Raw genomic sequence first — 57,671 nt, forward strand, 5'->3', positions numbered from 1 at the left:
GGAAGATTTTCCCCTGAGTGCCACCAACGCCTATGGCCGCAGCAAGCTGATGATCGAGGAAATCCTTGGTGACTTGTACCGCGCCGAGCCGCAATGGCGCATCGCCCGTCTGCGTTATTTCAACCCGGTGGGGGCGCACGAAAGCGGGCTCATCGGCGAGGACCCGCGCGGCATTCCCAACAATCTGATGCCCTACGTCACGCAAGTGGCCATTGGTCGACTGGAGAAATTGCGCATTTTTGGGGGTGACTGGCCGACGCCGGATGGCACCGGCGTGCGTGATTACATCCACGTGATGGATCTAGCCGAAGGACATGTGGCTGCCCTTCGGCATCTGCTGGACCATCCGGGCATGTTTACCGTCAACCTGGGCACTGGGCAAGGCTATTCGGTGCTGCAAATGGTGCAGAGCTTCGGCCACAGCATCGGGCGCGCGTTGCCCTATGAAATCGTGGCGCGCCGGCCTGGCGACATCGCCGAATGCTGGGCGGATCCAACAGCGGCGCAACAGCTGCTTGGGTGGAAAGCCAGGCGCGGACTGGATGCGATTTGCGCCGACGGCTGGCGCTGGCAGCAGGGCAATCCGCAAGGGTACGGAGCCTAAATCGCTGGTGACCAACCGCGCACGGACCTTGAGGCTTGCTTGGGTGCGCCAACCTGCCCAATGCTGGCGTCGGCCAAGGCTCGCTGGCGTTGCGGTTAACTGCCTGAGCAAGTGCGTTCATCGGCCAATGCGGGTCACGGTTTGCCATGGTCGCCTTGCAGAAAAACCATGACCAGGTCGGCTCGTTGCGTCATTCCCAACCCTCAACGTGGGTTGCCGCCTCTTCGGTGAAGCGCGAAACGTCGGCTTCTGCCGGGTCGCCCTTGAGGCTTTGGCACTGCTGGCGCACCTGCGTCACGAACTCAGGCGAGCGGGTGTCCGGCACCCAAAACTGGACAGGCCGCAGCCCCGCAGACGCATGCGCGCGCGGTGACGCGCTACCTTGTCCGTCGATTCGTGGGTTGATGGCACGATGCCCTCCATTGGTTGCACGTGCAGTTACATGATGCTTCACATGCCACCATGATGCAACTCAAGCTGAGCCGCAGCTTCGTGCAGGCAAACAACCAACATGGTGCAACGTCGGCATGGTGGGCGTGCCTGCCCTCGCGCCGAGGTCGACAGGCGCGTTCGGCCTGCGCCAACGGAGTCGAAGAAACAAGCGCGGTCAGCGGAACAGCCCTGGCAATATGCAAAACGGCTGAGACTTCCTTCCCGCCCTTGTTCCCACCCACAAATCGGAAACACCCAGAGTCAGCACGCCGCAATCGACGCGGGTCGCTGGCGGCAGGAAGGGGAGCGCATCCCACCCCCAAATCCGCGGGCGGCTTGGGGCTGGCCGCGGCCAAAAACCGCAGCCTGCCGCCTCCGCCGAAGTCAGGCCTGTTCGCCCGAGTACACCGGATGCGTGTCCGCCAGAACCTTGACCGCTGCTTGCACGCGTGTCAGAACGGCCGCGTCTTGCGGTGCGTCGAGCATGTCGGCGATGAGGTTGGCGGTCTGCACCACCTGCGCTTGCTTGAAGCCGCGCGTCGTCATCGCCGGCGTGCCCACGCGAATGCCGGAGGTGACCATCGGCTTTTGCGGATCGTTCGGGATTGCGTTCTTGTTCACCGTGATGTGGGCCTGCCCAAGCAATGCTTCGGCCTCCTTGCCAGTGATGCCCTTGGCCCTGAGGTCGACCAGCATCAGATGGCTTTCGGTGCGACCCGAGACGATCCGCAGCCCGCGCTGCTGCAACGCCTGCGCCATGGTCTGCGCATTGGTCAGGACCTGTTGCTGGTAGACCTTGAACTCCGGCTCCAGGGCCTCCTTGAAGGCCACGGCCTTCGCGGCGATGACGTGCATCAGCGGCCCGCCCTGAAGTCCTGGAAAGATGGCCGAATTGATGGCCTTCTCGTGCTCCGCACGGCTGAGGATGATGCCGCCGCGCGGTCCGCGCAGGGTCTTGTGGGTGGTGGAGGTGACGACGTCGGCATGCGGCACCGGGTTGGGATACACACCGGCGGCGATGAGCCCGGCGTAATGCGCCATGTCCACCATGAAGATGGCCCCGACGTCCTTGGCAACCTTGGCGAAGCGCGCAAAATCGATGCGCAGGCTGTACGCCGAGGCCCCGGCGATGATCAGCTTGGGCTTGTGCTGGTGGGCCAGCGCTTCCATGCGGTCATAGTCGATCTCTTCCTGGGCGTTCAGACCGTAAGGCACGATGTTGAACCACTTGCCACTCATGTTCAGCGCCATGCCGTGGGTGAGGTGGCCGCCTTCGGCCAGGCTCATCCCCATGATGGTGTCGCCGGGTTTGAGAAAGGCGAGGAACACGGCCTCGTTGGCCTGCGCCCCCGAATGGGGCTGCACGTTGGCGGCCTCGGCGCCAAACAACTGCTTGACACGCTCGATGGCCAGCGTTTCGGCCACGTCCACATATTCGCAGCCGCCGTAGTAGCGCTTGCCCGGGTAGCCTTCGGCGTACTTGTTGGTGAGCTGGGTGCCTTGCGCCTGCATCACCGCCGGTGACGCGTAGTTCTCCGAAGCGATGAGCTCCAGGTGATCGTGCTGGCGACGGTTTTCGTGCTGGATGGCGTCCCAGAGTTGCGGATCGGTCTGGGCGATGGAGATGGTGCGGTCGAACATGCGAAAGGGTCCTTGCAGGCTGCATTGGGATGCATACCCGCTCGCGCTCGAGCGGGTATGGGTGCGGAGAGCCCAGGCGAACGGCAGCGAACCCTGCGCTTCCCGGTGGTTGGTCCACCTCGACGGGCCGCAAGCGGAGCCTTCCGCCGCGTCGTCTTATCGCCAGTTGCGCAGACGCAGAATGGTACAGCAGCAAACCGTCATCGCGAGCGCCGCTCAGCCAATTCCCGACGCCCGGCAAGCCTGCCTTAAAAAGGCTGGGCGATCAAACGCTGTGCTTGATCGCCTGGGGGGCTTCAGGCTGGCTGCTGGCGGTTTGCTCGGCCTTCGCTGCCGGCGGTTGAGGCTTGGCCGCAGGGGCCGCAGCTGTCACGGCTGCATCCGCCGGAACCTTGACACCGGCCACGACGTGCTGAAGGCGGGCCTGCTCAGCGAGCACCTTGGCGGCGTACCCGCCTTCGGTGGCGTTCGACGTGGCGCCCACATACATCCGCAAACCGGCTTGCAGCGATCCGCCGCGGGCAATGGCGTCTTTGAGCACCACCGCCCCCACCTTCACGTTGGCCATGGGGTCGATGCTGGCGCGCGGGCCTCCGTAGGGCGCGAACTTGTCCCGGTGCACGCTTGCCATGACCTGCATTAGCCCAGTGGCCCCGACAGGACTTTGCGCATAGGGGTTGAAGGACGACTCCACGGCCATGACGGCCAGAATCAATGTGGGATCGAGATGCTCCTGCTTGCCCACCTGCCATGCGCGACTCACCAGTTCTTGCATGGCCAGGGGCGCAATGCTGTAGCGGTGCGACAGCCAGTTGGCCACGACCATCTGCGCACGCGTCAACTGCGGGCCGGGCGGGGCTGCCGCGGGCTGCGGCGCGGTCTGCGCGGTCTGCGCGGTCTGCAAAGTGGCCGAGGCCTGCTGGCCCAGGGCCTGAAGCTCCTCCACCGCGGCCTTGCGTGCCGCCACCCACTGCGTGACGCCCTTTTCAAGCGACACCACCGTTTGCGGGTGCATATACAGGTAGGCCCCTGCGGCAACAACGAAAAAACCCACCATCATCAGTGTGTGGTGGGTCCACTCCAGGACTTCGGCGCCAACGGTGCGCCAGCTCAATGGCTGGGGTTGGGCCTGCGAGGCATTCGACATACGGTTCTCCTGTGTCAAAAAGCGCCTGCACTGCGCGCTGCGCAACGAAGCGCAGCGGGTAGGCACGGAGCCGGGCACAGATCCGAAATGGGCTCGGGATTCGAGCCTCGCGCCTAAGATGCGTTGCATCGGGGCCGGCTTGTCTCGGGCCGGAGGCTGTTTCGGGGCGATTTGTTGGCACGCCGCACTGTGCTGGCGGTCTGTCGTGCTCAAGCAGGATGGATTTTAGGGTTTGCTTATATCCTGTCAATCTATACGGTCAATCAAAACCAAACTTTTAGATCTATGCAATATCAAGATCTCCGGGATTTCATGGGGTCCTTGCAAGCCCAGGGTGAACTGATCGAGGTGCATGACAGCGTCTCGCCCCGTCTGGAAATGACCGCCGTGTGCGACGCGATGCTGCAGCGCGCGGGCCCCGCTCTGCTCTTTCGCAAGCCTTCGGGCTATGCCATGCCGGTGCTCGGGAATTTGTTCGGCACCCCCAAACGGGTGGCCCTGGGCATGGGCGCCAGCGACGTGAGCGAATTGCGCCGCATCGGCCAGGTGCTGGCGCGCCTGAAACAGCCGGAGCCGCCCAAAGGCCTCAAGGATGCGGGCGAGTTGCTGCACCTGGTGCGCGCCGTATGGGACATGCGCCCCGCGGAAGTGCGCAAACCGCCCTGCCAACACATCGTGCGCGAAGGCAGCGACGTGGACCTGAACACGCTTCCCTTGCAAACCTGCTGGCCGGGGGACGCGGCGCCTTTGCTCACATGGGGTCTGGTGGTCACACGCGGGCCGCTCAAGCCGCGGCAGAACCTGGGCATCTACCGCCAACAGCGCATCGGCCGCAACCAGCTGATCATGCGCTGGCTGGCGCACCGCGGAGGCGCGCTGGACTTTCGTGAGCATGCCGCCACGCACCCCGGCCAGCCCTTCCCGATCGCCGTGGCCTTGGGCGCGGATCCGGCCACGATCCTTGGCGCAGTCACGCCGGTGCCTGACAGCTTGTCCGAATACCAGTTCGCGGGACTTTTGCGTGGCGGGCGCACGGAGCTTGCCCGCTGTGTTGGCCTGGATCTGCAGGTGCCGGCTCGCGCGGAAATCGTGCTCGAGGGTCATATCCAGCCGGCTTCCCCGGGGTTTGCGGGCGAAAGCGAAACCGGGGTGCATCTCAAGGAGATCGGCGGCTATCTGCATGCGCTGGAGGGCCCCTTCGGCGACCACACGGGCTACTACAACGAGCAAGACTGGTTTCCGGTCTTCGAGGTGCAGCGCATCACGCAGCGCGAAGACGCCATCTACCACTCCACCTACACGGGCAAGCCGCCGGATGAGCCGGCAGTGCTGGGCGTGGCCCTCAATGAGGTGTTCGTGCCGCTGCTGCAGCAGCAGTTTCCCGAAATCACCGATTTTTATCTGCCGCCAGAGGGCTGCTCATACCGCCTGGCTGTGGTGTCCATGCGCAAGCAATATGCCGGCCATGCCAAGCGCGTGATGTTCGGCGTGTGGAGTTTCCTGCGCCAGTTCATGTACACCAAGTTCATCATCGTGACGGACGACGACGTGGACATCCGCAACTGGCGCGACGTCATCTGGGCTGTCACGACGCGCATGGATCCGGTGCGCGACACGCTGCTGATCGACCACACGCCGATCGATTACCTGGACTTCGCCTCGCCCGAGTCGGGCCTCGGAGGCAAGATGGGGCTGGACGCCACCCACAAATGGCCAGGAGAAACGCACCGCGAATGGGGTCGCGTGATCGTGCCCGACGCGCAGGCAGCGCAGCGCGCGCAAGCCCTGGTGGACAGGCTGCTGGAAGGCACACCCACTTGATTTTGCTTGTTCGGGGCCTGGCCGAGGCGGATAATGCTTGGTATGCCCCACACTGCCTCCCTTTGGCTGCGACGCCTGGCTTGGGTTTTGCTGGGTTTGCTGCTGTTGCTCGTGCTGGTGTTCGCCACCACACCGTGGAGCGTGCCTGCGCTGCTGCGGGACAAGGCGCCGCAGTGGATTGCGCAAAGCCTGGGCCGCCAGGCCCGCATCGGGCCGGTGGCCTTCAACCCGCTGAAGCTGCGCCTGCAGGTGGACGACCTGCGCGTGCGCAACGCTGCAAACACCGCTGACGCGCTGCGCGTGCAGCGCGCCGATGTGCAATTGAGCTGGCGCACCCTGTGGGGCGGCAAGCCGCAAATCGCCGCGCTGCTTCTCCAGCAGCCGCAGTTGCGCATCGTGCGCGAGCCGTCGGGCGCGATGGACTTCGACGACATCCTGCAACGTCTGGCCCGTCAGCCGGCCACACCGGCGTCGGCCCCCCAGGCCTTTGCGGTGCGGGATGCCCGCATCACGGGTGGCAGCGTGGTGTTCGACGACCAGGCCGCGCAGGTGGCAACGCGCCTCACAGGCCTGAACGTGAACCTGCCCGAGCTCTCCACGCTGGCCGGATCCAGCGGGCAGATGCGCGCACAGGCCAGCGCCATGCTTGATGGCGCGCCTCTGCAGCTCACGGTCAGTGGCGCACCCTTTGCGACCACCTCGCCGCTGACCATCGCGGCGCAGTTGCAGGGCCTGCAGCTTGCCGTCTTTGCCCCCTATCAGCCCGCCACCCTGCCCATCCGTCTGGAAGGGGCGATGCTTTCCATACGCCTGCAGGCCCGGGTGGCGCGCGCGCACCCGGACGCCTTGACCATTGCCGGCAGCGCGCAAGTGCAAGATGGCCAGGTGCAGGTCGGCAACGCCAAGCTGGCAGGCTGGAAAAGCCTGGACATTCAGCTCGCAAGCTTGCAACCTCTGGCGCACGTGCTGAACGTGGACGCGGTGCGCATCACGGGACTGTCGGCGCAGCTTGCGCGCACCGCCCAGGGACTGCAGGGATTGAGCACCCACGCCCCCCCACTCCAACCCGCCACGGCGCCGAAGAAGCAGTCCACCTCGGGCCCACAGGACCCGGCAGCCACCACGAAGGTGTCAGTGCCTGCCGCGACCCCGCCGCAGGCGTCGTCCTCGCCAAACTGGACGGTGCATGTGGGTGCGGTCGTGCTGACCGACAGCCACCTTCAATGGCGCGATACAGCGGTTCATCCCGCCGTCGACTGGGCTTTCGCAGCCCCCACATTGAGCGCCGGTCCCCTGTCCTGGCCGCTCACGCAAGCGGTACCCTTCAAAGCCGAGGTCACCGGCCCGCAAGGCCTTCAAGTGCAGGTCCAGGGCGAAGGCGACCTCAAAGGCGCCCAAGGGCAACTGAGCGCCGCTCACCTCGATCCGCAGCTGGCCACGCCCTACGCGGCGCCCGCACTTGGCGCGATACAGTTGCCGCGCGGGCTTCTTGGCGCGCACGCCACGTTCACCTGGCAGGCCGATACCTCAAGCGTGCTGGCCGACGTGAGCGAGGCCCAATGGACGGGCTTCAGCTTTGGCCCTGCGGGAGGCATCAAGGCACGCGACATCACGGTGCGCAACGCAAACCTGCGCTGGGCTTCCCATCCGCAGACCCTGTTGCTCAATGTGGGCCAAGCGCAGGTGAACGCGCTTGCCGCCGGCCGCAACGCCGCACTGCGCGCCAGCCAGCTTGCGGCGAGCAACGCCCGCATCGATCTGCAAGCGCATACCGTGCAGGTCGGCAACGTGCGCCTGCTGCAGCCCCAGGCCAGCATCGCGCGCGACACGAACGGACAGTGGTCCTTCATGCAATGGCTGCCGCCCGATTTGCTACCCAAGGGCAAAACCCGCGCACGCGCGGCCAAGCCCTCGGCGCCGTGGCGCGTGCAGGTGCAGCAGGCACGGCTGCAGGGCGGGCGCTTTTACCTGGCCGACACGATGCCCCGGCAACCCGTGGTCGTCGCCGTCACCCGGCTCGACCTGAGCCTGCATAACGCCACCTGGCCGCAGACCCGCCCCACCGACGTCACCCTGGCCGCGCAAATCAGCGACGAGTTGCAGGCCCCGCTTGTCACGACGCCAGCGCAACCCGCCGCCACCCCCGCCTCGGCCCCCGCGGAGGCCACCTCCGCGCCGGCCAATGCATCCCACGTCAGACCCCCGCTGCCACTCGGCGTGTCCACGGCACCCCTGGAGGCAGGCGCGGACACCGCGGAAGACATCCCGAGCATGGGCACGCTTGCGTTCACAGGGCAGGTCTCGATCAGCCCCTTGCACGTGCGCGGCAAACTCGACGCGCGCGATCTGCCGGCGCAGATCGCCGACAACTACATGCCGCCGCGCGTGAATGCCGAGGTGCTGCGAGCGCCGACCAGCGTGGCCGGCGACATGGATCTGCGCATGGGCCCTCAAGGCCCCAGCCTGCGCTTTGACGGCCAGGCCGGCATCCAGCATTTCGCTGCCGACACCGTGGAGCCGCATGAGCGCCTGTTGGGCTGGAACAGCCTGCTCCTCGACAAACTCCAGATCACGCACGACCCCAGTGTCCACCCCGCCACCGACATCAATATCGGGCAGATCGCGCTGCGCAACTTTTACGCCCGCGTGGTGCTCAGCGCGGATGCCAAGCTCAATCTCACACAGGTCTTCAAGCCGCTGCCCGAGCAAGGCGCATCGGCTGCGGCCCCCGCTGGCGCAGCACCTGCCGTCGTGACGCACACTGCACCGGCGGAACTCAGCCTGTCGGGCGCCGGCGCAGCCGGGCACAATGCGAGCGAATGGGGCTCGGACATTGGTCAGACCACCCAGCAGGCGCGCCCAGCGGCGCCCCTCAACCCGGATCTGGTCGTGAACGTTGGCGGCATCAGCCTGTCAAGCGGACGGGTGGACTACACCGACCATTTCATCCGCCCGAACTACTCCACAAGCCTGTCTGCCGTGGAAGGGGCCATTGGTCCTTTTGGCACGGCGAACCCCAAGCCGGCCACAGTCGCGTTGCGTGGCATAGCCCAGGACACAGCGCCGGTGACGCTGTCGGGCACGGTCAACCCCTTGGTGAGCCCCCCGCAACTCGACTTGCAGGGCAAGATGACCGATCTGCAACTGGCGCCACTGTCGCCTTACTCGGGGCGCTATGCGGGCTACAACATCAAGCGTGGCCTGCTTTCGATGAACGTGCATTACGCCATCGACCCCGGCGGGCGCCTGAAGGCGGACAACCAGCTCATTCTCAACCAGCTCACCTTCGGCAGCCGGGTGGAAAGCCCCGACGCCACCAAGCTTCCGGTGCTCCTGGCGGTGGACCTGCTGAAAGACCGCAACGGCAACATCGATCTCAACATCCCCATCTCCGGCTCGCTCAATGATCCCGAGTTCAGCCTGGGCTCGGTCATTGCCAAGGCAGTCGTCCATCTCCTGGCGCGCGCGATCACCGCGCCGTTCACCCTGCTTGGCCACCTGCTCGGCGGCGGCGTGTCGGCTGAGCAACTCAGCCACGTGGCTTTCCTGCCAGGGACCGCCACGCTCAAGCCGGCCGATGAACCCAAGCTCGCCGACATTGCCCGTGCGCTCAAGGCCAAGTCCGAGCTCATCCTCACCATCACCGGCGAGGTGGACCCCGCAGCTGAACGCGATGCCTATCGCGAGGCAAAGCTGAATGCCCAGATGGTCAAGTTGTGGAAGCGTGACCTGCCCCGCGCTGAGGCCTACGCAGCCGCAAAAGCGCAGACCGTATCGCAGGCCGACTATGCCCGCGTGCTGGCGGCTGTCTACCGCGCCACCCCGCTGCCTGCCAAGCCACGCGACGTGCTGGGCCTGCCCAAGACCATTCCCGAAGCCGAGATGCAAAAGCTGCTGCTGCAGAACATCCCGGCAGGCGAGGATCGGATGCAAGCACTGGCCATGGATCGTGCCGTGGCCCTGCGCACGGCGCTCGATGCGCTGGGCGTGCCCGGCTCGCGCCAGTTCATCGCCGCGCCCGTCCTCGTGACCAAGCCCGACGCCAGCTGGACACCTCAAGCCAGCCTGTCCCTGACTCTGCCCTGAGGGCCAGGACCCCTGGCCAGCAGCCCATGCGCTGAAGCACGAAAGCGCCCGGCCCAGTGCGCCACCCCTCCCCGGTTTTGCTCCCATACCCAGACAAGGCCCGCCATTTCAAGCAATTGCAAGGCCAGCATGAAGCCGTTTCTGCCATAACCGACTTCGCAACATCGGATTGCTTGACGCGCCTGCACCTGCAGGCCTACATTGACTTCACCGCTGCGGTTCAGCCGCGGTGGTGGCCGGACCGGGTGGAGCCCGGGCCGGAGTCCCCCAGAATCCCTGCATCCATGCGGGGTGTGGCATGTGGCAGCAAACCCATGTGCCTCGCTGAACAAGGCCGCGATGCCACAGTGCACGCGGCCTTCTTTGTTGATTGGGCTTCGCACGGTCGGCTCACGTTACCTCGCTTGCGGCGTTGGCCTGGCTGCCTCGGTCCCTCCGGCCCCTCTGCGTATCGGCTTGCCGGTTCGCCTGGTGCAACCACGCGCCTGCGCCGAACGGGTTCGACGCCTTGGCCATTGGCCATGAAGCGGTTGGGCACCGTCGGCTCGGCGGGCTCGTCCTGGAAGGGCAAAAACATCACAAACGCGCCGCTGCCAGCGCATGCGACGCCACCCCTCGGGCCGCCCCGGGAACGCGTTGCCCGTTGCTCGCCATGGGACGTAAAGCCTTGCCGCAGTGCCAAACCCATGTCGACCCGCTCGTGTTGGCATTGACCGCAAGGCCCCACGGCTGGCCAAAACTGCGGACAATCGCACCTGTTCGCCAGTGCAACCGGAGACTCACGATGCAAGCTCTAAACCCCGCCGCGCCGGCCGCAACGGCCGCCAGCGTGCAGCCCGAGACGATTACTCTCGCGGGAGGCTGTTTCTGGTGTGTCGAGGCGGCATACAACGCGGTCGACGGCGTGCTCGAGGCCACGAGTGGCTACGCCCAGGGTGAGGTGCCGCAACCCACCTACGAGCAGGTATGCGGTGGGCGCACTGGCCATGCCGAAGCCGTGCGTATCCGCTTCGATCCTTCGAGGCTAAGCCTGGACGATGTGCTTGCGATGTTTTTCACCATCCACGACCCCACAACGCCCAACCGTCAAGGCGCCGACGTCGGACCGCAGTACCGTTCCGGCATCTACTTCGAAAACCCCGCGCATCAAGCCACCGTGGGCGCCTACATTGCACGCTTGGCCGCAGGCGGCGCCTATGGCGGAGCCCCCATCACCACGGAGGTCGAGCCGCTTCGCGTGTTCTGGCCGGCCGAGGGATACCACCAGCGCTATTTCGAGCGCCACCCCGATCAGGGCTACTGCCAAGCCGTCATTGCGCCGAAGATGGTCAAGTTGCGACAAGGCTTCGCCGAAAAACTGCGCGCCTGACTCCGCCAACCCGCTGCACGGACATTGCGTGATGGGATGCCGCGCCGGCCCTGCCTGGCACCGCCGGGATTGCGCCATGCGCCCACGGCCTCCTCAACGACACGACTCGATGATGTCCTTCAGCTGCGCATCCGATGGCACCCCGACCAGCAATGCCGCGCGGCCGCTGGCGGTTCGCCACAACAGCACCGGGACCCCGAACAGCTTGTGGGCCCTGTAAATGGCTAGGTTTCGCGCCAGTTCCTCGCGCGCCTTGGGTGTGATCGTGGTGGCCGGCGTGATGCCGCCTCCGGGCTGGCCATTCGCGGCAAAATCGTAGTCGGCTTCATTGGTGTGGAATGCTTGCAGCGGATTCGCCGCCTGCAAGATGGCTGCCGCCTTGGGCAGGCTGCTTGGCGTGAGCATGCCGAGCACAATCCACCGCAACTGCACATCAGCTTTCCCGACGAAGGCCCGAAGCATCCCATAGAGCTGGTGGCAATAGGGACAGTTGGGGTCGAAGAATATGTAGAGCACGCGTGTGCCCCGGCCTTCACCGATCCATGTGGCCTCGTGAATTTGCGACCATACGGCGTCCGCCTGGCCTGTGCTTTGCGCGGCATGCGCCAGCGGCAGCCGCCCCACGAGCGGCAGCAGGGCCAGACTGCGCAGGACATGCCTGCGCATTGACCGGGTGCCCTGGTTGTTTGGCATCGACATCTCCTTTATCGTGTGGAGGCGCTCGCGCTGCGTGGCCCGCGCCATCAGGGTGCCAGGCGCTGCAACTGCCATGCGCCGTCCGAACGCCGCTGGTAAACCAGTCGGTCGTGCAGGCGTGACGGACGACCCTGCCAGAATTCCCAGGCGTCGGGCATCAGACGATAGCCGCCCCAGTGCGGCGGGCGCGGCGGGTTGAGGCCGAATTTCAAGCCGAACTCGGCCGCGCGCTTGATGAGCACGCTGCGCCCTTCAATGGGCTGGCTCTGCTCGGACGCCCAGGCGCCAATGCGCGAGGCCAGCGGCCGGCTTGCAAAATAGGCGTCGGACTCCTCCGCGCTTACCTGCTCCACGCGGCCCTCGATGCGCACGACGCGCTCGAGCTCCACCCAATGAAATTGCAGGGCGGCAAAGGGGTGGGCAGCGAGCTCACGCCCCTTGCGGCTGTGGTAGTTGCTGTACCAGACGATGCCGCGTGCATCAAAGCCCTTGATCAGTACCACACGCGTGGATGGTCGTCCACCCTCGCCCACCGTGGCCACCGTCATCGCATTCGGCTCCGGCACCTGCGCCTGCACGGCTTCGTGCATCCAGCGTTCAAACAACGCCATCGGGTCTGCCTGCGCGTGCGCCTCGTCCAGCTCGGCGCGCGTGTAGTCTTTGCGTAAATGGGCCAGTGTGTGCATGGGACGAGTATAGAAACTCACACGACGACCGCGTCGGCGCGCCGGGATCGCCTCGACCTCACCGTTCTATCGCGTCAAAGCCCGTGGCGCTTGGCCAGGGCAACGACGCGCTCGACCGCACGATCGCGGATCCCCGCCTGGCGCAGCGCATGCGCGGTGCGCATCACGTACTCGAGCGTGGTGCCGAAGCGTCCCCGGCGGTGGCGAAGGATGTGCAGCAAGTGGGCCTCGTCCAGTGAGCCCGTGTAGCTCGGGCTGGTGCGCGGCAGCGTGAACGCCAGCGCCTGCACCACGCCGTGCGGGGTGTGGCAGCGCAGCCAGCGCGGCTCGTAGACGGCGCGCGGCATTTCGCGCTTCCACAGCAGCCGCAGTTCATGCTCAGCCTGCGGGCGCGGCACGCGCAGCACGATGCCCTGGCAGGATCCCCCGCCCATCAGCGCGAACACCAGACCGGGTTCGTGTTCGGTACCCCGGTTGATGCGCGACCACATGCACAGGCAGCGTTTGTGGCCCCACACCCGCGCGGGCAAGACCTCGCTGTGGGCAATCTCCGGATTCCACAGCAGCGAGCCATAGCCAAACACCCAAAGGTCACCGGCAGGCATGCTCGCCAGAATGGCCTCGAGCATGGCCTGTGGATCCCGGCCGGGAAATTGCGGCAGCCCCGGATGTTCGCCAGCCATGGATGCGTCGCACTCGCTCATGGACGAAGCCTGCTCAGCCTTCGATCATGCGGTGCGTGACCGACGATGGCCTAAACCGGCCACGGGGTTCCAACATGGATGCGACCGGGCCTGAATCGGCGCTCATCTCGATCGCCCCAGCGCCCTCACGCACGACTCGGCTTGTTGCCCCTCACCGCGGCAACTCCGAGTGCCCCATCAGGAACTGGTCGATCGCGCGCGCCGCCTGGCGGCCCTCGCGGATGGCCCATACCACCAGGCTCTGACCACGCCGCATGTCGCCGGCAGCAAACACCCTGGCCACGTTGGTGGCGTACCCGCCATCGTCTTCAGTGATCGCCTTGGCGTTGCCCCGTGCATCGCGCTCCACGCCGAAGGCATCGAGCACGGGAGCCAGGGGATGCACGAAACCCATGGCCAGCAACACCAGGTCGGCCTGCATCGTGAACTCGCTGCCCGGAACCTCCTGCATGCGACCGTCCTTCCACTCGACGCGGCAGGCCTGAATCGCTTTGACCTTGTTTTTGTCTTTCCCGGCGCCGGGCAAAAATGCCTTCGTTGCCACCGACCAGTCGCGCCCGCAACCCTCTTCGTGGCTGCTGGAGGTGCGCAGCTTGATCGGCCAGTAGGGCCACACCAGAGGCTTGTTCTCGGTTTCCGGCGGCTGGGGCAGCAGTTCGAACTGCGCCACGCTGGCCGCGCCGTGGCGGTTGCTGGTGCCCACGCAATCGGACCCCGTATCGCCGCCGCCAATCACCACGACCTGCTTGCCGGCCGCCGAGATCTGGCCCTTGAGCTTGTCGCCGGCGTTGATCTTGTTCTGCTGTGGCAGGAATTCCATGGCGAAATGGATGCCTTCGAGTTCGCGCCCGGGCACCGGCAGGTCCCGCGGATGCTCCGACCCCCCAGCGAGCAGCACGGCGTCAAACTCCGCCAGCAGCGCCTCCGGGCTCCGGTGCTCGCGGGCCCAGTTGGCGACCGTCGCACCAGGGCCGTCCTTGGGCATGTCCCCCACCAGAACGCCGGGTGCAAAGCGCACACCCTCAGCCTGCATCTGCTCGATGCGGCGGTCGATGTGGTGCTTTTCCATCTTGAAGTCGGGGATGCCGTAGCGCAGCAAGCCGCCGATGCGGTCGTTCTTCTCGAACACCGTCACGTCATGCCCGGCACGCGCAAGCTGCTGCGCGGCCGCCAGGCCCGCAGGACCTGAGCCGACCACGGCGACGCGCTTGCCCGTCTTGTGCGCAGGCGGCTGCGGCGCCACCCAGCCCATCTCCCAGCCCTTGTCGATGATGGCGTGCTCGATGGACTTGATGCCCACCGGCGCCTCGTTGATGCCCAGTGTGCAAGCCGCCTCGCAGGGCGCGGGGCAGATGCGCCCGGTGAATTCGGGAAAGTTATTGGTGGAGTGCAGCACTTCGAGCGCATGCTTCCAGTCACCCTGCCACACCAGATCGTTGAAGTCGGGGATGATGTTGTTGACCGGGCAGCCGTTGTTGCAAAACGGAATACCGCAGTCCATGCAGCGCGCCGCCTGCACCTTGGCCTTGTCGTCCGACAGCTCGTGGACAAACTCCTTCCAGTGCTTGAGGCGTGCGACAGGCGGCTCGTAGCTTTCTTCCTGGCGTTCGAATTCCATGAATCCGGTGACTTTTCCCATGGTCCTTCCTTGGTCTGCGATGCCCGGTATGTGCGGGCTTATCGTCTCAATCCTGATTGGCAGTCATTGCACCGTGCATCCGAAGCGGCCGAAGCCGCGCAGGCGCGGGCCAGCCCTCGGGTGCGCACGGCATCGTTCGTCATTTCGCCGGCACGCTGGCGTTGGCTGCGGGAGCCTTGGCCTTGGTGGTTGCGGCTTGCGCCTCGCGCTTGGCGGCCATCTCGCCCAACGCCCGCTTGTACTCATACGGAAATACCTTGACGAACCGTGTGCGCGCAAGCTCCCAGTTGTCGAGCAGTTCGCGCGCACGCAGGCTCCCCGTCCAGCGATGGTGGTCTTGCAGCATCCTGCGCAGCTGCTCTTCATCGGTCTGGTCCCGATGCCACAGGCCCTGGGCCATCTGCACCTTCTGCTCGGCAGCCGGCTGGACCTTCTCGAGCGCGACCATCGCCGTGTTGCAGCGACGCGCAAACTGGCCGTCGACGTCGTACACGTAGGCCATGCCGCCGCTCATGCCGGCGGCGAAGTTGCGTCCGGTCTCACCAAGCACAACCACGGTGCCGCCCGTCATGTACTCGCAGCCGTGGTCACCCGTGCCCTCCACCACTGCCGTGGCGCCCGAATTGCGCACGGCGAAACGCTCGCCGGCCACGCCGCGGAAGAAGGCCTCGCCGGCGATCGCTCCGTACAGCACGGTGTTGCCGACGATGATGTTGGACTGCGCTTCACCACGGAACTCGATGGTGGGCCGCACCACGATCCGTCCTCCGGACAGGCCCTTGCCGGTGTAGTCGTTCGCATCCCCGATGAGATACAGGGTGATGCCGTGCGCGAGGAAGGCACCAAAACTCTGCCCACCGGTGCCTTCCATCTGGATGTGCATCGTGTCGTCGGGCAGACCCTCATGGCCGTAGCGCCTTGCCACTTCGCCCGAAAGCATGGCGCCGACCGTGCGGTTGACGTTGCGCACGTTTTGAATGAACTGCACCTTCTCGCCACGCTCCAGGGCCGGGCGGGCGCGTTCGATGAGCACATGATCCAGCGCCTTGGTCAGGCCATGATCCTGCTCCTCAACCTGCCGACGCGGCACGTCCGCGGGCGTCTCGGGCAGGTGGAACACGCGCGAGAAGTCCAGACCACGCGCCTTCCAGTGCGTGATGCCTGGGCGCGTGTCGAGCAGATCCGCGCGTCCGATCAGGTCCTCGAACTTGCGCACGCCCAGCTGCGCCATGATCGAGCGCACCTCCTCGGCAACGAAGAAGAAGTAGTTCACCACATGCTCGGGTTTGCCCGAGAACTTCTTGCGCAGCGCGGGATCCTGTGTGGCCACGCCCACCGGACAGGTGTTGAGATGGCACTTGCGCATCATGATGCAGCCCTCGACCACGAGCGGCGCCGTGGCGAAGCCGAACTCGTCGGCCCCCAAGAGCGCGCCGACCACCACATCGCGCCCGGTCTTGATCTGGCCATCGACCTGCACCCGGATGCGGCTGCGCAAGCGGTTGAGCACCAGCGTCTGCTGGGTTTCGGCCAGGCCGATTTCCCAGGGTGAGCCCGCATGCTTGATCGACGACAGGGGCGAGGCACCCGTGCCGCCGTCGTGCCCGGCGATCACCACGTGATCGGCCTTGGCCTTGGCCACACCGGTCGCCACGGTGCCCACCCCCGATTCGGACACCAGCTTGACGCTGATGGAGGCGCGCGCATTGGCATTCTTCAGATCGTGAATGAGCTGCGCGAGATCTTCAATCGAATAGATGTCGTGGTGCGGCGGCGGGGAGATCAAACCCACACCCGGCACCGAGTAGCGCAGCATGCCGATGTACTCGGACACCTTGCCGCCAGGCAACTGTCCGCCTTCTCCGGGCTTCGCCCCTTGCGCCATCTTGATCTGGATCTGATCGGCCGAGGCCAGGTATTCGGCGGTGACGCCGAAACGCCCGGAAGCCACCTGCTTGATCTTCGAGCGCAGCGAGTCGCCCGCCTTGAGCGCGATGTCACTGACGACGCGCTCCGCACCCAGCACGCTGCCCAGGGTGTCCCCATCCTTGATGCCCGTGGAGCCGGAGCGCATCTCGGGGCGGTAGCGCAACGGATCCTCGCCGCCCTCGCCGGTGTTGCTCTTGCCACCGATGCGGTTCATGGCCACGGCCAGCGTGGCATGGGCCTCGGTGGAAATGGAGCCCAGCGACATGGCGCCGGTGGCGAAACGTTTGACGATCTCGGCGGCCGACTCGACCTCATCGATGGCAATGGCCTTGCTCGGGTCGAGCTTGAACTCGAACAACCCGCGCAGGGTCATGTGGCGGCGCGACTGGTCATTGATGATCTGCGCGTATTCCTTATAGGTGTTGAAGTTGTTCGCACGCGTGGAGTGCTGAAGCTTGGCAATGGCATCGGGCGTCCACATGTGCTCCTCGCCCCGCGTGCGCCATGCGTACTCGCCGCCTGCGTCGAGCATCGTGGCCAGCACCGGGTTGTCGCCAAACGCGTCGCGGTGCATGCGCAGCGTCTCCTGTGCCACTTCGAACACGCCAATGCCGCCAACCTGGCTCACCGTGCCGGTGAAGTACTTGTCCACCAGGTCGCGCGACAGGCCCACGGCTTCGAAGATCTGCGCGCCGCAATAGCTCATGTAGGTGGAAATCCCCATCTTGGACATGACCTTCTGCATGCCCTTGCCAATGGCCTTGACATAGTTCTGGATGGCCTTGTCCACACCCAGATCACCTGGCAGCTCACGCGCCATCTCCGCAATGGTGTCGAGGGCCAGATAGGGGTGCACCGCTTCGGCACCATACCCCGCCAAAACGGCAAAGTGGTGGGTCTCGCGCGCACTGCCCGTTTCCACCACCAGGCCGGTCTGCGTGCGCAGGCCCAGCGCAATGAGGTGCTGGTGCACGGCGCTCATGGCCAGCAGGGCCGGAATGGCCACCCGATCGGCGCTCACGAACCGGTCGGTGACGATCAGGATGTTGTGCCCGCTCTTGAGTGCGTCGACCGCCTCGGCGCAAATCGAAGCCAGTCGCGCCTCGATGCCCTCGTGGCCCCAGGCCACGGGGTAGCAGATGTCGATTTCGTAGCTGCGGAACTTGCCGCCCGTGTGCTGCGCAATCGAGCGCAGGCGCGCCATGTCGTCGTAATCCAGCACCGGCTGGCTGACCTCCAGGCGCATGGGCGGGTTGACCTGGTTGATGTCGAGCAGATTGGGGCGCGGCCCGATAAAGGACACCAGTGACATCACCATGTTCTCGCGAATGGAGTCGATGGGTGGGTTGGTCACTTGGGCGAACAACTGCTTGAAGTAGTTGTACAGCGGCTTGGCGCGGTTGGACAGCACGGCCAGGGCGGCGTCATTGCCCATCGAGCCCACGGCCTCGTCGGCCTTCTCCGCCATCGGCGCCATCAGGAACTTGAGATCCTCCTGCGTGTAGCCGAAGGCCTGCTGGCGGTCCAGCAGCGGCAGCAGGGAGGGCTCGGGGTGGCCGAGGTGCTCAAGATCGTCGATGCGGATGCGCAGGTTCTCGATCCACTGTCCGTACGGACGCGCGGCGGCGAGCTGGTCCTTGATTTCCTTGTCGTCGATGATGCGCCCGGCTTCCATGTCGATGAGGAACATCTTGCCCGGCTGCAAGCGCCATTTCTTCACGATATGGCTCTCGGGAATCGGCAGCACACCCGACTCCGAGGCCATGATCACCAGGTCGTCGTCCGTCACGATGTAGCGCGCCGGGCGCAATCCATTGCGGTCGAGCGTGGCCCCGATCTGGCGCCCATCGGTGAAGGCGATGGCGGCCGGACCGTCCCACGGCTCCATCATCGCCGCGTGGTATTCGTAGAAGGCACGGCGGCGCGCGTCCATCAGCGTGTGCTGCTCCCACGCCTCGGGAATCATCATCATCATCGCGTGCGACAGCGGGTAGCCCGCCATCACCAGCAGCTCCAGGCAGTTGTCGAAACTGGCGGTGTCGCTTTGGCCCGGGTAGATCAGCGGCCAGAGCTTTTTCAGGTCATCGCCCAGCACCGGGGAGCTCACCGCGCCTTCGCGCGCACGCATCCAGTTGTAGTTGCCCTTGACGGTGTTGATCTCGCCGTTGTGCGCCACCATGCGATACGGGTGGGCCAGCGGCCATTCCGGGAACGTGTTCGTGGAAAAACGCTGGTGCACCAGCGCCAGGGCCGACACCACGCGCGGATCCTGCAGATCCTTGTAATACTGCCCGACCTGATCGGCCAGCAGCAGCCCCTTGTACACGACCGTGCGCGCGGAAATCGACGGCACGAAGTACTCCTTGCCGTGGCGCAGGTTCAGGCGCTGGATCGCGTGGCTTGCCACCCGGCGAATGACAAACAGCTTGCGCTCCAGCGCATCGGTGACCATCACGTCCGGCCCCCGCCCAATGAAGATCTGCCGGATCACGGGCTCCTTCTCGCGCACCGTGGGCGACATCGGCATGTCGCGATCCACCGGCACGTCGCGCCAGCCCAGAACCACCTGGCCTTCGGCGCGCACGGCCCGCTCGATTTCCTGTTCGCAGGCCAGGCGCGATGCCTGCTCGCGCGGCAGAAAGATCATGCCCACGCCATATTCGCCAGGCGGCGGCAGTTCCGCGCCCTGAGCGGCCATCTCAGCGCGGTAAAAGGCGTCCGGAATCTGGATGAGCAAACCCGCGCCGTCGCCCATCAGCTTGTCCGCGCCCACCGCTCCGCGGTGATCCAGGTTCTTCAGAATGAGCAGGCCGTTTTGCACGATGTCGTGCGACTTGACGCCCTTGATGTGCGCCACGAACCCCACGCCGCAGGCATCGTGCTCGTTGCTCGGGCAATACAGCCCGTTTTGGGTCAGGGCGGAAATTTCAGAAGAATCGGGCGTGTGCATCGCAGGCTCCGCGCAGAAGAACAGATCAATGCGTCAATTTACTGCATCGCAACACGCGGAGCAAGAAAAATTGTGATACGTGTCCCTCTTTTTAGAGACCGGCAAGGATCTCGGAATTAAAATAGGGACAGTTTAAAATCATGGCCCGTGCGTTCGCGGGTACGCATGCGCCTGCCCGCATCCGCTTGGGCCAGGGATGCAGGCGTGCCGCCGGCCTCGGTCATTTTCGCGGTCGACCCCGCACGCCCGGCTGCAGCCGGCGCCCCGCGGCCTGCTCGAGTTCGGCGACGAACCCGGCATCACCCAGCGCCAACCCGGCGCGCAAGGCACGCTCCAGGGCCACGCCCTCGGAGGCGCCCAATCCGGCCTGCACCATCCGCGCATAGGCTGCTTCGCGTTCGAACGGCGTGTTGCCCAGCGCCCAATACGCGGCGGGAAGGTGCAGCGCCGGCGTGCCGCCCCTTGGCCCAGCCTGCCCGCAATGCACGCCCGCGCTGCTCCAGGCCCAGATCGGCGCCGCCGCGGCCACCCCCGCGCGCTGCGCCGCCGTGTCGACCCAGACCATGGCCGACAACGCCCACAACTGCGGCTCCAGGACGGCGCTGCGAAACCGCCCGGCCCACACCGCCGAGCGCCCGCTCCCGCGTGCCTCATCGCGCGTCCCAGGGGCCTCGTTCGCCCTTTCGCCATGCGTGAGCTCAGCTCTCGCGGCCGGCCCCGCAGCCGTCGCGACCCGCTCATCCTGGGCTGATCCCCGGCTTGCACGGCGCGCGAGCATCTGCATCAACCCGGACAGCGCTGGCGCGTCCTCGGGTGTGGCCAGCATGTACACCGCGTCAGGCAGCAGGCAATAGGCGTGCAACCGCACCGCAAAGCGCTGCAGCCCCTGGACAAGCGTTGCCAGCAACCGCTCGCGTGCCTCGTCGCAAGCCAACGGGCGCGCGCCCGGCACGGCCACGAGTTTGAGCAGGTGTGGCAGGTGGGGGATGCAAAGACGTGCCCTGCGGGCCATGGAGGAAGGGGTGGCTGTTTGTCGAATCCGCCAGCTGCGCGCAGATCCGATCATGGCATTGGAACGAGGTGTCGATCCTAACGTGCGCCCGCGACCACCCGCGGATGGACAAGGCGTGGCCGCAGCGCGTTGGTCATCAGCGTGCGCTCTCGTACGGCAAGACCGCAGTCGGCCACGAGCGGCGCGCGCAAAGCCGGGCAGAAGGCTGCAGCGCGGGGACGGTGCGAACCAGCACCCGCCGAGCGTGGCTTGACCGGATGCGCGAGCACACGCCGCTCAGGGATGCTTGGGGAATCCGCGCGATCCCTCACCGCCCTCAACGGCGAGGCTCGTCGCGCACCGGGTCAGCGATGGCGCCTCGCCAGGTGAAGCCATGAACGCTAGGCCCGCGCCGCGTTGCGACAGTCCAGCGCCTGCTTGGCGATGGCCAGCCCCCGGCGCACGGCGGCTTGCGGATCGGTGGTCTGAGTGACGGCGCTGACCACCGCGAAACCATCTGCGCCGCATGCCATCACCGCCGCCGCCTGGTCCAGTCCAATGCCGCCGATGGCCACCACCGGATAGCGCGGTTTGCAGCGGGCCGCCCAGTCACGCAGCCGCTCCAGGCCCAGGGGCCGATAGGGCATGACCTTGAGCGTGGTCGGAAACACGGGTCCGAGTGCGACATAGCTTGGCTGCAGGGCGTGCGCGCGGGCAAGCTCGGCCGGCGTGTGGGTGCTCACGCCCAGGCGCAAACCCGCAGCGCGCAGGCCCGCCAAGTCGGCGCCAACCAAGTCTTCCTGACCAAGATGCACGCCGTACGCGCCCACGGCCAGTGCCTGGCGCCAGTGGTCGTTGACGAAGAGCTGTGCGCCGGCTTGCTGCGCGGCGCTGTTGACGCGCGCGATGGCGGCTTCCAGCGCTGCACCGTGCAGGTCCTTGATGCGCAGCTGCAGGGTGCGCACACCCCAGTCCAACAGACGCAACGCCCAGTCGACGTCAGGGACGATGGGGTAAAACCCCACCGCGGCTGCCAGCGGGGCGAACGACTCCGCCGCCGGGCCGGGGGCCACGTGCGACGCGGCAAGCGTCGCTCCAGCGCCATCCGCCGGCACCCCGCCCGCCACGCCCCCGAACGGACGAGCCGGGAAGCTGCTGCTGTCGAGCGAGGCACTGGCATTGACCATGGGCCGTCCGCCGGCGCGTGTCCACGCCTGCGCAATGCCGGCATGGGTGCGCCATTGCGCCTCCACGGCCGCATCCACCACACTCCACCCCGCAGCCAGCATGGCCGCCATGGTTGCGGCGTGCAGACAGCCCGTGCCATGCGAGCCGCGGCCCAGGCGGGGCACGACGAGGGGTTGGGCATTGTCGCGCGTCACGAGCCAATCCACACTGAGCGCGCCCAGCGCATGCCCGCCCTTGAGCACGACCGCCTGGGTGCGGCCCTCGCGCAGCCACTGTTCGCGCATCGCCTGCAACCACGCCGCGGGGATCGGGCCGAGGTCACCCCACGCGGGCAGGCCGAGCAAGGCAGCGGCCTCCTCGCGGTTGGGCGTGATCACGGTTGCCGTGCGCGCCATGCTGCGCAGCGCGTTGGCGTCTGCCGCGGTCAGCGGCGCGCCACCCGCACTGGCGCCAAGCACCGGATCCCACACCACCGGGCCGCCCTCAAACTTGCCGCAGAAGCCAGCCACCTCGGCAGCCACCGCCACGTCGCCAAGCATGCCGACCTTCACCGCCACCGGCTCGACCTCCGCGCACAGCGCCGCAAGGGCTGCGCGCACCACCGCCGGGTCGCTCGGCGCCACCTGCTGCACGCCGTGTGCGTTTTGCACCGTCAACGCCGTACAGACGCTTGCGCCCTTGCGGCCCATGGCCTGCCACACAGCCATGTCGGTGGTCAGGCCCGCCCCGCCCGTGGGGTCGTGGCCGGCAATGGTCAGGAGCAATCCGATGTCATCAAGGCTGGGCATGGGTCAAAGCGCAGGGGCGCTGAGGAAGAAATGACAATGCGTCGGTCGGTGAGCGCAAGCATAGCCAAGGCCTGCGAGCGCGTGTCGCAACACTGCATGGCCACCACGTTGAGGCACGCCTGCAGCACGGCATTGGCGCGTGCGCCCACCCGGCGCTCAGCTCGCGCCGACTTCGTGCCAGAACGGCATGCCGACTGTGGGCGTGGACGCCTGTGCGGTATCACGCTCGGGCATCACGCCGGCCTCGTAGCCCAGGCGCCCGGCCTGCACCGCATGCGCAAACGCGCGAGCCATCCCCACCGGATCCGCAGCCTGGGCCACAGCCGTGTTCAGCAGCACCGCGTCGAAGCCAAGTTCCATGACTTGCGCAGCATGCGAGGGCTTGCCCAGGCCGGCATCGACGATCAGCACGGCCTCCGGGAGGCGCTCGCGCAGCGTGCGCAGCGCATGGAGGTTCTGCGGACCCCGACCCGAGCCGATCGGGGCCGCCCACGGCATCACTGCCGCCACGCCCGCTTCGAGCAGGCGACGCGCAAGCACCAGGTCGTCGGTTGTGTAGGCGAACACGGCAAAACCCTCGCGCACCAGTCGCTGCGCGGCTTGCAGCGTGCCAAACGGGTCGGGTTGCAAGGTGTAGTCGTCGCCCACGACCTCCAGCTTGATCCAGTTGGTGCCGAACAATTCACGAGCCATCAGCGCGAGGCTGACGGCCTGCTCGGCATCGTGGCACCCGGCGGTGTTCGGCAGCAGCCGGCAGCCCAGCTGGCTGATGCGCTGCCAGAATGCCTGCCCGCCTCCGGTTTCGGGTTGCAAACGGCGCAATCCGACGGTGAGGACCTGCGCGCTGCTTGCCGTCACCGCCTGCTCCAGGATCTCTGGGCTCGGGTAATGCGCCGTGCCCAGCAACAGGCGCGACTGCAGCCGGGCATCGCAGACGCTCCAGGCGCTGCCCGAACACGCTCCCTCATCGCCGGGTTGCCCGATCAATGCACCCTGTCTGCGGGAAACGCCCAGCGTCGCCTGGGGGGGCGCGGCTGTGGCGTGCTCAATCGGGGTCAGCCCACCCCAGCCCATTGGGACGGCCGTGATTTCAGTTTCCATCGCCCATAGCTCCCGGATCACCCGCCCACCACCGGGGCGACAATGTCAATGCGGTCGTTGCCACGCAAGGACTGCGCGGCCCACTGCGCCCTTGGCACGAACACGCCATTGAGCGCGCAGGCGAAGGCGCGCTGCGTCGGGTCCAGACCGCGCTCAAGCAGCAGGGCCTGCAATGTGGGCGCTGCGCTGTGCACCTCCGCGCCATTGAGCTCAAGCCTGCGCAAAGCAGTTGTGGCGGCACCTGCGATCGGGCCTTGCAGATCGTCGTCAGGCTGCATGAAACATGGAGTCGGATGGGGGCACGGCGATGCCCAGGGCGCCGGAGATATCGGCCGCGACCTGCTGCACCAACGCAGGCGCAATGAGGTAGCCGTGCCGGAACAGGCCGTTGATCCGCCACACCCCGTCGGGCGCAAGCCCGGCCACGGGGCGGTGGTCGGGCAGGGCCGGGCGCAGCGCAGCGGCCAGACGCATGACGCGCGCCTCGCCAAACTCGGGATGCAGGCTGTAAAGGGCGCTGCCCAGCTCCAGTGTGGAGCGCAGCGTGGGTGCGCCGGCATCGTCGCTGTCGAGCTCTGTGGCCCCCACGACGAACTGCCCACCCGGGCGCGGCGCCACGTAGATTGCATAGCGCGGATGGATCAACCGCACGGGGCGACGCAGATTCAAACCGGGCGCAAACACGGTGAGCACTTCACCGCGCACGCCGTGCAGACCGGGCAGACTGACCCTTGCGCCCACACCGCGACAGTCCACCGCCAGGTCGAAGGCGTGGCGCCGGCCGCGGGCATCAACCAGAGCACGCGGCTCGACCGCATCCACGGCCAGCCCTTCATGCCAGGCACCACCCACCGCAGCCAACCCGGCGTCCAGCGCCGCGGCCAGCGCGGCATAGAGCTGGTCGTTGGCGAGTTGCCCCTCTTGCGGCAGGAAGAGCCCCTGCGCGAAGCGCCCTGCCAACAGGGGCTCCAGCGCTGCGATATGCTCGGCGTCGACGGCCTGCGCAGCTTGCCCCTGGGCATCAGGCGGCAGGTGTGCATGCAGCAGCGCCGCGTAGTGTTGAAGTGCACCGCGGTCCGGTGCGTGCGCAACCACCAGCGTGCCTTCCTTGCGGAAGTAAACCTCCCGCGCGGTCTGTTCGTGCAACTCCTGCAGCCATTGCGGCCAGATCGCGAGTGACTCCACACCCCACGCGTGAATCTGCGCATCGGCAGCGGCGAGCTCTGCAGTGGGCGAGAGCATCGCCGCCGCCGTCGGCCCGGCGCTGCTGCGGTCCTCGCGCGCGTGGGCATCGAACAGATCCACCGCGCAGCCGGCGCGCAAAAGCCGCCACGCCAGCAACCGCCCTGCCAGGCCCGCACCGGCAATACCGATGCGCGGCCGCGCTGCCTGCGAACCGCGCGAGGAACGCTGAGGCAGCGAAGACACTTCAGCCGCCCCGATCGCGCTCACAGGTAAATCTCGCCGCCGGTTTTGCGGAATTCCTCAGCCTTGCGTGCCAGTTCCTGCTTGAGATCGCCTGCAGCCACCTGGCTTTGCGCAGCGTTGCGAATGTCCTGACTGATTTTCATCGAGCAGAACTTCGGGCCGCACATGGAACAGAAATGTGCGGTCTTGGCCGCCTCCTTGGGCAGGGTTTCGTCGTGAAAGGCGCGTGCCGTGTCCGGATCGAGCGCCAATCGGAACTGGTCTTCCCAGCGGAACTCGAAACGGGCGCGCGAGATGGCGTTGTCCCACATTTGCGCACCCGGGTAGCCCTTGGCCAGATCGGCCGCATGCGCCGCGATCTTGTAGGCGATCAGGCCTTGCTTGACGTCCTCGCGGTCGGGCAGGCCCAAGTGTTCCTTGGGCGTGACATAGCACAGCATCGCCGTGCCAGCCCATCCGATGTTGGCCGCGCCAATCGCGCTGGTAATGTGGTCGTAGCCGGGAGCGATATCCGTGGTCAACGGCCCCAGGGTGTAGAACGGCGCCTCGAAGCAGTGCTTGAGCTCCTCCTCGACATTGACCGCCACCATATGCAGCGGCACATGGCCGGGGCCCTCGATCATCACCTGCACGTCATGCTTCCACGCGATCTGCGTGAGCTCGCCCAGGGTGTGGAGTTCGCTGAATTGCGCCTCGTCGTTTGCGTCGGCGATCGAACCGGGTCGCAGCCCGTCCCCCAGGGAGAAGGTGACGTCATAGGCCTTCATGATCTCGCAGATGTCCTCAAAGCGCGTGTACAGGAAATTCTCCTGGTGATGCGCCAGACACCATTTGGCCATGATCGAGCCTCCGCGCGAGACGATGCCCGTGACGCGCTGGGCCGTGAGCGGCACGTAGCGCAGCAGGACGCCTGCGTGGATGGTGAAGTAGTCCACGCCCTGCTCGGCCTGTTCGACGAGCGTGTCGCGAAACAGCTCCCAGGTCAGATCCTCGGCCACGCCACCCACCTTTTCCAAGGCCTGATAGATGGGCACGGTGCCAATCGGCACCGGAGCGTTGCGCACGATCCATTCACGGGTTTCATGAATGTGTTTGCCCGTTGACAGGTCCATCACGGTGTCGGCGCCCCAGCGGATGGCCCAGACCATCTTGTCCACCTCGTCCTCGATGTCGCTGGTCACGGCCGAGTTGCCGATGTTCGCATTGACCTTGGTGAGGAAGTTGCGCCCGATGATCATCGGCTCGATCTCGGGATGATTGATGTTCGCGGGAATCACCGCGCGCCCCGCAGCGACCTCGTCGCGCACGAACTCGCCCGTGATGGCATGGCGCATGCCAAACCAGCTTCCACGATGCTGGCCCCCGTTTTGCGCCAGCGCCTCGGGCAGCTGCGCGCGCAACAGGTTCTCGCGCAGCGCGATGAACTCCATCTCGGGCGTGACGATGCCCCGGCGTGCGTAGTGCATCTGGCTGACGTTGGCGCCCGCCTTGGCGCGCCGCGGAGCCGGCGGCGCGGCAAAGCGCAACGCGGCCGTTGCCGGGTCTTGCGCACGCTGCAGGCCAAACGCGCTGCTCGGCCCTTCAAGCTGCTCGGTGTCGCCGCGTGCGGCAATCCAGCCCGCGCGCAGCGCCGGCAGACCCGCACGCACATCGATGGCGGCATGCGGGTCGGTGTAGGGTCCGGACGTGTCATACACGCGCAGCGGCGCGTTTTTCTGCAGCCGCGTGACCTCGGCCGACTCCTGGATGAGCGTATCCGAGAGCGCGATCTCGCGCCACGGCACGCGCACGCCCTGCGCGCTTTCGGCATAGACCTTGTGCGAGGCCGGAAATGGGGTACGGGTGATGCGGCTGGACAGACGCTCGGCATCAACGGCGCGGCGAACTTCGGACATGGTGGCCTCCTGGGATGGTTGGCCTGCCGAAGCGCATGGGGCGACTTGGTTTCCTACGCGGGGATGACCCCGATCAGGTTCAGCGGATTTCGCAGCGTTGCGATCTCAGCCGGGCCACATGCGGCTCCCGACACTCCGACAAGCGGTCTTGAGTATAGGCCGCGCGCGACGGGCCGTCGCCGACGACCGTATTGGGCACAGGGGATTCCACACCTTGGCGGCGCGGCGGCCACAGCGCCGTGTCAAAAACCCGATCCAGGCTGCTGCAAAAAAGCCTCCTCCTGCGGCGTACTGGGACGCCCGAGCGCGGCGTTGCGGTGGGGAAACCGGCCGAACGACGCAATGACGTCGCGGTGGCGCACGGCGTAGCCGAGAAAGTTGTCGAACAGGGCGCGCTCGCTCTCAGGCACCGCGTTGCGCAGGGCCGTGAACAGCGACACGCTGCGCTGCTGAGCAGCGCCGTCCTCGGCGTGCTCGAAGGGCAGGTACACGAACACGCGCTCGATGGCGTGTAGGCGCCGGTCGTCTCCGGCGTCGACCATCGCCCGGGCCTGCTCCAGCGCGAGGCCATCGGTCGCGAAGGCTTGCCGCGTCGCGCGGAACATGTTGCGCGGACATTGATCAAGTAGAACGATCAGGGCAAGCCGTCCGTGCGGCGTACGCTCCCAGTCAGCCAGCGCGCGGCCTGCCGCCCGATCGTACAGACCCCTGAAGCGGTTGCGGATCTCGGCGTCCAGGGTTGCATCCTTGCCGAACCAGCGCTGCCGCTGCATGGCCCAGGTGGCCTGGGCATCATGCGAAACCGTGCCGAACCAGAATTGCAGCAGGCCTGAAGCCTCCAGGGACGTTTTCACGATCGCATCACGCCGCCCGGGCATTCGGGTAGAGGCGGCGCGTGATCAGGGTTCCGGCGGTCAAAGCCAGCACCGTACCGAGCAGAACCCCGATTTTGGCGGCATCGAACTCCTGCACATCGCCGCCAAAAGCCAGGCCGGCAATGAACAAGGACATGGTGAATCCCACGCCACAAAATGCGGCGATCGGAAGCATCAGTCGCCACGAATAGCCCGGGGGCAGACCGCCCACGACCATGACGGTCGCGCCCACCCCGGCCAGGATGCCCACGGGCTTGCCCAGCACAAGGCCAAGCGCCACACCCCAGGTCACACCATGGCCGAGCAGGGCAAGGCCCGCCCCACCCAGCTGCACGCCCGCATTGGCAAGGGCAAACAGGGGCAGGATCAGCCAGGACACGAAAGGCGCCAGCGCATGCTCGACATTGACACCGGCTCCGCCCTCACGGGTTTGCGGCAGCAGGATCCCGGCGAGTACGCCAGCCACCGTCGCGTGCACACCCGACTTGAGCACGAACCCCCACAACACGACGCCCAGGAACAGGTAAGGCCAGGCGCGACGCACACCAAAACCCTGCAGCAGCACCATGAGCAGCACGATCGCAACCGAAGCCCCGAGCATGGGCCCGGAAATTCGCGCGGTGTAGAAGGCCGCGATAATCAGGACCGCACCCAGGTCGTCGAGTACGGCCACCGCCGTGAGGAAGATCCGCGCTTGCGGCGGCAAGCCACGCGCCAGCAAGGCCATGAAACCCAGCGCGAACGCGATATCGGTTGCAGCGGGCACGGCCCAGCCGGCAAGCGCCTTGGCGTGTCCCGCATTGATGGCGACAAAGACCATCGCCGGCACGGCCATGCCACCCAGGGCCGCCGCCACGGGCAAAGCGCGCGAACGCGCATTGGCCAAGGCGCCGAAGAGCCACTCGCGCTTGATTTCGATTCCAACTTGCAGGAAAAACAGCGCCATCAGCGCATCGTTGATCCACAGCAAATTGCTTTCCACCAGGTGCAGTGGCCCCAGATGCACGCCCCAAGCGGCTTGCAGCACGCTCTCCCAGTCGCGAGCCAGCGGGCTGTTCATCAACACCAGTCCGAGCACCGCACTGCCCGCCAGCACCAGCCCTGCACGGGCAGCCGTCGACTCGATTTTCGGGGGGGGCGAGCCGCTCATCGGGACGTCATTGCGTTGGGGCACGCCCTCGCCACAGCCCTGCTCTCCCTGCCAGTCTTCCACGCATGTCCTCGTGGCATCCCCGCACCCGTTGCACGATCAGAAAGAAGCGGGCCGCGGGCGCGCCATGCACCATTCGTTTCCATGCGCGCGACCGCTGAGGTGAACGCGCGCATGGCTGAGCTCAAACGCAGCCCCGGCTACTCGATCGCGGCGTAGCGCTTGCTGCTTGCGGTGATCTCGGCACGCGCGGCGTCCACTCCAGCCCAGCCATTGGTCTTGACCCACTTGCCGGCTTCCAGCGCTTTGTATTGCTGAAAGAAATGCTCGATCTGCTTGAGCAGCGTTTCGCCGAGATCCTCGGGTTTCTGAATATGCTTGTAGCCCGGCCAGAGCTTGTCCACCGGCACGCCGATGAGCTTGGCGTCGGGTCCGGCCTCGTCCGTCATCTGCAGCACGCCGACGGGACGGCAGCGGATGGCGCAGCCATGGACCAGCGCCACCGGGGTGACGACCAGCATGTCCACCGGGTCGCCGTCCTCCGACAACGTTTGCGGGATATACCCGTAGTTGCACGGGTAGTGCATCGCTGTGGACAAGAAACGGTCGACGAAAAGCGCGCCCGACACCTTGTCCACTTCGTATTTCACCGGTGCAGCACCAGCCGGGATCTCGATGATCACATTGACGTCGTCGGGCAGGCCTTTGCCTGCGGGAACTTGGAGCAAACTCATGGAAGACTCACCTTGGTTGGGATAGAAAACGGGGCGATTTCACCAGCGCGCATTCCGGGGGCATGACCAAACCTCAAGGCTTGGCAGGGGTTGTCGGGGCAGAACCCGCGGGTGTGATGGGGGTCTGCGCGGTGTTGCTGTAGATGCCTTGCAATTGGTCTGGGGTGATGATGTCGAACAGGGTGACGACTTTCTGCACGCCGGACACGGCGCTTGCCACTGCAGCGGCCTGGTCGGCCTCGTCCTGGGTGACGATGCCCTGCAAATACACGATGCCCGCTGAGGTGGTGATCTTGAACGCCTGCGAGTACAGCTGTTTGTCGTCGATGAAGGAAGCCCGCACCTTGGAGGTGATGTAGGTGTCGTTGGCCTCCTCGCCCAGAGTCGAGTTGGGCCCGACCACGACCTCGTTGGCGACGGCCTTGACGTTGGCGATGCTGGAGACGATCTGCTGGATCTGCTGCTTGTAGGCTTCAGTCGGGACCTGGCCCGTAATCAGAACCTGCTGGTTATAGCTGTTGACGCTGACATTGCCATTGCCACGCAGGGCGTTGCTGATCTGCGTGGCTGCCTTGACTTGAATGGTCTGGTCTTCGAGTTGGGCCCCCGCCGTGCGGCGGTCGGTGGCGACCATCGCGGTGCCGCCCACCGCAGCCGCGCCGAGCACAAAGCAACCCTGCAGTTGCGTGACCGCAATCGCCGCCATCAGCACCAAGCCGACGCGTGGGAGGGAAAAACGCGATTTGGCCCGCACATGCGTGCGGAAGATTTTGGTACGGTGTGTCATGCAGTGTCCTCCTGGTCGCCCATCAGTGTCCAGTCTACCCCGTCACAGATGCAGTGCAGCATGAGCAGGTGCACCTCCTGAATGCGTGCCGTACGGTCATGCGGCACGCACAGGTGCACATCGACGTCGCGCAGCAGTGCGGTCATTTGCCCCCCACCCTTGCCGGTCATGCCCACCACCAGCATGTCGCGCTCCTGCGCCGCGCGCACGGCCTCCACCACGCTGGGCGAATTGCCGCTGGTGGAGATGGCCACCAAGACGTCGCCCGGCTGGCCAAGCGCGCGCACTTGCCGCGAAAAGACCTGCTCGAAGCCGTAATCGTTGGCGATCGCGGTGAGGATGGATGTGTCGGTGGTGAGCGCGATGGCGGCGAGCTCCGGGCGCTCACGCTCGAAACGGCCCACCAGCTCCGCGGCAAGATGCTGCGCGTCCGCGGCCGAACCGCCATTGCCACACGCGAGGATTTTGCCGCCGTTGCTTACCGCATTGGCCATGCAGGCCACGGCCTGTGCCAGGGGCTCGGCCAGCAGCGCGCCGGCCTGCTGCTTAAGCTGGGCGCTTTCTTGAAACTGCCGTTGGATGCGTTGTTCGAGCATGGTGGTGGACCCTGCAAAAACTTGCATTATTCCCCGGCTCGCCATCGCCGTGCCAAGCGCGACCGTGCGTCGCGTCGGCACAGTCGGCACCAAGCGTGGGTACGGCGTGCAAAAGACGACCTTCGCCTGGGTGTTGAGACCATGGCCGCGAACGGCCCGCTGCCGTCGCCTGCGCGGCGCACCGAGGCGTGCAGCGCGCAGAGCACGACTTTGGGGCCAGACCCGCCCCCGGTCGCCATCGCGCCAGACACGGCCCCGGAAGGCGCAATCGCTCCAACCCCTGTCCAGCGTGGCAAGGGCGACCGTCGCGCGGCTCATCGGATAATGGCGCACTCCTGCGCTTGCGGCCCCTGCTGCAGCGCAATTCAGCTTGCGCCATCCGGCGGCGCCCCATGCGCGGTGACGGACGCGCCGCGGGCTTTGCCAAGTGTCGTGCCATGTCATCCTCTGCCTCCACTGCTCCGCCCGCTCCGGCCTGTGACCCGCTGGCTGCCGCGCTCTCCTTTTGCTCGGGCCAGCAACTGCCACCGGGCGGCTGCCTTCTTGTGGTCGCCACGCCCATCGGCAATCTGGCCGACATCACCCTGCGGGCCCTGGCCATGCTCGAGCGCTGCGATGTGGTCGCGGCCGAAGATACGCGCATGGCGCAGCGCTTGCTGCAGGCCTATGGGATCTCCAAGCCACTGCTGCGCGCCGATCGCCACCGCGAGCAGGCCGCCGCGGGCGAGATGCTCGACCTCCTGGCAGCCGGGCGACGTGTGGCCTTTGTGAGCGATGCCGGCACGCCTGGCGTCAACGACCCGGGTGCAGTCCTGGTGCGCAACGCGCGCTCCGCCGGCTACCCGGTCTTCGCGCTGCCCGGCGCCAGCAGCGTGACGGCAGCGCTTAGCGCTTGCGGGCTTGATCTTGACCTCGGTTACACCTTTGCGGGCTACGTGCCTGCAACGCAGCAGCAGCGCATCGCATTCTGGCGCGAACAACTCTCGAGCCCGCGTGTCGTCGTGTGTTTCGAAACCCCTCACCGCATCGACGACAGTTTGCAGGATTTGCAGCATCTCGCATTGGCGCTTGCAGCGGCCCCGCGCATCGTGCTGGCGAAGGAATTGACCAAGCAGTTTGAAACGTACGTTGCCGATACGCCGAGCGCCTTGCTCGATTGGCTTCGCGCGGACCCGAAGCGCGCGCAAGGCGAGTTCGTGCTGGTGCTCCAGCCGGCGACCACAGCCGAGGAGGTCAACGCGCGGGCCCAGCGTTGGCTGCTGCGCCTGGCGCGTGAGCTGCCCGCATCGCGCGCGGCCGCAGTAGTGGCCGAGATGCTCGACGCTGACCGCAAGACGCTGTATCGCTGGCTGCTTGCCCAGGATACGGACACCGCCGGGCGCAGCCGCTGAAGTCCGGGTGCGCTTAGCGCATCGCGATCACACGGTTGCGACCCTGGCGCTTGGCTTCGTAAAGGCTGTCATCCGCCTCGGTCAGGACGCGCACGATTTCGTCCTGGGGACCTTGCAAGGTGCCAATGCCGATGCTCAGCGTGATGTGCAGGCTGCGCTCGGAGACCAGGAATGGCCGCTGGCTCACGCGGCTGCGCAGGATATCCATCGCCGCTGCCGCAGCTGCCGTGTTCATCCCTGGCAGCATGATGAGAAATTCCTCGCCGCCCCAACGCGCCACCCAGCCGCCGCGCGGCGCACCCTGCCGCAAGGTTGTCGCCATCTGGCGCAGCACGGCGTCGCCAGCGGAATGGCCGCACTCATCATTCACGAGCTTGAAATGATCCAGATCACACAGCGCCACGCTGAACGAGGCACCACCGCGCCGCATCGCCTGGAGGGCCTCATCCATGCGCAGCTGCGCGGCACGGCGATTGAGCAGCCCTGTGAGCCCGTCCGTATAGGCCTGGCTGAGCAGGCTGTCGCGCTGGTTGCGGTCATAGAGCACCCGTGCAAACCAGGCAGCCAGCAGTTCCGCGTACTGGCAATCGGCAGGGTCGAAGTGGTCGCCCTGCGGTGCATCGCCCAGGAGCAGCAGGCAGCCGAGGGTCTGGTGCGCCTGGGTCAAGGGCAGCCGGATCACGGAGCCGACGCCGGAGATGCCCGCCAAACCGGGGTACCGGCTCGTGTCGGCGATCCACAGCGAGCCATCCGACTCATCGTCGCAGGCGCACAGCGGGTGACTGGACGACAGCGTCTGGCCCTGCCTGAAGCGGTTATGCACGTCCTGCACGTACAGCATGTGGCACTGCTCGTCCAAGCGCAGGCAGATGATGGCTGCTTGAAGGCCGAGTGCGTCACGCCCCTGCGCCAGCATGCGGGCAATGGGATCGATCGCATCGGCATGGAGGGGGTCCTCGCTCGCCCCCGCAGCCAACTCCCACAGCGTTTGCAGACGTTGCGACTGCCGCTCCACGGCACGCAGGAGGTTCTCGCGCTCACTCACGTCGATGGCCAAGCCATGAAGCACCTTTTGACCCTGGGCTGTCATTTCGGCATGTTCGGCCAGCGAAAGCCAGACCGTGCCGCCATCCGCGCCACGGGTCCACACCAAGCGGCGCCCGCTTTCCGTCGCGCTTGCGTCACCGGTGTGCGGCCCGCCCGCGGTGGTGAAAAGTTCATCCCATTCCCGCCCGATCAGCTTGCGCGCAGGACGGTGCAGCATGCGTGCAAAGCTGGAGTCGACCGCCACGAGCACGCCGTTGTGCGCCGTGCGGGTGTAGGTGCCGGCCTGCGCGGCCTTCAGCAGGGTTTTTTCGCGGTTCCGGGCAAGGCGGCGCGCCTGTTCACGTGAGCGCACCAGTTTGCGCAGCAGCGCGTCAATCTCGGCCACGCCACTGCTGTGCAGCTCCTCGGCACGCACAAAATCCATCTGCTTGCGAATGCGAAGCATGCGCCGCATGAAGTGGCGCATCAGCCAGTTGTAGAGCGCCAGCAGGAGAACCATTGCACTGGCGAGGAGCAAGAAAGGCAACCTGACCTGGCGCCACCACATGGCCACGATGGCCGAGTGCGGGTACGAAAGAAAGGCCACCATTGGAAAATTCTGCAGCCGCGCCCATGCCCCCTCGCGCTCCTGACCATCCACCGTCAATCCCGTGTACACACCCGTGCCTGTCGCGCCATGGCGCGCGAGTGCCTGCATCAATGCGCCCGTGGTTTGGGTGCGGTAAACCGAGCCATCACCGCCGGGAGCCGGATAGCGGCTGATCAGCCAGCCGTCATCGCGCAACAGGCCCATAGCCACGTCACGCCTGAGCGACAAGCCACGCCACAGCGCCTGTTGATGATTCAGAAGCAAACTGGTCTGGACCACGAACTGCACGTCCCCGCTTGCCGTGCGTACCGGGTAGCGCAAGGGGATGAACCACTGTCCGAGCAGCAATCCGTATTGCGGCCGGCCGATGCTCAAACCCTGTGAGACGAGAGTCTGCGCAAAATCCTGGCGATAGTCGGCATAGGCAGGATTGACCATCACGTTGGGCAGTGCACCAACCTTGGAGCCCGCTGTGCTCATCACAATCTGCCCGTTGGGCAGGATGACGCTGGCGCCACCAAATCCGGGGTGGTGCTCCTTGAAGTTTTCCAGCGCGGCGGCCATGCCCACGGGATCGTTCGGCACACCGCGGCTTTGCAGCACATCGCCGAGCTGCTGCAAATCGTCCTGAATCCGCAAAAACGTGGTGTCCGCGTTCAGGGCAAGCAAGGTGGCCGTGAGCTGGGTGCGGTCTTGCTGGGTGCGCCGCACGTTCTCCCACGAAGACCACAGCCACAAGCTGACCAGTACGGCAAACAGTGCCGCCGCGCCTCCCAGCAGGCGCCAGCCCAGGTGCGCCAACGTTGGCGCCCTTGGGTGTGATGGCTTGCGGGCCCGCGGCGCCGCTGAGGGCGCAATGGGTACAAGCGGAAGGGTGGCTGGGTCGTCCATAGGGGTCGGCAAGCCCCGCGCATCGGACACATCCGGGATGGATGCACGGCGATGTGAAGGCTTGCGCCCATTATTGGCAAAGAAAATCCCGAAAAGGCCCGCAAAGCGCAAAGCAATCGCGCAGTTCGTGAACCTGTTCACGAAAGACCCGTTTTCTGCTGCCGGCCGCCGCGGCCGTGCGCCGCCAGGCCAGGCCGCCGCGCGCGGGGATGGCCCCTGCATCCGCAATCCGATTCAGCGCTGCCCGATGCTGGCACCGGCAAACACGCCCCGCGCCTCGCGCGGCTCGCTGCGCCAGTATTGCGGAGGCACCTTGACCGAGGCCCCAAGCACGGCCGCTGCGTGCCAGGGCCAGCGCGGATTCCAAAGCATCGCGCGGGCAAGCGCAACCATGTCGGCGTGGCCTTCTTGCACGATGGTCTCGGCCTGATGCGGATCAGTGATCAGGCCAACGGCCATCGTCGGCAAACCGGTGGCCCGGCGTATGGCTTGCGCCAGCGGAACCTGGTAACCGGGGCCAATCGGAATGGTCTGCAAGGGGGAAATGCCGCCCGAAGACACGTCGATCCATGCGCAGCCGCGCTGCTTGAGTTGTTCGGCGAAGCTCGTCGTCTGCTCCAGATCCCAGCCGCCATCGACCCAATCCGTGGCGGATACTCGCACGCCAAGGGGAATCGACGCCGGCAGCGCTTCGCGCACGGCGTCAAACACGTCCAGTGGATAGCGCATGCGGTTGGCGACATTGCCACCATAGGCATCCATGCGGCGGTTCGCGATGGGCGACAGAAACTGGTGCAACAGATAGCCATGTGCGCAATGCAACTCCACCGCCTGCAAGCCCAGGCGCGCCGCGCGCATGGCCGCGTCCACGAAGGCCTGGCGGATGCGCACCAGCCCATCGGCGTCCAGCGCCAGTGGCGGCGCCTCGCCCTGCCCATGCGGGATCGCCGAGGGCGCCACGCTTGGCCACCCACCTTGCTCCGGCGCAAGCAATTGCCCCCCATCCCAGGGCCTTGCGCTCGATGCCTTGCGCCCCGCATGCGAAAGCTGGATGCCAATGGGCAAGTCGCTGAAATTGCGCACATCATCCAGCACGGCGCGCAACGCACGTTCGTTTGCGTCGGAATACAAGCCGAGGCAACCCGGCGTGATGCGCCCGACCGCCTCGACGGCCGTGGCCTCGATGATCAGCAACCCGGCACCACTTTGAGCCATTTGCCCCAGATGCACCCGATGCCAGGGCGTTGCGCTGCCATGTTCGGCGCTGTACTGACACATCGGACTGACGATGATTCGATTGGCCAGAGCGAGTGGCCCGAGTTGAAAAGCAGAAAACAGATGTGAAGTCATGGAGAACGTGTTCTGGACTGCAAAGAAAGGGCCCCTGATGTTGGGCCACGGGACATCGCAACGCAACATTCTCGGCGCCTTGCGCCAAATTTGCATGGCCCGTGCGTCCGCACGCCTGCGTTCCGGCCGCAGGCGTCGCCAAAGGCCCGCCCGCGCCGTCACTGTAATGGAACGTAAATGTTGTCTGGGCCCGGTGTCTTCGTCGGCGCGCCCACACCACGACGGACGATCAGCCCGGAACCTGAGGCCACGATGCCTGTGCAATTGCATGGCGGTTACCGGCTTCCCGCCCAAGGCCAAGAGGGGGCTTTCAGAAGACCTTAAGGCCCAGCGCCCACAATGGGGCTGTCGGGCTTATCCCATCGGCGATCCCAGGGCAGCATCGTGGGGGCCGCAAAATGGTGCTGTGCACAAATAGCGCGCGTATGCTTTGATTCGCGTGCAAGAACAACAGTCGCCGAACTCGAACCATCCCAACCAGGAGATTCCCATGCAAATCACCCAGACCAGCCTGCAAGGCAAGACTGCCCTCATCACTGGTGCCGCCAGCGGCATCGGCAAGAACATGGCACTGGTGTTCGCCAAGGCAGGCTGCGCCGTCGCGGTGGCTGACCTGAACCAGGCCGGTGCCGATGCCACAGCCAAGGAGATTGTGGACGCTGGCGGACGGGCGGTGGGCGTTGCCATGGATGTCACCAACGAAGATCAGGTGAACGCCGGCTTCGACAAAGCCGTGGCTGTGCTTGGGCCGATCGACATTCTGGTGTCCAACGCCGGCATCCAGATCGTCAACCCGATCGAGAACTACGCCTTCGCCGACTGGAAAAAGATGCTGGCCATTCATCTTGACGGGGCCTTCCTCACAACCAAGGCGGCGCTCAAAAGCATGTATCGGGATCAACGCGGGGGGGTGGTCCTCTACATGGGCTCGGTGCACTCGCATGAGGCCTCCAAGCTCAAGAGCGCTTACGTTGCGGCCAAGCATGGTCTCTTGGGCCTGGCGCGGGTCCTGGCCAAGGAGGGCGGGCCGAAGGGCGTACGCTCGCACGTGATTTGCCCCGGCTTCGTGCGCACGCCGCTGGTCGACAAGCAGATCCCGGAGCAAGCCAAGGAGCTTGGCATCACCGAGGACCAGGTGATCAAGAACGTGATGCTCAAGGACACGGTGGATGGCGAGTTCACCACGGTGGACGATGTGGCGCAAACCGCGCTGTTTCTGGCCGCCTTCCCCACTGCGGCGCTGACGGGCCAGTCCATCATCGTCAGCCACGGCTGGTGCATGCAGTGAGTACGACCACAGCGCGCAAACGCACGGTGGCCGCAGCCAGAACTGCCGCGCCTGTCAAAACGTCAGGGCACGGTTCCACGCGGGCGGCTGCCAGCAAGACCCATGGCGACGGCAACAACGCGCCGGCCGTGGCCCCCGGGGACTTGCGCTCCCAGGTAGCCGCCTACGAGGAAATCGCCCTGGTTTTGCAAGGCGGCGGCGCGCTCGGCGCCTACCAGGCCGGCGTCGTGCAAGGGCTGACGGACGCGGGCATCCATCCAACCTGGGTGGCCGGCATTTCCATTGGCTCGATCCACTGCGCCATCATCGCAGGCAACCCACCGCACCGCCGCGCCGAGCGGCTGCGCGAGTTCTGGCACAGGGTGACGCAGCCCCCCTTGTTGCCCCCCACGCTGTGGGAGCAGGAACCCTGGGTGTCGATGCTGCCCGAAGAGGCTTTGCCCTGGATGGCCCCGCTGCAAAGCCTGCGCGCGCTGGCCGAGGGACAACGGGGCTTTTTCGTCCCGCGCCCGCTGCCCGGCGTCGGGCCGGACCAAGCCAGCGTCTACGACACGGCGCCCTTGCGGGCGACGCTTGAGGAATTGGTGGATTTCGATCTGCTCAACAGTGGCGCCGTGCGCGTTTCGGTCGGCGCGGTCAACTTGCGCACGGGCAACCTCGAGTACTTCGACACCACCGAGCGGCGCCTGGGGCCCGAGCACTTCATGGCGTCCGGAGCACTGCCACCGGGCTTTCCTGCTGTGCGCATCGGTGACGATCTGTACTGGGATGGCGGGCTCGTTTCCAACACCCCGCTGTCGCAGGTCTTGGGGGGGCACCCGCGCGCGCACACCCTCGTGTTTCAGGTCGACCTGTGGAGCGCAGCCGGCGAGCCCCCGCGGACCTTGGCTGACGTGGGTGGCCGTGTGAAGGACATCCAGTACTCCAGCCGCACGCGCGCCGTCACCGACGTGCTGCATCGCGCGCACGAGCAGCGCAACGTGCTGCGCAGTCTTCTGGAGCGCATCCCGCCCGAGGTTCGCAAGCATGATGCGCTGTGCGCCCAGGTGGAAGAGATGGCGCGTGACAAGCGCTATACCGTCATTCACCTGATCTACGGTGACAAGCCCTTTGACGGCCAGGATAAGGATTTTCAATTCGGCCGTGGCAGCATGCGAGCGCATTGGAACAGCGGCTTGCGCATCGTGGAACGTACCTTGGCCCACCCAAAGTGGTTCGACCTACCGGGCGCCGACCAGCCCTTCGTGACGCACGACGTGCACCGGGAACGCACGAAAGCTTGAGCGCACAGGCCTGGATCCCGGTCTCCCGGACGCAGAACCACAAGGCCCGGGACCGGACACTGGCAGCGCGGGCTGCTATGTGACGACGCCAGCGGTTCGCAGCGCTTGGCGTTCTGGATGCGCGCGATCAGTTGGCTTCCGCCGGCACGTCTGTCTTGCGTGCCTTCAGTGCGGCGATACGCGCCAACGCTGCCGCGCGGCCATCGGTCTTCGGCAGCTCGGCGCGCAAGTCGGCAAGAAAGCGACTGGGCTCGGGACTGCGGCTGGTGCGGCCAGCTGCGCGGCGCTTGCGGCAGTGGGACAGCACCAGGGTCTGGCGTGCACGGGTCACCCCAACGTACATCAAGCGACGCTCCTCCTCCAGAGCGCTGTCCGTCAGGGGTCGATCTTCTGTAAAGAAGGGCAGCAGGCCTTCCTCGCAGCCCGCCAAAATGACATGCTGCCATTCCAGGCCCTTGGCTGCGTGCAGCGTGGATAGCGCAACGGCCTCCTGCTGATCGCCACGCTCGGCCAGCTGGGTGATGAGTGCCACCGTCTGCGCCATGCGCTTCAAGCTGGCTCCGTCTTCTTCAGCTTTGCGCGCGATCCAGTCACAAAAATCACCTACATTGCTCCAGCGCTGGCTTGCCTCGCGCTCGTTGTCGGCTGTCTCGCGCAGGTGCGCCTCGAAACCGATGCTGGCCAGGAGTTCGCGCAGCAAGGGACCCGCCGGCTCCGTGCGTTCGCGCCATTCAATATCGTGCATCAGGCGTGCGAACTCGCGAAGGCCCTCGGCATGGCGTGGCCCCACGACCGTCGGCAACGCCTCGCGAAACAAGGCCTCGAAGAGCGATACCTTCCACTGGGATGCGAAAGCCCCCAGGCTCTTGAGCGTGGCCGCACCGATGCCGCGCTTGGGCGTGGTCACAGCGCGCAGAAAAGCGGGATCATCGTCCGGGTTCGCCAGCAGGCGCAGATAGGCGCATACATCCTTGATCTCGGCCCGGTCAAAAAAGCTCTGCCCGCCGCTGACCGCATACGGGATGTTGGCGCGCCGCAGCGCCTGTTCAATCGGGCGTGACTGGTGATTGGCGCGATAGAGCACGGCAATATCGGAGAGCTTGGCACCGCGTCCGCCACGCAGCGCCTGGACGCGCGCCACAATGCGCTCCGCCTCGTCGTCGTCGCTGTCGGCCTCGCGCACCTCCACCGCATCACCCTCGCCGTGGTCGCTCCATAACTGCTTCGGGTAGAGCTTCGGATTGGCAGCAATCACCGCATTGGCGGCGCGCAGGATGGCGTTGGTCGAACGATAGTTCTGCTCAAGCTTGATCACCTCAAGCTTGGGGTAGTCCACAGGCAACTGGCGCAGGTTGTCGAGCGTGGCGCCGCGCCAGCCATAGATACTCTGATCGTCGTCGCCAACCGCGGTGAACCGTCCCTGCTCACCAGCCAGCAACTTGAGCAGCTTGTACTGCGCTTCGCTCGTGTCCTGGTATTCATCCACCAGCAAATAGCGCAGCCGCGCATTCCAGCGTCCCCGCACGTCAGGATGCTCCTGCAACAGGCGCAGCGGCAGCACCATCAGATCGTCGAAATCCACGGCCTGGTAAGCCGCCAGTTGCTCCGCATAGCGCAACCACACCTTGGCCGCCTGGGCGTCTTCGGGCGTCTGGGCCTGGCTTGCGGCGGATTGCGGGTCGAGAAGGGCGCTCTTCCACTGGCTGATCCGCCATTGCCACGCCCGGGCGAGCTTGGCGTCTGTGGTGCCCCCCGCTTCGCGAATGAGGCTGGCCACGTCGTCCATGTCCAGAATGGAAAACTGGGGCTTGAGCCCAAGCGCCTGGCCGTCCTCGCGCAGCATGCGCACGCCCAGGGCGTGAAAGGTGGCAATCACCAGGTCCTTGGCCGCCTTGCGGTCGTCGAGCAGAGTCCTGGCGCGCTCGCGCATCTCCGCTGCGGCCTTGTTGGTGAACGTGATCGCGGCGATCTCACCCGGCGCATAGCCGGCCTTGAGCAAGCGAGCGATCTTGTGGGTGATCACCCGCGTCTTGCCACTGCCGGCGCCGGCGATCACCAGACAAGGGCCGCTCAAATGCGAAACGGCACGGTCCTGGGCGGCATTGAGCATGGGGTCAGGTCAGAGGGGGGCATCAAGCGTCAGAAACAGGTCTTCCTGCGTGGCATATCCGGCCACGCAAGGCGGCGATTGCAAGGAAGACGGGCTAGGTCCAGTCGGGCTGCAACCGGTAGGGCTCGCCGGCTGCGATGAAATCGTGCTCGGCACGCGCGTCGTCGCACCACTGTCGTACGGCAGGCAGCTCAAGCACGCGCTGCGCATAGGCCGCAGCAGCGTCGGGCAGCCTGGGGGCATACGTCCGAAAGCGCGCGCAGATCGGCGCGCAGAAGGCATCAACCGCACCAAACGTCCCGAACAGAAATGGCCCGCCGCTGGACTGCAGGGCGGCATCCCAAAGCGCGCAGATGCGATCGATGTCGCGCTGCACCGCAACGCTCCAGCCCATGCCCGGCAGGCTGGCCTCGATGTTCATTGGCATATGCTCGCGAAGGGTCTGGAAACCCGCGTGAATGCTTGCGCACAGCACGCGCGCGCGCGCCCGCTGCGTGGCATCCGCCGGCCAGACGCGATGCTGCCCATCGCACTCGGCCATGAATTCCGCGATGGCCAGGCTGTCCGGCACCACGAGGCTGCCATCCATCAGCACGGGCACGGTCTGCGTGGGGGTGATTGGCGCCAGAACGGCATAGAACTCCGCACTGCCCAGGCGCAGCGTGCGCTCGGTAAAGGGAATCTCGAAGTGGCGCATCAACACCCACGGTCGCATCGACCAGGATGAATAGTTCTTGTTACCGATCAGGAGAGTCAGCATGACAGCGCGCCGCGTGTCGCTTCAACGCCCGGCCGTGGCGCGGAACTGGTCGTAACGGGTCTGAGGATCGCGCCCGGCAAGATAGTCCGGCGCGATGACTTCCAGGCTGTACGGATGCGCCACGCCGAGCTCGGGCGCGAACCCGGGCAGCGCGCTGCCAGCCACGCTCGGCACGCGCATGGAATCAAGGTTGTCACGGCTCATCAAGGGTTCGCCCGGCGCGAGTTCCATCACCAGCGCCACGAGCCGCGCTATTGGCGCTGGCAAGGGGATGATGGGCCGGCCACGTCCCTGATTCACCCCTGCCCAGGCGCCCGCAAGCTTGACCAGTTCGGCCAGCGTGTAGACCTTGGGGCCGGTGAGTTCGTAGGTCCGGCCGATCGTGGCGTCAGCCTGAGGCCCGATCAATGCATGCATGGCAGCCTGCACCACATCGCCCACATACACCGGCGCAAAACGCGCATCAGCGCCGCCCAGCGGCACCACGGGCAGCAGACGCTGTACCCGCGCGAAAGCGTTGAGAAACGCATCTCCGGGGCCGAACACCACCGAAGGGCGCAAGATTGTCCAGCGCAAACCCTGTTGGGCGCGAATTGCGGCCTCGCCGTCGCCCTTGGAGCGCAGGTACATCGACGGCGCGTTGCTGTCAGCGCCCAGCGCGCTCATGTGCACCAGCCGGCTGGCGCCCGACGCCACGCAGGCAGCGGCCAGGTTTTGCGCCAGCCGTACATGCGCCCGGGCAAAGCCAGGGCCATAAGGGCGCCCCGTTCGGTCATGCAGGATACCCACGAGATTGACCGCCGCCTGTTGGCCCTGCAGCAGGCGCTCGAGCGTGGCGGTATCGAAGGTGTCGATCTGCACGACCTCGACAGTGGGCAAGGGCAGCAGGTGCTTTGCACGCTCGCGCCTGCGCGTGGGCACCAGGACCTGGCAACCAGCAGCGCTCAGACGCGCGACGAGCCGCGAGCCGATGAAACCTGAACCCCCGAATACAACGATGCTCTTCATGGTCCTCCCTGCTTCTTGTTGGCGCCGCGTGCATTTGCCCGACGACGAGCCTTGCGCATCACGGCAGCGGCGCGGCGCTGGCCTGCTGCTGTTCGGCCGGCCCGATCGTGCCGAGACGCGATTTTAAGGATTGCGGCTGACCGGTGATGAGGGCAGCGTACACCGTGGCATTCGCCAGCACGTGCTTGACGTAGTCGCGCGTTTCGGGGATCGGGATGTTCTCCGCGAATATGGCTCCCGACAGATCGGGCCGATCGGGCACCCCCATGTTGCGCCACCGTGCCGGTCTGCCAGGGCCTGCGTTGTAGCCGGCCGCAGCCATCGCCTCCGACCCGTCGAAGCGCTGCAACAGCATGTCCAGATAGGCCGACCCGAGTGTCACATTGGTATCCACCTGCGTGATGTGCTCGGGCGTGTAGTCGCCCATGCCGATCTTGCGCGCCACCCAGCGCGCGGTCGTTGGCATGAGCTGCATTAAGCCGTTGGCCCCGACCCAGGAGCGGATGCCGGCGATGAAACGCGACTCCTGTCGGATCAGGCCGAACAGGAACGCCTCGCCTACGCCGCTTGACTTGGCAGCGCGGCTGATGGCTTCGCGGTACGGCATGGCGTAGCGCTGCGACCAGTCCACCCCACCGCGGACGCGCTCGCTCGTGTTGATGCATAGAAGCCAGACCTGCTGATCGCATGCGACTTGCGCTGCGGCATGGATCGCGTCGTTATCCAGCCCGCGCAGGGAAAAATTCCACTCGCGCACGGCTGGCTGGTAGATATTGAGGCGAAACAGCGCCAGCGCGCGCTGAAAGCCTGGGGTGGCCGCCTGTTGGCGCACGTCCTGCGCCGATGGTGGGGACAGGCTTGCGGGAAGACTGATCTTCATGCCGAGCCCCTCCGTGGCCAACTGGCCGTAATAGCTCCACGGTGACGCGATCTGCGCGTACAGGGCCTCGGCCTCGATGGGATGACCGAGCTCTCGCTGCGCCGTGGCATGCCAGTAGGTCCAGTCGGCACGCTGGGCCGTGTCTGCCGTGAACTGGCGGCTGGCCCGATCCACCAATGTCCAATCGTGCGCGCGCAGCGCAGCGCGCACCATCCACTCCAAAGTGGAGTCCGTGGGACGGTAGTTGGTGTCGAAGCGACGAGCCTGGCTGAACCACAAGGCTGCATCGGGCAGCAACTGCACGGCACCACTGCGCGCGGCCTGATACGCAACCGCCACCCGGTCCGAGCCCGGAAGACCCGACAAACCCGAGCCCAGCAGCCGCATGGTTTGCTGCGGATCCTGTTCGGCCAGCCGCAGGAGCGCCAGGATCAGGAACTGGCGCTGCATGCCTTGGCGCGGCACGCCCTGCCGCTGCGCATCGAGGACCAGGCGCAGCGGATCCGTGGCTGCGGCATGGATGCCGTGCCATGCGCCCACCGGGAGGCTCGGTGCAAAGCTCAACGCAGCCTTGAATTGCTCGTCCTCGAAGAACCGGCGCACACGCGTCCAGAGCTGGCGTTGACTGATTTTCCCCGCCGCCAGGAGGCTCTGCGCCGCGCTGTTGCAACCCGGGCCGCCGGCCCTTTGCGCAGTCCACAGGGGAAGCAGTTCGCTGCTCGTGTCGAGGCCCTGGGTTTCAAACTGACGCTGCAGGTCGTAGCACTTCACCTGGGGGTCATCACGCATGATGAAGTCTGGATACACCTGGGCGAAATCCTCCCAGTCCTGCCTGCGACCGAGCTCCAGCAGCCAGTCGTCGCGCAGGCGGTCAAGCACGTAGGTGGAGGGATAGGCGCGGCTGAACGCATCGAAGTCAGCCTCGGTCATGCGGGATAACGTGGGCTGGATGGCCCAGTACGCGACCCACGGCTCGAGGAGGTTGCCGCGCAACTGCGGCAGCGCGTCCTGCGCCGCCTGCGGATCGCCGCGCTTGTACCCTTGCCAAGCCTGCACGATCAGCGCGTCGGCGGCGTCGAAGGCCACAGGCCTGGAGGCCTCGCTTTGCGCATCAACCACGCCCGCTACGCCTTGCGCACGCACCGGCGCGCCGCACACTGCGAGCACGCCCAGGGTCAACACCAGCACAAGCCTCCACCCTTGCCAGCGGCGCAGGCGCAGTGCGCGCACGGACGGGGGCACAATACTCACAACCACTTCTGCGACATCCATACCCCGAAGCTTACCGTGAGCCCAGATTCTTTGACATCTTTACCCCGCAAAGATGCGGGAAACGATCGCGCCACATGGCGACGCATGCTGATTGAGCAACGCGAGCAACTGCCGGACAAGGCGAGCAAGGACGCGTTGCTGGCCGCCGCCCTCATTCGGGCAGTGGGGGTGGTCCAACCCGCCTGCCTGGGCGTGTACTGCGCAACCCGTGGCGAGTTCGACCCCTTGCCCGCGCTTGCCCGGCTTGCCCCCAGCCAGCCTCCATTGCACTTGGCTTTGCCCGTGGTGGACACGCAAGCCAGGCGCATGCACTTCGTTGCCTGGGCGCCGGGCGAGGCGTTACGGCCCGGGCCGTATGGCATCGCCGAACCGGTGGATCAAAGCCGCCGCGTGGAGCCCGACGCGCTACTGCTGCCTTGTGTCGGATTTGTCGAGGCCGGCTTGCGGCTGGGCTACGGCGGCGGCTATTACGACCGCTATCTGGCAGGACGTGGCGACGTCTTCACCATCGGCCTGGCCTATGACGCCTGCGAGCTCGATGATCTGCGGGCCGAACCACACGATCATCTTCTCGACATGATCCTCACGGAAAGTGGCGCGTTTGGGCTGGAAGCCGGCCGAATGAACACGCTTGACTGCTCCCCTCCCTAAAGGGAGGAGATTCCCACTTCACAGAGTCCAGCCCATGCCGCTTTACAGCGAGACGGGACTTACAGCCTCTCCATGGGCTGACACCGCAAGTCCTGCGGCCAAGACGTTGCGCGCGGCGTTGATGTCGCGGTCGTGGGTCGTGCCACACTCTGGGCAAGCCCAGGTGCGCACGCACAGCGGCATCGAGGCCCTGGTGTGGCCGCACACCGAGCACCGCTTGCTGGATGGATACCAGCGATCGATGCCGATCAATGTGCGCCCGTACCACTGCGCCTTGTACTCGAGCTGCCTGACAAACTCCGCCCAGCTGGCGTCGCTGATGGATTTCGCCAGGCTGCGGTTGCGCTGCATGTTCGACACGGACAGCGTCTCGACGGCGATCACTTGGTTTTCGCTGATCAGTCGGGTCGAGAGCTTGTGCAGGAAGTCCCTGCGCGCGTCCGTGATGTGCGCATGCACCGCTGCAACTTTCAACTTCAACTTCGCCCGGTTCTTCGAGCCGAGCTTGGCTCGCGCCATGCGGCGCTGCCATTTCGCAAGTCCAGATTCGTTCTTGCGAAAGGTTTTCGGGGATGCGATCTTCTCGCCATTCGAGAGGACCGCGAAGTGGGTGAGCCCCAGGTCGATGCCGACCCGCGACTCGACGGCTGGCTTGCTCGCCACGGCGTCGTCGCACAGCATCGAGGCGAAGTACCGACCGGCCGCATCCCTGGAGATGGTCACGGTCGTGAGCTTGGCCGCCTGTGGCAAGGTGCGCGACCAGCGGATGTCCAGCGGCGCGTCCATCTTCGCCAGACGCAACTCGCGCCGGCCCGCGTCCCACCGGAATGCGCTGGTGGTGTACTCGGCCGCCTGCGGCCCGTCCTTGCGCTTGAAGGACGGGTACCGGGCTCGCTTGGCGAAGAAGTTCGAGAACGCGGTGTTCAGGTGCCGCAGCGCCTGCTGCACGGGCACGCTGCTGACTTCGTTCAGCCACGCATGCTCGGGCGTCTTCTTGAGCATGGTCAGCGCGGCGGAGGTTTCGTGGTAGCCCACGCGCTCCTGGCGCTGCATCCAGGCGTCGCTGCGCAGTCGCAACATGTGGTTGTAAGCGAAGCGTGCGCACCCGAAGGTTCGAGCCAGTGCGTCAACTTGCTCGGGCGTCGGGTAGAAGCGAAAGCGATAGGCGCGCTTGACCTGCATGCCTCACATGCCATGCTTTTTCCGTGTAAATTGTCCACACAGCACCGATCTTCGATCGGCGCTCCTTCCCTCCCCGCCCTAAACGGCGGGGTTTCTCGGAGATGTGATGGATGCCTCCCTCCCTGCGGGGACTGAGACAGGAGTATGGAGATGAACGCGAGGCCGTTCGGAGTCGACCTGGCCGCTAGGGTGGCGGGGTGGGTCCCCGAGTGGATACGGCATCGATGTGCCCAGGACGTGATAGACCACGGTCTTCACAAACACCCTCGGAGACCCGACATGAATCGTAAGACAGGCATGAGCGCAGGGCAAATCATCGGCACGATGGACGGCCTGCAGGTGGTGGGGCTGGACATCGCCAAGCTGGTGTTTCAGATGCACACGGTCGACATGTTCACGGGCGAGATTGCCAATGTGCAGATCAAGCGGGCCAAGGTGCTGGAGCACTTCGCCAACCGGGCGCGGTGCCTGGTCGGCATCGAGGCCTGCGGCGGGGCGCACCACTGGGCGCGCGAGCTGCGCGCGCTGGGCCATGAGGTGAGGCTGCTGCACGCCCGGGCGGTGCGGCCGTTCGTGTCGGGCAACAAGACCGATGCGACGGACGCGCGAGCGATCTGGCTGGCGGTGCAGCAGCCGGGCACCAAGTTCGTCGGAGTCAAGTCGCTGGCGCAGCAGGCCACGCTGACGCTGCATCGCCAGCGCGAGCTGCTGATGAAGATGCGCGTCATGCAGACCAACGCGCTGCGCGGATTGCTGTACGAGTTCGGCACCGTCTTCGCCAAGGGCAGCCGGGCCATGCTGGGCGAGGTCGAGGCGGCGCTGGAGGCACTCTCGACGGCGCTGCCGCAGATGGTGGCCGACAGTCTGCGCGAGCAGGTGCAAAGGATCAAGGCGCTGGGCGAGGACATCGCCGCCATCGACAAGCGTCTGGCATGGCAACTCCGCCAGGATCCGGACATGCGGCGCATTGCCGAGATCCCCGGCGTCGGGGTGCTCACCGCCACAGCGGCGATCGCCACCATGGGCGACGCCCGCGCTTTCGGCTCGGCGCGCCAGTTCTGCGCCTGGCTGGGCCTGGTGCCCGCACAGCGAGGCACGGGCGGCAAGATCCGCCTGCAGGGCATCTCCAAACGCGGCGACGCCTACGTGCGAACGCTGTTGATCCACGGCGCGCGATCCGTGCTCACGCACGCCAAGGAACCGGGGCCATGGTTGGAGCAGATCCGGCAGCGGCGCCCGGCCAACGTGGTCATCGTGGCCCAGGCGGCCAAGATGGCGCGGACGATCTGGGCCGTCACGGCCAGACAACAGGATTACCAGAGGGGCCACCGCAGCGTGCGGCCGCAAGCGGCCTGAACGAACGGTGACCATGGATCAACTCTTACTTGATGAAAGGAATGGACCGCCTTTGTAGGCGATGAGGCAGCAAGACGCAGCGTGATGTGAACCGGTCGGACCGGGGCAAGCCAAACCTGAATCCGTTGTCGGACTTCAACAGTCCGCTCTAGGAGATGAGGCGCTTGTCCGCGAATGACATCGGGGCCGGCGGCGCGTCTGGGCAACCAGACAACCCGCGATCGAGGCCGGATATAAGGCGGCAGCCGACTCTTCACAGCACAACGCCGATTGCTCTTGATCGCCGGGAGGCATCCATATAAGCAACGGATGACTGAGTCCACACCGTCCAGGCAGGGCCGGCCTTGAGCCGCCCCGTCCCGATCCACTCGGAGCCGCTGGGCCGCGACGCCCAGGGTCAACCCTACAGCGAGCGCTACGCGGACATCTATGCCAGCCGGTCCGGCGCCCTCGGGCAGGCACGCGCCGTCTTCCTCACGGGTTGCGGCCTGCTGGATACGCCAGCGGCATGGAGCGCACAGCGCCAATTCGTCATTCTTGAAATTGGTTTCGGCCTGGGCACCAACTTTCTGGCAACGTGGCAGGCCTGGCTCGACGACCCTGCGCGACCTGACACGCTGCATTACGTCGGCGTCGAATTGCACCCTTTGCGCGCTGAGGATCTTCGCAGCGCTTGTGCCGATCCGGCGCTGCTGCCATTGGCGCAGGAGCTTGCCGCCCAATGGCCTGCGCCTGTGCGCGGTCTGCACCCGCTGCGCCTGCAAGGCGGACGCATCTGCCTGACTCTGGCCCTGGGTGACGCCCAGTCCCTCGTGCCCCAGCTTGACCTGGGGGCCAACGCCATTTTCCTCGACGGTTTTGCCCCGGCCCGCAACGCAGCCCCGTGGCAAAGCACGCTGCTCAAGGCCGTGGGCCGTCTGGCCCGCCCCGGGGCCCGGCTGGCGACCTACACGGTGGCCAGGAGCGTGTGCGACGGCTTGCGCGATGCCGGCTTTGACGTCACCACCGCGCCGGGCTACGGAGGCAAGGCGCAGCGCTTACAAGCCGTCTACGCGCCGCGCTGGCGCACGCGGCGACTGGAGCCTCGCAGTGCTCCGCGCGCCGAGCACTCGCGTCGCGCCTTGGTAATCGGAGCGGGCCTTGCCGGTGCGGCATGCGCGCGAGCCCTGGCCGCGAGGGGCTGGGCCGTGGAGGTTCTGCACGCGGCGGGCGTCGACAGCGCCCGCACCGGCGCCTCGACGCTGCCTGCCGGACTGGCACACGTGCGCCTTGCACCCGATGACGACCGGCTCGCCCGCTTGACGCGCGCCGGTCTCGCCGCGTTGCGCCATGCCCTCCCCGCCCAGGGGTCGCACATGGCGACCACGGCTTTATGGCGCGACGGCGGCGTGTTTCTGGCACAAGCGAATGGCATGCTGGCTGAGAGCCTCAGTCGCGTCGCTGAAGCCCTTGCCTTGCCTCCAGCGGTGGCCGAGGTAGTGGATGCAGGCTTGGCTTCCAGCCGCGCCGGCATACCCCTGACAAGCGGTGGTTGGTGGGCGGCAGGCGGCGTGGCTGCGGCGAGCTGCCTCGTTGATGCCTGGTTACGCACCCCCGGCGTGCAGCTGCAGCGCGGATTGCAGGTGTGCAAGCTTGGGCGTGCGACGAGCGCATGCTTGCCGGGCACCGAATGGCAAGCGCTTGATGCGCAGGGTCGCCTCCTGGCGCAGGCGCCCACGTGCATTGTCGCCACGGCGCTTGACGCCGTGCGCCTTCTGGACGCAAGTGGCTTGGTGCCGCATGACACCTGCTTGCCGATGCGGGCCCAACCGGGGCAGGGCTTCATCGTGCCCGCGGCCGCAGTGCCGGCACTGGCTTCGCTGCGCCACGGCGTGGTGGGCGATTGCTACGCCTTGCCCCTGCCAAGCGCTGCCATCGAGTCCCTGGGGTTGCCTGCTGGCACGCCGTGGTTGTTCCTGGGCGCCACCTATGAGGAGGGGGCCGCGGCGAGCATGCCCGCAGCTTTGGCGTGGGCGCACATCGTGCGCGGCCTGCAACCCCTCGTGGGCCCCTTGCCCGATAAGCCGCCGGCGGCGGCAAGGCGATTTGGCGGCGTGCGCGCCGTCGCTCGGGACCGCCTGCCGTGCGTGGGAGCATGGCCCGACTGGACTGCACTTGCGCAAGGCCACCCCGCGCTGCGACAGCGTCCGCCCGCCGAATGGCCAGTGCAACCGGGGCTTTATCTCAGCATCGCAATGGGCTCGCGTGGCCTCATCCTTGAGGCGCTGGCCGCCGAGTGCATCGCCACGCACCTCGAGGGTGAGCCGGCTCCGATCGAGCGCGACTTGCTTGCCGCGCTGGCGCCCGGCCGTTTCGCCCTCAGACCATCGCAGCGCGGCGGTCAGCCGGATTCAGGCAGCACCCAGCCCTGACACCAGCGCACCGGGTGCGTTTGCCGTCTGGTGCGCTGCCGTGAAGTCCAGCATGCGCTGCACAGGCAGGCGCGCGCGCTCAGCCACACGCGGGTCCAGGTGAATTTCCCCGGATCCCGTGCGCAATGCATGCGCCAGGCCCTCCAGGCTGTTCATCGCCATCCATGGGCAGTGCGCACAACTCTTGCACGTTGCGCCCTCTCCGGCAGTGGGCGCGGCAATAAAGCACTTGCCCGGGTTTTGTTGCTCCAGGGCGTGGAACATGCCCGCGTCGGTCGCGACGATGAACGTTGACGCCGGCAAGCCCCTCGCCGCCTTCAGGATCTGCGAGGTCGAACCCACGACGTCGGCCAAGGCAATGACTGCCGCCGGGCTCTCCGGGTGGACCAGCACACGGGCTTCCGGATGCGCGGCCTTGAGCAGATCGAGCTCCAGTGCCTTGAATTCATCGTGGACGATGCATGCACCTTGCCACAGCAGCATGTCCGCTCCGGTCTCCCGTTGAATATAGGCGCCCAGGTGCTTGTCAGGTGCCCACAGGACCTTTTCGCCTCGCGCGTGCAGATCACGCACGATGTCCAGCGCGCAGCTGGAGGTGACCACCCAATCGGCTCGGGCCTTCACGGCCGCACTCGTGTTCGCGTACACGACCACCGTACGTTCCGGGTGTGCATCGCAAAAGGCGGCGAATGCGGGCGCCGGACAACCGATGTCGAGTGAGCAAGTGGCATCCAGATCCGGCATCAGCACGCGCTTGTCCATCGACAGCATCTTGGCCGTCTCACCCATGAAACGCACACCGGCCACCACGAGGGTGGACGCTGCATGGCGCGCCCCAAAACGGGCCATTTCCAGAGAGTCGGCGACCATCCCTCCGGTGTCCTGGGCCAGATCCTGCAGGTCCGAATGCACGTAGTAATGTGCGACGAGCACGGCCTTTTCCCGAGCCAGCAGTTCACGACACTCGCGCATCAGCTCGGCGCGGCGCGCGGCGCTTGGCTCGGGCGGCACACGCGCCCAGGCGTCTTGCGTGCTCGAGACGGGGCTTTCAACAGCGATTGCAAAGGTTGTGGCATCCATGGCGAATAGTCCTGATTGCAGGAGAAAAACACAAACATGAACCAGGGCATGCCGAGTGACGTTGACGCCCTTGGTGCGCAGCGCACGCATGCATCATGCGCCTGTCTCTCCAATACCCGCAAAGCGCATGGAAAAGTCCACCGCCCGGACATCCTTGGTCAGCTTGCCGATGGAGATGCGGTCAACGCCGGTTTCCGCAAGTGCCCGCACTGTGGAGAGTTCAACCCCGCCCGAGACTTCCAGTTCGGCGCGCCCCGCGTTGAGGGCAACGGCCTCACGCAACGTGTCCAGGTTCATGTTGTCCAGGAGCACCATGCGCGCGCCAGCATCCAGCGCCTCGCGCAACTGCGCCAGCGTCTCGACTTCGATCTGCACGAACACCCCTGGCGGGGCGATGGCCATGGCCTGCGCCAGAACGGCGGTGACGCCGCCCGCAGCTGCAATGTGGTTTTCCTTGATCAGGATGCCGTCATAGAGCCCCATGCGGTGGTTATGACCGCCGCCCACGCGCACGGCGTATTTCTCCGCCGCACGAAGACCTGGAAGCGTTTTGCGTGTGTCGACAATTTTGGCCCGGGTCCCCGCCACGGCCAGTACGTAAGCGGCCGTATGCGTGGCAACTCCCGAGAGCAGCTGCAGGAAATTCAGCAGTGTGCGTTCAGCCGTCAGCACCGCGCGCGCCGGCCCCCTGAGCTCCAGAATCGGCTGGTCCGGCTCCATCGTCGAGCCCTCCCCGACCAACCAGGCGATCCGCGCGGAGGGATCGACCTGGCGCACCGCCTGCTCGGCCCAAGGCTGACCACACAACGTGGCGCGCTCGCGCACGATCACGCGTGCCAGGGCTTGCGCGCGTGAGTCGATCAGGGCCGCGGTGAGATCGCCGCTGCCAACATCTTCGGCGAGGGCGCGCCGCACGTCGCGCGCGGCAATTTGTTCAAGACTGGACCCATGCATGGCGGCGTCGGTTGGTGGTCAAAGGTGTCAGTTTAGAACCGCGGCGGCGCCACACGCATGGCGCCTGCGGATGTTGCGCGTGGATTTCCCTCCTCCCAAATACCGGTGGTGTCCACCGTTGAACGTCGAGAACTTGATCCAAATCAGGCCGAAATTTCAACAATGATCAGATCTGCATCCGGAAACTTCGGGTTTGACCCGATCCCTATGCGCTTAACCCGTATTGACAACCGTATATCAGTGACCGCTAATATTGAGGAACTTCAAGGAAATGCCATGGATACAGCCGTCGACTTCGCCCGAATCCCCCTCGACGCTCTGCGCAAGAGTCACAGCCCCCTTCCCCTAGGCAAGCGCGTCGCCCACAGCGAGGTGATCAACGCTTGGCGCGGCGCCGCCGACTGCCGCAATTGCGGCGTCCGGCGCATTGCCCTGTTTGGCGCATTGGGCGAGGACGATTTCAACGAAATCCACCGGGTCATCGACGATATGCAGTTCACGCCTGGCCAGCTGCTGTTTTCCGAGGGCACGCGTGGCGAATGGCTCTACACGATCAAGACCGGCTTCGTGAAACTCGAACGCGTGCTGCCTGACGGAACCCGGCGCATCACACGCGTGGCCAAGCGAGGCGATCTGATCGGGCTGGAAGCCTTCATCCAGCAGCCTTACATGCATCATGCTTCAGCAATCGGTGCCGTGCGCGTGTGCCGCATCCCGGTGGACGTGATCCGCCGACTCGAAGAGCACGTGCCCAACCTGCGCCAGGAATTTCTCGAGCGCTGGCACCACGCCCTGCGCGAAACCGACGATTGGGCGCTCCTTCTCGGCTCGGGCACCATCCCATCCCGCATGGCGCGCCTGTTACTCAAGCTCGCCGAACCGGAACTCAACGACACGATCACGCTTCCGAAGCGCAGCGACTTGGGCGCAATGCTCGGCGTGGCTCTTGAGACGGCCAGCCGTGTCATCGCCCAGTTTGAACGTGATGGCATCCTTGAGCATGTCGGCCCGCGTCTGTTCCGCATCAACCGCAGCGCACTGCAGCCGCTGATCACTCCAATCAAGGCCGCCGCCTGAGACTGCGCGGAAGCATCGCGCGCACGCCACAGGCTTTCTTTTCGGGCGTGCGCCCGTTTCAAGCCGAATCGGCCCAGCGGGTGATGCCTTCCCACTGCTGAAGATCCTTTTCCACTTGGTGCGGATTCACATCCCACAGTGTCAATCCGTGTGCGGCCATGTGCGCGTATGCGGTGGTGGGCCGCAACATCGCGAGCAACGGTTGTGGCAGTCGCGAGAAAAAGCCGCGCAGCTGATCGGCTGCACGGGTGCGCTCGTCGACCCGCACGCCCACCAATCCGATCTGTAAGTCCTTGAGCTTGCGGTCCTCGGCGAGTTTGTCGAGAAAATCCTGCGCCGCATAGATATCGAAAATGGAGGGCTGCACGGGAATCAACAGCTTATCGGCCAAGCGCAGCACGTCGCTGAAGCGCCAGCCGTGCAGGCCGGCCGGCGTGTCGATGACCACGTGACTGGTCCCTTCGGGCGGCCGGGCGATGTAGTCCGGGCCGATTTTCCACGTCGCAATCGGTGCAGCCTGCTGCGGCCGCAATGACAGCCAAAGCCGGGACGACTGCTGTCGATCGGCATCTCCCAGCATCACTTTGTGGCCTTTGCTCGCCCAGTATCCGGCGAGCTGCGTGGAGATGGTGGATTTTCCTACGCCTCCCTTGGGATTGGCGATGACGATGACCGGCATGGTGTTCTCCCCGAAAACTTGGTCCGAATCCAGCCGCCAGCTTAACAACCGCCGAGGCAATTCACCCAGCCCTGCTTGAACATGTGCCCGCGCATTCCCCTTCCTCGCCCGGCCCGACGCACAGCGTCGCTCAGGCGAAGCCGACCGGGCAGGAGGGGGTCAAGCGGGCGGGTTTCGCTTGTTGTTCCTCTCCGGGCTGGATAAAAGACCAGCATGCAACGGCGCAAAGTCACGCTCAAGCTGTCTCCCAATGCCGCGCAGATGGCGCGGCTGGAGGCGTGGACGCGGCTGCACTGCGAGTTGTACAACGCGGCACTGGAAGAACGCATCGACGCCTGGCGCAAGGCGGGCAAATCCATCCGCTATTACGCGCAGCAGAACGCATTGCCGCAGATCAAGGCCGATCGGCCCGAGCTCAACGAACTCGGCAGCCACGCGCTGCAGCAGACGCTGCGGCGGCTGGATCTCGCCTTCCAGTCGTTCTTTCGCCGGGTCAAAGCGGGACAGACACCCGGCTTCCCGCGGTTCAAGGCGGCCAAGCGGTTCTCGGGCTTCGCCTATCCCGATTCCGCTGGATGGAAGCTCATGCAGCATGGCGGCAGTGGTGCCACGCTGCGCATCGGCACTGGCGAGGCTGCGATGTCCATTCGGGCGCGCGGGCGGCACCGCTTCGGCGATCAGGCAAAACCCAACGACATCACGCTCACGCGCAAAGGTGGTGGGTGGTTCGTGTCGGTGACGCTGCGCGTGCCCGACGCGACCTGTGCGCGGCAGCGCGCCGCCGGCATGCGGCGTGGCGTGGATTTCGGGATCACCGACTGGGCGACGTTCGATGATGGACGGACCATCGATAACCCGCGCTGGGTGCGCGAGGAACTGCCGCGCCTTGCCGCGCTGCAGCGGCAGCGCGCCAGGAAGAAGAAGGGATCGCTGCGCTTCAAACGGCTCGGGCGCCGCATCGCCCGGCTGCACGAGCGTATCGGCAATCGGCGCCGGGACTTCGTGCACAAGGAAACGACCAGGATGGTGCGGCAATGCGCGGTGCTGGCGACCGAAGAACTCGCACCCAAGAACATGAGCCGCAGCGCGAAGGGCACGGTGGAGACACCGGGCCGTCGCGTGCGGCAAAAGGCCGGACTCAACCGGGAAATTCTCTCGGCCGCGTTCGGCATGGCGCATCCGATGCTCGCGTACAAAGCGGAAGAAGCTGGTACGCGACTGCATCTGAGCAATACGCGCCAACTCAAACCGTCGCAGCGCTGCTCGGCGTGTTGGGAGATCGCGCCCAAGACGCTGAGCCAACGCATGCATGTGTGTGTGCCCGTGCGGGCACACGGCGCCGCGCGACCAGAACAGCGCAATGGTGGTGCTCATCGACGCATTCAACACGCAGGACACGTCTGGGACGGGCGTGGCGGCGCTGTCGCATGGTTTTCCACGTCAGCGACCCGAGCGCAGCGCCGCGGCTGAGCGTGGTCTCCGTGGGCGTGACGTCGGACCGTTCCGGCCCCGGTGAGTCCTGGCGCAGGCCCATTGTGCGCTTGCGGGCGCTCAGCCTGGCCCGGGCGGACATCATCCACGCTGGGCTGATCTGACCCGGCGGCGGCCCTGTCGATCGTCGATGGCATCGCATGAGTTGGGCGTCATCCCTATCATCATGGCCGACGCCCATCGGCTTGACCCCTGGGACGTGCGACACGACCCTCGGGTCCAACAGCGGCACCATTCCACCTGCGCGCAACCTGCCCATGTTCAATCCCAGCAAGGACGAAGTCCGTCGTTTCTTTATCGATGCATGGCGCAGGCGCGCGAACAGCGTCCTCACGCCGCTGGAAATTCTCGCGGTCCAGTGGATGGAGCAACACCCGGAATACCACGACGACCTCACCGCGCCCGATGCCCTGGAGCGGGAGTATGGCGTGGAGCAGGGCACAAGCAATCCCTTTTTGCACCTGTCCATGCATCTGTCGATCACCGAACAGGTTTCCATTGACCAGCCCCCCGGGATCAAGCAGGCCTGCCAGCTGCTGGCCTCGCGACTCGGTGAGCACGAAGCTCAGCACGCCATCATGGAATGCCTGGGCGCGATGCTGTGGACCGCGCAACGAAACGGCTTGCCGCCCGATGGCGAGGCTTATGTGGAGTGTGTGCGCCGACGCGCCACGCGCGACTGAACGCCGCGGCCTGCCCGCTCAGAGTCGAGGAACACTGCCCTCGACACCCATCACGTACCGATCCATGCGCTGGATTTGCCCATCGGACATATGCACGCCGTCGAAGAACAGACCCCCGCGGTTATCCAGGATGCGCCCCGAGAAGGGATGCAACCGCCCCCGGACGATATCCTGCTCGGATCGCCGCACTTGGCTGCGCACGCGCTCAGGCACGGCAACACCAAAGGGCGCGAGTTTCACGAAGCCCTGGGCGATGCCATCCCAGACACTCTGCGAGCGCCAGCGCCCCGCCAGCACGTCCTGCGCTGTGCGCACATAAAAGTCACCCCAATGCAAAGTGACAGCCGTCAACTGGGCACGTGGAGCGAATGCCGCCTCGTCGCTGCAGTAGCCGACGGCCCAGCAACCTTTCTCCTCGGCGATCTGCACGGCAGCGGGCGAATTCGTGTGGTGCGTGAGCACGTCGGCCCCCTGCCCCACCAAGGCGCGTGCCGCGTCCGCCTCGCGCCCCGGGTCGTACCACGTATTCACCCAAACCACTTTCATGCGCGCTTGCGGGTTCACCGCCTGCATGCCCAAGGTGAAGGCGTTGATGCCCTGAATGACCTCGGGAATCGGAAATGACGCCACCATACCCGCCACGCCAGTGCGACTCATATGGCCGGCGACCATGCCTGACAGGTACCGCCCTTGATAGAAGCGCCCGTTGTACGCACCCACATTGGCGGCGAGCTTGTAGCCCGAACATTGCTCGAAAACCGTGCGCGGAAAGTTGCGGGCCGCGCGCATCACGGGCTCCATGTAGCCAAAGCTGGTGGTGAAGATCAGCTCCTCGCCTTGATGAGCAAGCTCGCTCACGACGCGCTCGGCATCCGGCCCTTCCGGCACGTTGGCGACAAAGCGGCTATGCACCGCGCGCCCAAGCACCCGCTGCATGTGGAGCCGTCCCCGATCATGCTGTGCTGTCCAACCCGTTGCGCCCACCGGGGTGACATAGACAA

43 protein-coding genes and 2 riboswitches (2 of these 45 only partly in view) are annotated in these 57,671 nt (G+C 65.9%); of the genes, 13 read left to right on the top strand and 30 right to left on the bottom strand.

The window, feature by feature from the left end:
• Window positions 1–604 carry the 3' portion of a UDP-glucose 4-epimerase GalE gene (gene galE, locus CD04_RS0109680; protein WP_231480519.1) on the top strand. Its footprint begins 359 nt before the window's first position, so only the last 604 of its 963 coding nucleotides appear in the window; its start codon lies off the left edge, out of view; its stop codon occupies window positions 602–604.
• Between the two features lie 190 nt (window positions 605–794).
• Here galE and CD04_RS24515 read toward each other — a convergent pair whose 3' ends face one another.
• The 3 genes from CD04_RS24515 to CD04_RS0109695 all read right to left on the bottom strand — a co-directional run bounded on the left by CD04_RS24515 (window position 795) and on the right by CD04_RS0109695 (window position 3,824).
• The gene (locus CD04_RS24515) at window positions 795–929 is read right to left on the bottom strand and encodes an antitoxin MazE-like protein (RefSeq protein WP_231480520.1); all 135 of its coding nucleotides are present in this window, start codon (window positions 927–929) and stop codon (window positions 795–797) included.
• Between the two features lie 491 nt (window positions 930–1,420).
• On the bottom strand, window positions 1,421–2,677 hold the full coding sequence (gene glyA / locus CD04_RS0109690) for a serine hydroxymethyltransferase (RefSeq protein ID WP_031406284.1): 1,257 nt from the start codon (window positions 2,675–2,677) through the stop codon (window positions 1,421–1,423).
• 63 nt (window positions 2,678–2,740) lie between these two features.
• Window positions 2,741–2,857: riboswitch (ZMP/ZTP riboswitch) on the bottom strand.
• Between the two features lie 85 nt (window positions 2,858–2,942).
• Complete coding sequence (locus CD04_RS0109695) at window positions 2,943–3,824, bottom strand: transglycosylase SLT domain-containing protein (protein ID WP_031406286.1); 882 nt, start codon at window positions 3,822–3,824, stop codon at window positions 2,943–2,945.
• 285 nt (window positions 3,825–4,109) lie between these two features.
• On the opposite strand from CD04_RS0109695, the gene ubiD reads away from it, so the two are divergent.
• From ubiD to msrA, 3 genes are all read left to right on the top strand, one after another.
• Window positions 4,110–5,645: a 4-hydroxy-3-polyprenylbenzoate decarboxylase gene (gene ubiD, locus CD04_RS0109700; protein ID WP_031406287.1), complete on the top strand. Its 1,536-nt coding sequence runs from the start codon at window positions 4,110–4,112 to the stop codon at window positions 5,643–5,645.
• Window positions 5,646–5,687: 42 nt separating this feature from the next.
• Window positions 5,688–9,731, top strand: coding sequence for a DUF748 domain-containing protein (locus tag CD04_RS21660; RefSeq protein ID WP_038167678.1), 4,044 nt, complete (start codon window positions 5,688–5,690; stop codon window positions 9,729–9,731).
• A gap of 784 nt (window positions 9,732–10,515) precedes the next feature.
• Window positions 10,516–11,100 carry a peptide-methionine (S)-S-oxide reductase MsrA gene (gene msrA / locus CD04_RS0109715; protein ID WP_051849069.1) on the top strand — a complete coding sequence of 195 codons (585 nt, stop codon included), beginning with the start codon at window positions 10,516–10,518 and terminating at the stop codon, window positions 11,098–11,100.
• A 93-nt stretch (window positions 11,101–11,193) separates the two neighbouring features.
• On the opposite strand, the gene CD04_RS0109720 is transcribed toward msrA, so the two are convergent.
• The 16 genes from CD04_RS0109720 to CD04_RS0109800 form a co-directional block, all read right to left on the bottom strand.
• Window positions 11,194–11,793: a thioredoxin fold domain-containing protein gene (locus tag CD04_RS0109720; protein ID WP_031406291.1), complete on the bottom strand. Its 600-nt coding sequence runs from the start codon at window positions 11,791–11,793 to the stop codon at window positions 11,194–11,196.
• A 50-nt stretch (window positions 11,794–11,843) separates the two neighbouring features.
• Window positions 11,844–12,482, bottom strand: coding sequence for a pyridoxamine 5'-phosphate oxidase (gene pdxH / locus CD04_RS0109725; protein ID WP_031406293.1), 639 nt, complete (start codon window positions 12,480–12,482; stop codon window positions 11,844–11,846).
• 74 nt (window positions 12,483–12,556) lie between these two features.
• Window positions 12,557–13,186, bottom strand: coding sequence for a gamma-glutamylcyclotransferase (locus CD04_RS0109730; RefSeq protein ID WP_231480521.1), 630 nt, complete (start codon window positions 13,184–13,186; stop codon window positions 12,557–12,559).
• 151 nt (window positions 13,187–13,337) lie between these two features.
• Window positions 13,338–14,825: a glutamate synthase subunit beta gene (locus CD04_RS0109735; RefSeq protein WP_031406296.1), complete on the bottom strand. Its 1,488-nt coding sequence runs from the start codon at window positions 14,823–14,825 to the stop codon at window positions 13,338–13,340.
• A gap of 139 nt (window positions 14,826–14,964) precedes the next feature.
• The gene (locus CD04_RS0109740) at window positions 14,965–19,704 is read right to left on the bottom strand and encodes a glutamate synthase-related protein (RefSeq protein ID WP_031406298.1); all 4,740 of its coding nucleotides are present in this window, start codon (window positions 19,702–19,704) and stop codon (window positions 14,965–14,967) included.
• Between the two features lie 220 nt (window positions 19,705–19,924).
• Complete coding sequence (locus CD04_RS21665) at window positions 19,925–20,716, bottom strand: hypothetical protein (RefSeq protein WP_038167681.1); 792 nt, start codon at window positions 20,714–20,716, stop codon at window positions 19,925–19,927.
• A gap of 380 nt (window positions 20,717–21,096) precedes the next feature.
• Window positions 21,097–22,671 carry a thiamine phosphate synthase gene (thiE, locus tag CD04_RS0109755; RefSeq protein WP_051849070.1) on the bottom strand — a complete coding sequence of 525 codons (1,575 nt, stop codon included), beginning with the start codon at window positions 22,669–22,671 and terminating at the stop codon, window positions 21,097–21,099.
• A 156-nt stretch (window positions 22,672–22,827) separates the two neighbouring features.
• Window positions 22,828–23,772, bottom strand: coding sequence for a thiazole synthase (locus CD04_RS0109760; RefSeq protein ID WP_038167683.1), 945 nt, complete (start codon window positions 23,770–23,772; stop codon window positions 22,828–22,830).
• 17 nt (window positions 23,773–23,789) lie between these two features.
• Window positions 23,790–24,050 (bottom strand): sulfur carrier protein ThiS, encoded by a 261-nt coding sequence (thiS, locus tag CD04_RS0109765; RefSeq protein ID WP_051849071.1) that lies wholly within the window; start codon window positions 24,048–24,050, stop codon window positions 23,790–23,792.
• Window positions 24,040–25,200, bottom strand: a complete 1,161-nt coding sequence (locus tag CD04_RS0109770; protein WP_231480522.1) for an FAD-dependent oxidoreductase — start codon at window positions 25,198–25,200, stop codon at window positions 24,040–24,042. The genes thiS and CD04_RS0109770 overlap by 11 nt, the downstream gene beginning before the upstream one ends.
• A gap of 20 nt (window positions 25,201–25,220) precedes the next feature.
• Entirely contained in the window at window positions 25,221–27,095 is a 1,875-nt protein-coding gene (gene thiC, locus CD04_RS0109775; protein ID WP_031406312.1) for a phosphomethylpyrimidine synthase ThiC, read from the bottom strand.
• A gap of 32 nt (window positions 27,096–27,127) precedes the next feature.
• Window positions 27,128–27,243: riboswitch (TPP riboswitch) on the bottom strand.
• A 94-nt stretch (window positions 27,244–27,337) separates the two neighbouring features.
• Window positions 27,338–27,949, bottom strand: a complete 612-nt coding sequence (locus CD04_RS0109780; protein WP_231480523.1) for a DUF924 family protein — start codon at window positions 27,947–27,949, stop codon at window positions 27,338–27,340.
• 7 nt (window positions 27,950–27,956) lie between these two features.
• Window positions 27,957–29,183 (bottom strand): Na+/H+ antiporter NhaA, encoded by a 1,227-nt coding sequence (gene nhaA, locus CD04_RS0109785; protein ID WP_051849073.1) that lies wholly within the window; start codon window positions 29,181–29,183, stop codon window positions 27,957–27,959.
• A gap of 137 nt (window positions 29,184–29,320) precedes the next feature.
• On the bottom strand, window positions 29,321–29,854 hold the full coding sequence (gene ppa, locus CD04_RS0109790) for an inorganic diphosphatase (RefSeq protein ID WP_031406316.1): 534 nt from the start codon (window positions 29,852–29,854) through the stop codon (window positions 29,321–29,323).
• Window positions 29,855–29,927: 73 nt separating this feature from the next.
• A complete protein-coding gene (locus CD04_RS0109795) occupies window positions 29,928–30,641 on the bottom strand; it encodes a BON domain-containing protein (RefSeq protein WP_038167686.1) in 714 nt (237 codons plus the stop codon).
• On the bottom strand, window positions 30,638–31,237 hold the full coding sequence (locus CD04_RS0109800) for a phosphoheptose isomerase (protein ID WP_031406320.1): 600 nt from the start codon (window positions 31,235–31,237) through the stop codon (window positions 30,638–30,640). Before CD04_RS0109800 ends, CD04_RS0109795 begins: the two co-directional genes overlap by 4 nt.
• 437 nt (window positions 31,238–31,674) lie before the next feature.
• Between CD04_RS0109800 and rsmI the strand changes: the two genes are divergently transcribed.
• On the top strand, window positions 31,675–32,628 hold the full coding sequence (gene rsmI / locus CD04_RS0109805) for a 16S rRNA (cytidine(1402)-2'-O)-methyltransferase (RefSeq protein WP_051849259.1): 954 nt from the start codon (window positions 31,675–31,677) through the stop codon (window positions 32,626–32,628).
• 13 nt (window positions 32,629–32,641) lie between these two features.
• Here rsmI and CD04_RS22555 read toward each other — a convergent pair whose 3' ends face one another.
• Together CD04_RS22555 and CD04_RS0109815 are read right to left on the bottom strand one after the other, a co-directional pair.
• A complete protein-coding gene (locus tag CD04_RS22555; protein WP_197033069.1) occupies window positions 32,642–35,155 on the bottom strand; it encodes a diguanylate cyclase in 2,514 nt (837 codons plus the stop codon).
• 234 nt (window positions 35,156–35,389) lie between these two features.
• Window positions 35,390–36,505, bottom strand: coding sequence for an NADH:flavin oxidoreductase/NADH oxidase (locus CD04_RS0109815; RefSeq protein ID WP_031406326.1), 1,116 nt, complete (start codon window positions 36,503–36,505; stop codon window positions 35,390–35,392).
• A gap of 490 nt (window positions 36,506–36,995) precedes the next feature.
• On the opposite strand from CD04_RS0109815, the gene CD04_RS0109820 reads away from it, so the two are divergent.
• Window positions 36,996–37,793: a 3-hydroxybutyrate dehydrogenase gene (locus tag CD04_RS0109820; protein ID WP_031406328.1), complete on the top strand. Its 798-nt coding sequence runs from the start codon at window positions 36,996–36,998 to the stop codon at window positions 37,791–37,793.
• Between the two features lie 26 nt (window positions 37,794–37,819).
• Window positions 37,820–39,076 carry a patatin-like phospholipase family protein gene (locus CD04_RS0109825; RefSeq protein WP_156030289.1) on the top strand — a complete coding sequence of 419 codons (1,257 nt, stop codon included), beginning with the start codon at window positions 37,820–37,822 and terminating at the stop codon, window positions 39,074–39,076.
• Between the two features lie 127 nt (window positions 39,077–39,203).
• On the opposite strand, the gene CD04_RS0109830 is transcribed toward CD04_RS0109825, so the two are convergent.
• The 4 genes from CD04_RS0109830 to CD04_RS0109845 form a co-directional block, all read right to left on the bottom strand.
• Window positions 39,204–41,186 (bottom strand): ATP-dependent helicase, encoded by a 1,983-nt coding sequence (locus CD04_RS0109830; RefSeq protein ID WP_031406332.1) that lies wholly within the window; start codon window positions 41,184–41,186, stop codon window positions 39,204–39,206.
• Between the two features lie 94 nt (window positions 41,187–41,280).
• Window positions 41,281–41,943 carry a glutathione S-transferase family protein gene (locus CD04_RS0109835; protein ID WP_031406333.1) on the bottom strand — a complete coding sequence of 221 codons (663 nt, stop codon included), beginning with the start codon at window positions 41,941–41,943 and terminating at the stop codon, window positions 41,281–41,283.
• A gap of 24 nt (window positions 41,944–41,967) precedes the next feature.
• Window positions 41,968–42,954, bottom strand: coding sequence for a complex I NDUFA9 subunit family protein (locus tag CD04_RS0109840; protein ID WP_031406335.1), 987 nt, complete (start codon window positions 42,952–42,954; stop codon window positions 41,968–41,970).
• Between the two features lie 58 nt (window positions 42,955–43,012).
• Window positions 43,013–45,106, bottom strand: coding sequence for a lytic transglycosylase domain-containing protein (locus CD04_RS0109845; protein ID WP_051849075.1), 2,094 nt, complete (start codon window positions 45,104–45,106; stop codon window positions 43,013–43,015).
• A 15-nt stretch (window positions 45,107–45,121) separates the two neighbouring features.
• On the opposite strand from CD04_RS0109845, the gene CD04_RS0109850 reads away from it, so the two are divergent.
• Window positions 45,122–45,757, top strand: a complete 636-nt coding sequence (locus CD04_RS0109850; RefSeq protein ID WP_255332968.1) for a 5-formyltetrahydrofolate cyclo-ligase — start codon at window positions 45,122–45,124, stop codon at window positions 45,755–45,757.
• A gap of 42 nt (window positions 45,758–45,799) precedes the next feature.
• On the opposite strand, the gene CD04_RS0109855 is transcribed toward CD04_RS0109850, so the two are convergent.
• Complete coding sequence (locus CD04_RS0109855) at window positions 45,800–46,939, bottom strand: RNA-guided endonuclease TnpB family protein (RefSeq protein WP_031406342.1); 1,140 nt, start codon at window positions 46,937–46,939, stop codon at window positions 45,800–45,802.
• 324 nt (window positions 46,940–47,263) lie between these two features.
• Between CD04_RS0109855 and CD04_RS0109860 the strand changes: the two genes are divergently transcribed.
• Together CD04_RS0109860 and mnmC are read left to right on the top strand one after the other, a co-directional pair.
• A complete protein-coding gene (locus CD04_RS0109860; protein ID WP_031404313.1) occupies window positions 47,264–48,295 on the top strand; it encodes an IS110 family transposase in 1,032 nt (343 codons plus the stop codon).
• A 344-nt stretch (window positions 48,296–48,639) separates the two neighbouring features.
• Window positions 48,640–50,706, top strand: coding sequence for an FAD-dependent 5-carboxymethylaminomethyl-2-thiouridine(34) oxidoreductase MnmC (gene mnmC, locus CD04_RS0109865; RefSeq protein ID WP_051849077.1), 2,067 nt, complete (start codon window positions 48,640–48,642; stop codon window positions 50,704–50,706).
• Here mnmC and nadA read toward each other — a convergent pair.
• Window positions 50,686–51,786, bottom strand: a complete 1,101-nt coding sequence (nadA, locus tag CD04_RS0109870; RefSeq protein WP_031406345.1) for a quinolinate synthase NadA — start codon at window positions 51,784–51,786, stop codon at window positions 50,686–50,688. The genes mnmC and nadA overlap by 21 nt on opposite strands.
• A 93-nt stretch (window positions 51,787–51,879) precedes the next feature.
• A complete protein-coding gene (gene nadC / locus CD04_RS0109875) occupies window positions 51,880–52,740 on the bottom strand; it encodes a carboxylating nicotinate-nucleotide diphosphorylase (protein WP_031406346.1) in 861 nt (286 codons plus the stop codon).
• Window positions 52,741–53,016: 276 nt separating this feature from the next.
• Between nadC and CD04_RS0109880 the strand changes: the two genes are divergently transcribed.
• On the top strand, window positions 53,017–53,817 hold the full coding sequence (locus CD04_RS0109880) for a Crp/Fnr family transcriptional regulator (protein ID WP_051849078.1): 801 nt from the start codon (window positions 53,017–53,019) through the stop codon (window positions 53,815–53,817).
• A 58-nt stretch (window positions 53,818–53,875) separates the two neighbouring features.
• Here CD04_RS0109880 and CD04_RS0109885 read toward each other — a convergent pair whose 3' ends face one another.
• Complete coding sequence (locus CD04_RS0109885) at window positions 53,876–54,496, bottom strand: ParA family protein (RefSeq protein WP_031406348.1); 621 nt, start codon at window positions 54,494–54,496, stop codon at window positions 53,876–53,878.
• Window positions 54,497–54,709: 213 nt separating this feature from the next.
• Between CD04_RS0109885 and CD04_RS0109890 the strand changes: the two genes are divergently transcribed.
• Window positions 54,710–55,966 carry an RNA-guided endonuclease TnpB family protein gene (locus tag CD04_RS0109890; protein WP_031406350.1) on the top strand — a complete coding sequence of 419 codons (1,257 nt, stop codon included), beginning with the start codon at window positions 54,710–54,712 and terminating at the stop codon, window positions 55,964–55,966.
• A gap of 278 nt (window positions 55,967–56,244) precedes the next feature.
• Entirely contained in the window at window positions 56,245–56,670 is a 426-nt protein-coding gene (locus tag CD04_RS0109895) for a DUF1841 family protein (RefSeq protein ID WP_031406352.1), read from the top strand.
• Window positions 56,671–56,688: 18 nt separating this feature from the next.
• Here CD04_RS0109895 and CD04_RS0109900 read toward each other — a convergent pair whose 3' ends face one another.
• Window positions 56,689–57,671, bottom strand: partial view of a BMP family ABC transporter substrate-binding protein gene (locus CD04_RS0109900; RefSeq protein WP_231480524.1) — the 3' portion only. 160 nt of this gene lie beyond the right edge of the window; the window shows 983 of its 1,143 coding nt (coding positions 161–1,143); its start codon lies off the right edge, out of view; the stop codon is at window positions 56,689–56,691.

Origin of the sequence: Thiomonas sp. FB-Cd (genome assembly GCF_000733775.1) — a bacterium.
GTDB lineage: Bacteria > Pseudomonadota > Gammaproteobacteria > Burkholderiales > Burkholderiaceae_C > Thiomonas_A.

Excerpts from the sequence above, each read along its gene's own strand:
- glyA (WP_031406284.1), bottom strand. The coding sequence starts at position 2,677 with ATGTTCGACCGCACCATCTCCATCGCCCAGACCGATCCGCAACTCTGG.
- CD04_RS0109800 (WP_031406320.1), bottom strand. The coding sequence starts at position 31,237 with ATGCTCGAACAACGCATCCAACGGCAGTTTCAAGAAAGCGCCCAGCTT.
- pdxH (WP_031406293.1), bottom strand. The coding sequence starts at position 12,482 with ATGCACACACTGGCCCATTTACGCAAAGACTACACGCGCGCCGAGCTG.
- CD04_RS0109890 (WP_031406350.1), top strand. The coding sequence starts at position 54,710 with ATGCAACGGCGCAAAGTCACGCTCAAGCTGTCTCCCAATGCCGCGCAG.
- CD04_RS22555 (WP_197033069.1), bottom strand. The coding sequence starts at position 35,155 with ATGGACGACCCAGCCACCCTTCCGCTTGTACCCATTGCGCCCTCAGCG.
- thiS (WP_051849071.1), bottom strand. The coding sequence starts at position 24,050 with ATGCAGCCTGACGACGATCTGCAAGGCCCGATCGCAGGTGCCGCCACA.
- CD04_RS0109820 (WP_031406328.1), top strand. The coding sequence starts at position 36,996 with ATGCAAATCACCCAGACCAGCCTGCAAGGCAAGACTGCCCTCATCACT.
- CD04_RS0109855 (WP_031406342.1), bottom strand. The coding sequence starts at position 46,939 with ATGCAGGTCAAGCGCGCCTATCGCTTTCGCTTCTACCCGACGCCCGAG.
- CD04_RS0109720 (WP_031406291.1), bottom strand. The coding sequence starts at position 11,793 with ATGCCAAACAACCAGGGCACCCGGTCAATGCGCAGGCATGTCCTGCGC.
- CD04_RS0109815 (WP_031406326.1), bottom strand. The coding sequence starts at position 36,505 with ATGACTTCACATCTGTTTTCTGCTTTTCAACTCGGGCCACTCGCTCTG.
- CD04_RS0109730 (WP_231480521.1), bottom strand. The coding sequence starts at position 13,186 with ATGAGCGAGTGCGACGCATCCATGGCTGGCGAACATCCGGGGCTGCCG.
- CD04_RS0109885 (WP_031406348.1), bottom strand. The coding sequence starts at position 54,496 with ATGCCGGTCATCGTCATCGCCAATCCCAAGGGAGGCGTAGGAAAATCC.
- CD04_RS21660 (WP_038167678.1), top strand. The coding sequence starts at position 5,688 with ATGCCCCACACTGCCTCCCTTTGGCTGCGACGCCTGGCTTGGGTTTTG.
- CD04_RS0109795 (WP_038167686.1), bottom strand. The coding sequence starts at position 30,641 with ATGACACACCGTACCAAAATCTTCCGCACGCATGTGCGGGCCAAATCG.
- nadC (WP_031406346.1), bottom strand. The coding sequence starts at position 52,740 with ATGCATGGGTCCAGTCTTGAACAAATTGCCGCGCGCGACGTGCGGCGC.
- CD04_RS0109695 (WP_031406286.1), bottom strand. The coding sequence starts at position 3,824 with ATGTCGAATGCCTCGCAGGCCCAACCCCAGCCATTGAGCTGGCGCACC.
- ubiD (WP_031406287.1), top strand. The coding sequence starts at position 4,110 with ATGCAATATCAAGATCTCCGGGATTTCATGGGGTCCTTGCAAGCCCAG.
- msrA (WP_051849069.1), top strand. The coding sequence starts at position 10,516 with ATGCAAGCTCTAAACCCCGCCGCGCCGGCCGCAACGGCCGCCAGCGTG.
- CD04_RS0109895 (WP_031406352.1), top strand. The coding sequence starts at position 56,245 with ATGTTCAATCCCAGCAAGGACGAAGTCCGTCGTTTCTTTATCGATGCA.
- CD04_RS0109840 (WP_031406335.1), bottom strand. The coding sequence starts at position 42,954 with ATGAAGAGCATCGTTGTATTCGGGGGTTCAGGTTTCATCGGCTCGCGG.
- CD04_RS0109860 (WP_031404313.1), top strand. The coding sequence starts at position 47,264 with ATGGACGGCCTGCAGGTGGTGGGGCTGGACATCGCCAAGCTGGTGTTT.
- thiC (WP_031406312.1), bottom strand. The coding sequence starts at position 27,095 with ATGTCCGAAGTTCGCCGCGCCGTTGATGCCGAGCGTCTGTCCAGCCGC.
- CD04_RS0109880 (WP_051849078.1), top strand. The coding sequence starts at position 53,017 with ATGGATACAGCCGTCGACTTCGCCCGAATCCCCCTCGACGCTCTGCGC.
- rsmI (WP_051849259.1), top strand. The coding sequence starts at position 31,675 with ATGTCATCCTCTGCCTCCACTGCTCCGCCCGCTCCGGCCTGTGACCCG.
- thiE (WP_051849070.1), bottom strand. The coding sequence starts at position 22,671 with ATGCCCAGCCTTGATGACATCGGATTGCTCCTGACCATTGCCGGCCAC.
- CD04_RS0109760 (WP_038167683.1), bottom strand. The coding sequence starts at position 23,772 with ATGGAAACTGAAATCACGGCCGTCCCAATGGGCTGGGGTGGGCTGACC.
- CD04_RS0109830 (WP_031406332.1), bottom strand. The coding sequence starts at position 41,186 with ATGCTCAATGCCGCCCAGGACCGTGCCGTTTCGCATTTGAGCGGCCCT.
- CD04_RS0109735 (WP_031406296.1), bottom strand. The coding sequence starts at position 14,825 with ATGGGAAAAGTCACCGGATTCATGGAATTCGAACGCCAGGAAGAAAGC.
- CD04_RS21665 (WP_038167681.1), bottom strand. The coding sequence starts at position 20,716 with ATGGCCCGCAGGGCACGTCTTTGCATCCCCCACCTGCCACACCTGCTC.
- nadA (WP_031406345.1), bottom strand. The coding sequence starts at position 51,786 with ATGGATGCCACAACCTTTGCAATCGCTGTTGAAAGCCCCGTCTCGAGC.
- CD04_RS0109845 (WP_051849075.1), bottom strand. The coding sequence starts at position 45,106 with ATGGATGTCGCAGAAGTGGTTGTGAGTATTGTGCCCCCGTCCGTGCGC.
- ppa (WP_031406316.1), bottom strand. The coding sequence starts at position 29,854 with ATGAGTTTGCTCCAAGTTCCCGCAGGCAAAGGCCTGCCCGACGACGTC.
- CD04_RS0109740 (WP_031406298.1), bottom strand. The coding sequence starts at position 19,704 with ATGCACACGCCCGATTCTTCTGAAATTTCCGCCCTGACCCAAAACGGG.